This is a genomic window from Azospirillum sp. UFLA03-27 (genome assembly GCF_059803775.1).
In genome coordinates this window covers 1-56,416 of record NZ_JAUQTX010000004.1, presented here as the reverse complement: position 1 = coordinate 56,416, position 56,416 = coordinate 1, and the positions used below count along the sequence as shown (strand labels likewise).

At 68.2% G+C, this 56,416-nt stretch carries 55 protein-coding genes (1 of these 55 cut by a window edge); 39 read left to right on the top strand and 16 right to left on the bottom strand.

The window, feature by feature from the left end; all coding sequences use genetic code 11:
- The 6 genes from Q4I23_RS01410 to Q4I23_RS01385 all read left to right on the top strand — a co-directional run.
- Positions 1-936, top strand: partial view of a CobW family GTP-binding protein gene (locus Q4I23_RS01410; protein WP_498525070.1) — the 3' portion only. The gene continues 24 nt to the left of window position 1, outside the view; only the last 936 of its 960 coding nucleotides appear in the window; the start codon falls outside the window, past its left edge; it ends in the stop codon at positions 934-936.
- A gap of 37 nt (positions 937-973) precedes the next feature.
- Positions 974-1,696, top strand: a complete 723-nt coding sequence (gene nthB / locus Q4I23_RS01405) for a nitrile hydratase subunit beta (protein WP_498525069.1) — start codon at positions 974-976, stop codon at positions 1,694-1,696.
- Between the two features lie 15 nt (positions 1,697-1,711).
- Complete coding sequence (gene nthA / locus Q4I23_RS01400) at positions 1,712-2,332, top strand: nitrile hydratase subunit alpha (RefSeq protein ID WP_454019456.1); 621 nt, start codon at positions 1,712-1,714, stop codon at positions 2,330-2,332.
- A 40-nt stretch (positions 2,333-2,372) separates the two neighbouring features.
- Complete coding sequence (locus tag Q4I23_RS01395; protein WP_498525068.1) at positions 2,373-2,741, top strand: nitrile hydratase accessory protein; 369 nt, start codon at positions 2,373-2,375, stop codon at positions 2,739-2,741.
- Positions 2,742-2,770: 29 nt separating this feature from the next.
- Entirely contained in the window at positions 2,771-3,424 is a 654-nt protein-coding gene (locus Q4I23_RS01390) for an energy-coupling factor ABC transporter permease (RefSeq protein ID WP_498525067.1), read from the top strand.
- 70 nt (positions 3,425-3,494) lie between these two features.
- A complete protein-coding gene (locus Q4I23_RS01385) occupies positions 3,495-4,451 on the top strand; it encodes a GlxA family transcriptional regulator (RefSeq protein ID WP_498525066.1) in 957 nt (318 codons plus the stop codon).
- A gap of 193 nt (positions 4,452-4,644) precedes the next feature.
- Here the strand turns inward: Q4I23_RS01385 and Q4I23_RS01380 are convergent, their stop codons facing one another.
- From Q4I23_RS01380 to Q4I23_RS01340, 9 genes are all read right to left on the bottom strand, one after another.
- Positions 4,645-5,685, bottom strand: coding sequence for a sensor histidine kinase (locus Q4I23_RS01380; RefSeq protein WP_498525065.1), 1,041 nt, complete (start codon positions 5,683-5,685; stop codon positions 4,645-4,647).
- Entirely contained in the window at positions 5,682-6,131 is a 450-nt protein-coding gene (locus tag Q4I23_RS01375) for a response regulator (protein ID WP_498525064.1), read from the bottom strand. Before Q4I23_RS01375 ends, Q4I23_RS01380 begins: the two co-directional genes overlap by 4 nt.
- Entirely contained in the window at positions 6,121-7,620 is a 1,500-nt protein-coding gene (locus Q4I23_RS01370) for a sensor histidine kinase (protein ID WP_498525063.1), read from the bottom strand. The genes Q4I23_RS01375 and Q4I23_RS01370 overlap by 11 nt, the downstream gene beginning before the upstream one ends.
- A 208-nt stretch (positions 7,621-7,828) precedes the next feature.
- Positions 7,829-8,671, bottom strand: coding sequence for a class III extradiol dioxygenase family protein (locus Q4I23_RS01365; protein ID WP_454019450.1), 843 nt, complete (start codon positions 8,669-8,671; stop codon positions 7,829-7,831).
- Between the two features lie 4 nt (positions 8,672-8,675).
- Positions 8,676-9,023 (bottom strand): protocatechuate 4,5-dioxygenase subunit alpha, encoded by a 348-nt coding sequence (locus Q4I23_RS01360; protein ID WP_454019449.1) that lies wholly within the window; start codon positions 9,021-9,023, stop codon positions 8,676-8,678.
- Between the two features lie 27 nt (positions 9,024-9,050).
- The gene (locus Q4I23_RS01355) at positions 9,051-9,926 is read right to left on the bottom strand and encodes an amidohydrolase family protein (protein ID WP_498525062.1); all 876 of its coding nucleotides are present in this window, start codon (positions 9,924-9,926) and stop codon (positions 9,051-9,053) included.
- A 25-nt stretch (positions 9,927-9,951) separates the two neighbouring features.
- Positions 9,952-11,010 carry a 4-oxalomesaconate tautomerase gene (locus Q4I23_RS01350; RefSeq protein WP_454019447.1) on the bottom strand — a complete coding sequence of 353 codons (1,059 nt, stop codon included), beginning with the start codon at positions 11,008-11,010 and terminating at the stop codon, positions 9,952-9,954.
- The gene (locus Q4I23_RS01345) at positions 11,003-11,674 is read right to left on the bottom strand and encodes a 4-carboxy-4-hydroxy-2-oxoadipate aldolase/oxaloacetate decarboxylase (RefSeq protein ID WP_498525061.1); all 672 of its coding nucleotides are present in this window, start codon (positions 11,672-11,674) and stop codon (positions 11,003-11,005) included. Before Q4I23_RS01345 ends, Q4I23_RS01350 begins: the two co-directional genes overlap by 8 nt.
- Positions 11,674-12,408: a PIG-L deacetylase family protein gene (locus tag Q4I23_RS01340; protein ID WP_498525060.1), complete on the bottom strand. Its 735-nt coding sequence runs from the start codon at positions 12,406-12,408 to the stop codon at positions 11,674-11,676. The genes Q4I23_RS01345 and Q4I23_RS01340 overlap by 1 nt, the downstream gene beginning before the upstream one ends.
- 505 nt (positions 12,409-12,913) lie before the next feature.
- Between Q4I23_RS01340 and Q4I23_RS01335 the strand changes: the two genes are divergently transcribed.
- The 6 genes from Q4I23_RS01335 (at position 12,914) to Q4I23_RS01310 (ending at position 20,201) form a co-directional block, all read left to right on the top strand.
- On the top strand, positions 12,914-13,861 hold the full coding sequence (locus Q4I23_RS01335) for a Gfo/Idh/MocA family oxidoreductase (protein WP_498525059.1): 948 nt from the start codon (positions 12,914-12,916) through the stop codon (positions 13,859-13,861).
- A 130-nt stretch (positions 13,862-13,991) separates the two neighbouring features.
- Positions 13,992-15,356 (top strand): MFS transporter, encoded by a 1,365-nt coding sequence (locus Q4I23_RS01330; protein ID WP_498525058.1) that lies wholly within the window; start codon positions 13,992-13,994, stop codon positions 15,354-15,356.
- Positions 15,357-15,622: 266 nt separating this feature from the next.
- A complete protein-coding gene (locus tag Q4I23_RS01325) occupies positions 15,623-16,807 on the top strand; it encodes an ABC transporter substrate-binding protein (protein WP_498525057.1) in 1,185 nt (394 codons plus the stop codon).
- 58 nt (positions 16,808-16,865) lie between these two features.
- Positions 16,866-17,735, top strand: a complete 870-nt coding sequence (locus tag Q4I23_RS01320) for a branched-chain amino acid ABC transporter permease (RefSeq protein WP_498525056.1) — start codon at positions 16,866-16,868, stop codon at positions 17,733-17,735.
- Positions 17,735-19,504, top strand: a complete 1,770-nt coding sequence (locus Q4I23_RS01315) for a branched-chain amino acid ABC transporter ATP-binding protein/permease (RefSeq protein WP_498525055.1) — start codon at positions 17,735-17,737, stop codon at positions 19,502-19,504. The genes Q4I23_RS01320 and Q4I23_RS01315 overlap by 1 nt, the downstream gene beginning before the upstream one ends.
- A complete protein-coding gene (locus Q4I23_RS01310; protein ID WP_498525054.1) occupies positions 19,491-20,201 on the top strand; it encodes an ABC transporter ATP-binding protein in 711 nt (236 codons plus the stop codon). Before Q4I23_RS01315 ends, Q4I23_RS01310 begins: the two co-directional genes overlap by 14 nt.
- 29 nt (positions 20,202-20,230) lie before the next feature.
- Here Q4I23_RS01310 and Q4I23_RS01305 read toward each other — a convergent pair whose 3' ends face one another.
- Together Q4I23_RS01305 and Q4I23_RS01300 are read right to left on the bottom strand one after the other, a co-directional pair.
- A complete protein-coding gene (locus tag Q4I23_RS01305; RefSeq protein ID WP_498525053.1) occupies positions 20,231-21,298 on the bottom strand; it encodes a metal-dependent hydrolase in 1,068 nt (355 codons plus the stop codon).
- Between the two features lie 31 nt (positions 21,299-21,329).
- Positions 21,330-21,716, bottom strand: a complete 387-nt coding sequence (locus tag Q4I23_RS01300; protein WP_454019437.1) for a response regulator — start codon at positions 21,714-21,716, stop codon at positions 21,330-21,332.
- A gap of 256 nt (positions 21,717-21,972) precedes the next feature.
- On the opposite strand from Q4I23_RS01300, the gene Q4I23_RS01295 reads away from it, so the two are divergent.
- The 7 genes from Q4I23_RS01295 (at position 21,973) to Q4I23_RS01265 (ending at position 30,376) form a co-directional block, all read left to right on the top strand.
- Positions 21,973-23,706 (top strand): sensor histidine kinase, encoded by a 1,734-nt coding sequence (locus Q4I23_RS01295; protein WP_498525052.1) that lies wholly within the window; start codon positions 21,973-21,975, stop codon positions 23,704-23,706.
- A 251-nt stretch (positions 23,707-23,957) separates the two neighbouring features.
- Entirely contained in the window at positions 23,958-24,167 is a 210-nt protein-coding gene (locus Q4I23_RS01290; protein WP_498525051.1) for a cold-shock protein, read from the top strand.
- Between the two features lie 286 nt (positions 24,168-24,453).
- Entirely contained in the window at positions 24,454-24,657 is a 204-nt protein-coding gene (gene rpsU, locus Q4I23_RS01285) for a 30S ribosomal protein S21 (protein WP_035673681.1), read from the top strand.
- A gap of 92 nt (positions 24,658-24,749) precedes the next feature.
- Positions 24,750-25,283 (top strand): translation initiation factor IF-3, encoded by a 534-nt coding sequence (gene infC, locus Q4I23_RS01280; RefSeq protein ID WP_035673684.1) that lies wholly within the window; start codon positions 24,750-24,752, stop codon positions 25,281-25,283.
- A gap of 172 nt (positions 25,284-25,455) precedes the next feature.
- Positions 25,456-26,598, top strand: coding sequence for an efflux RND transporter periplasmic adaptor subunit (locus Q4I23_RS01275; RefSeq protein ID WP_498525050.1), 1,143 nt, complete (start codon positions 25,456-25,458; stop codon positions 26,596-26,598).
- A 5-nt stretch (positions 26,599-26,603) separates the two neighbouring features.
- On the top strand, positions 26,604-29,747 hold the full coding sequence (locus tag Q4I23_RS01270) for an efflux RND transporter permease subunit (protein WP_498525049.1): 3,144 nt from the start codon (positions 26,604-26,606) through the stop codon (positions 29,745-29,747).
- A 59-nt stretch (positions 29,748-29,806) separates the two neighbouring features.
- Complete coding sequence (locus tag Q4I23_RS01265; RefSeq protein ID WP_498525048.1) at positions 29,807-30,376, top strand: hemerythrin domain-containing protein; 570 nt, start codon at positions 29,807-29,809, stop codon at positions 30,374-30,376.
- A 13-nt stretch (positions 30,377-30,389) separates the two neighbouring features.
- On the opposite strand, the gene Q4I23_RS01260 is transcribed toward Q4I23_RS01265, so the two are convergent.
- Positions 30,390-31,817, bottom strand: a complete 1,428-nt coding sequence (locus tag Q4I23_RS01260; RefSeq protein ID WP_498525047.1) for a sigma-54 interaction domain-containing protein — start codon at positions 31,815-31,817, stop codon at positions 30,390-30,392.
- A 276-nt stretch (positions 31,818-32,093) separates the two neighbouring features.
- Between Q4I23_RS01260 and Q4I23_RS01255 the strand changes: the two genes are divergently transcribed.
- The 4 genes from Q4I23_RS01255 to Q4I23_RS01240 are packed head-to-tail and all read left to right on the top strand — an operon-like array spanning position 32,094 to position 36,095.
- Positions 32,094-33,005, top strand: coding sequence for a 3-hydroxyacyl-CoA dehydrogenase family protein (locus tag Q4I23_RS01255; RefSeq protein WP_498525046.1), 912 nt, complete (start codon positions 32,094-32,096; stop codon positions 33,003-33,005).
- Positions 33,006-33,062: 57 nt separating this feature from the next.
- Entirely contained in the window at positions 33,063-34,013 is a 951-nt protein-coding gene (gene kce / locus Q4I23_RS01250; RefSeq protein WP_040137487.1) for a 3,5-dioxohexanoate:acetyl-CoA acetone transferase, read from the top strand.
- A 46-nt stretch (positions 34,014-34,059) separates the two neighbouring features.
- On the top strand, positions 34,060-34,839 hold the full coding sequence (locus tag Q4I23_RS01245) for a 3-hydroxybutyrate dehydrogenase (protein WP_040137488.1): 780 nt from the start codon (positions 34,060-34,062) through the stop codon (positions 34,837-34,839).
- A 41-nt stretch (positions 34,840-34,880) separates the two neighbouring features.
- Complete coding sequence (locus Q4I23_RS01240; protein WP_498525045.1) at positions 34,881-36,095, top strand: ABC transporter substrate-binding protein; 1,215 nt, start codon at positions 34,881-34,883, stop codon at positions 36,093-36,095.
- An 88-nt stretch (positions 36,096-36,183) separates the two neighbouring features.
- Here the strand turns inward: Q4I23_RS01240 and Q4I23_RS01235 are convergent, their stop codons facing one another.
- Both Q4I23_RS01235 and Q4I23_RS01230 read right to left on the bottom strand, forming a co-directional pair.
- A complete protein-coding gene (locus tag Q4I23_RS01235) occupies positions 36,184-36,804 on the bottom strand; it encodes a helix-turn-helix domain-containing protein (RefSeq protein WP_498525044.1) in 621 nt (206 codons plus the stop codon).
- Positions 36,805-36,869: 65 nt separating this feature from the next.
- Positions 36,870-38,306 carry an FAD-binding oxidoreductase gene (locus Q4I23_RS01230; protein ID WP_498525043.1) on the bottom strand — a complete coding sequence of 479 codons (1,437 nt, stop codon included), beginning with the start codon at positions 38,304-38,306 and terminating at the stop codon, positions 36,870-36,872.
- 225 nt (positions 38,307-38,531) lie between these two features.
- Here Q4I23_RS01230 and Q4I23_RS01225 point away from each other — a divergent pair, with 225 nt between their 5' ends.
- The 5 genes from Q4I23_RS01225 (at position 38,532) to Q4I23_RS01205 (ending at position 43,558) form a co-directional block, all read left to right on the top strand.
- Entirely contained in the window at positions 38,532-39,686 is a 1,155-nt protein-coding gene (locus Q4I23_RS01225) for an alpha-hydroxy acid oxidase (protein ID WP_454019426.1), read from the top strand.
- Between the two features lie 374 nt (positions 39,687-40,060).
- Complete coding sequence (gene dapA, locus Q4I23_RS01220; protein ID WP_498525042.1) at positions 40,061-40,960, top strand: 4-hydroxy-tetrahydrodipicolinate synthase; 900 nt, start codon at positions 40,061-40,063, stop codon at positions 40,958-40,960.
- A 168-nt stretch (positions 40,961-41,128) separates the two neighbouring features.
- On the top strand, positions 41,129-41,983 hold the full coding sequence (locus tag Q4I23_RS01215) for a transporter substrate-binding domain-containing protein (protein ID WP_498525041.1): 855 nt from the start codon (positions 41,129-41,131) through the stop codon (positions 41,981-41,983).
- 94 nt (positions 41,984-42,077) lie between these two features.
- On the top strand, positions 42,078-42,740 hold the full coding sequence (locus tag Q4I23_RS01210; protein WP_200486375.1) for an amino acid ABC transporter permease: 663 nt from the start codon (positions 42,078-42,080) through the stop codon (positions 42,738-42,740).
- Between the two features lie 53 nt (positions 42,741-42,793).
- Positions 42,794-43,558, top strand: a complete 765-nt coding sequence (locus Q4I23_RS01205) for an amino acid ABC transporter ATP-binding protein (protein ID WP_137143617.1) — start codon at positions 42,794-42,796, stop codon at positions 43,556-43,558.
- Positions 43,559-43,591: 33 nt separating this feature from the next.
- On the opposite strand, the gene Q4I23_RS01200 is transcribed toward Q4I23_RS01205, so the two are convergent.
- Positions 43,592-44,497 (bottom strand): LysR substrate-binding domain-containing protein, encoded by a 906-nt coding sequence (locus Q4I23_RS01200; protein ID WP_454019423.1) that lies wholly within the window; start codon positions 44,495-44,497, stop codon positions 43,592-43,594.
- A 161-nt stretch (positions 44,498-44,658) separates the two neighbouring features.
- Here Q4I23_RS01200 and Q4I23_RS01195 point away from each other — a divergent pair, with 161 nt between their 5' ends.
- The 11 genes from Q4I23_RS01195 to Q4I23_RS01145 all read left to right on the top strand — a co-directional run bounded on the left by Q4I23_RS01195 (position 44,659) and on the right by Q4I23_RS01145 (position 54,134).
- A complete protein-coding gene (locus tag Q4I23_RS01195; RefSeq protein ID WP_454019422.1) occupies positions 44,659-45,693 on the top strand; it encodes an ABC transporter substrate-binding protein in 1,035 nt (344 codons plus the stop codon).
- A gap of 68 nt (positions 45,694-45,761) precedes the next feature.
- Positions 45,762-46,805, top strand: coding sequence for an ABC transporter ATP-binding protein (locus tag Q4I23_RS01190; protein ID WP_498525040.1), 1,044 nt, complete (start codon positions 45,762-45,764; stop codon positions 46,803-46,805).
- Entirely contained in the window at positions 46,802-47,737 is a 936-nt protein-coding gene (locus Q4I23_RS01185) for an ABC transporter permease (protein ID WP_498525039.1), read from the top strand. The genes Q4I23_RS01190 and Q4I23_RS01185 overlap by 4 nt, the downstream gene beginning before the upstream one ends.
- Entirely contained in the window at positions 47,734-48,534 is an 801-nt protein-coding gene (locus Q4I23_RS01180; RefSeq protein ID WP_040137502.1) for an ABC transporter permease, read from the top strand. Before Q4I23_RS01185 ends, Q4I23_RS01180 begins: the two co-directional genes overlap by 4 nt.
- An 8-nt stretch (positions 48,535-48,542) precedes the next feature.
- Entirely contained in the window at positions 48,543-49,676 is a 1,134-nt protein-coding gene (locus tag Q4I23_RS01175; RefSeq protein WP_137106960.1) for an NAD(P)/FAD-dependent oxidoreductase, read from the top strand.
- Positions 49,657-49,953 (top strand): (2Fe-2S)-binding protein, encoded by a 297-nt coding sequence (locus Q4I23_RS01170; protein ID WP_035681439.1) that lies wholly within the window; start codon positions 49,657-49,659, stop codon positions 49,951-49,953. The genes Q4I23_RS01175 and Q4I23_RS01170 overlap by 20 nt, the downstream gene beginning before the upstream one ends.
- A complete protein-coding gene (locus Q4I23_RS01165) occupies positions 49,950-51,368 on the top strand; it encodes an FAD/NAD(P)-dependent oxidoreductase (protein WP_498525038.1) in 1,419 nt (472 codons plus the stop codon). The genes Q4I23_RS01170 and Q4I23_RS01165 overlap by 4 nt, the downstream gene beginning before the upstream one ends.
- 17 nt (positions 51,369-51,385) lie before the next feature.
- Complete coding sequence (locus Q4I23_RS01160) at positions 51,386-52,513, top strand: NAD(P)/FAD-dependent oxidoreductase (protein WP_498525037.1); 1,128 nt, start codon at positions 51,386-51,388, stop codon at positions 52,511-52,513.
- Between the two features lie 38 nt (positions 52,514-52,551).
- Positions 52,552-52,914: a RidA family protein gene (locus tag Q4I23_RS01155; protein ID WP_498525036.1), complete on the top strand. Its 363-nt coding sequence runs from the start codon at positions 52,552-52,554 to the stop codon at positions 52,912-52,914.
- A 35-nt stretch (positions 52,915-52,949) separates the two neighbouring features.
- On the top strand, positions 52,950-53,729 hold the full coding sequence (locus Q4I23_RS01150; protein ID WP_137118563.1) for a transporter substrate-binding domain-containing protein: 780 nt from the start codon (positions 52,950-52,952) through the stop codon (positions 53,727-53,729).
- 57 nt (positions 53,730-53,786) lie between these two features.
- The gene (locus Q4I23_RS01145; protein WP_014199022.1) at positions 53,787-54,134 is read left to right on the top strand and encodes a RidA family protein; all 348 of its coding nucleotides are present in this window, start codon (positions 53,787-53,789) and stop codon (positions 54,132-54,134) included.
- 343 nt (positions 54,135-54,477) lie between these two features.
- On the opposite strand, the gene Q4I23_RS01140 is transcribed toward Q4I23_RS01145, so the two are convergent.
- The gene (locus tag Q4I23_RS01140) at positions 54,478-56,391 is read right to left on the bottom strand and encodes a MacB family efflux pump subunit (RefSeq protein WP_498525035.1); all 1,914 of its coding nucleotides are present in this window, start codon (positions 56,389-56,391) and stop codon (positions 54,478-54,480) included.
- Between the last annotated feature and the right edge of the window lie 25 nt (positions 56,392-56,416).

The following is a 56,416-nucleotide window of genomic DNA, read 5'->3' as shown; positions in this document are numbered from 1 at the left end:
GGGGCCGGCAAGACGACCCTGCTCAACCGCATCCTGGCGGAGTGCGGTGGCGGGCGGACCGCCGTCATCGTCAACGAATATGGGGAACTTGGCATCGACGGGCTGCTCGTGACGGCAACGGACGAGACGATCATCGAGCTGAACAATGGTTGTGTCTGTTGCATCGTCCGCGGTGATCTGATCGAGGCGTTGGTAAAGCTGGCCGAGGGCGAACGCGGATTTGACCGGGTGGTGATCGAAACGAGCGGCCTTGCCGACCCGGCTCCCGTCATTCAATCCTTCGTGCTGGACGAAGGGCTGCGTGGCCGCTTCGCGCTGGACGCCATCATCACCGTGGCTGATGCCCGCCACCTGCCCCTGCAACTCGGTCATGACGAAGCGCGCGAACAGGTTGCCTTCGCGGACGTTATCCTGCTGAACAAGATCGACCTGGAACCCGCCGCGGCGCTCGACGCCGTGGAACGCGAGATTCGCCGGCTCAACCCGCTGGCGCGCATCCACCGCACCGAGGAGTGCGCCCTGCCGCTCTCGGAGATCCTCGGCATCGGCGCCTTCGACCTGCAGAACATCCTGCGCCTCGACCCCGATATCCTGGATGAGCATGAGCACGAACACGACGCCGGCATCGGCTGCGTGGCCTTTCGCGAGCCCGGACGGCTCGACCCAGCGGCCGTCGACCGCTGGCTCAACCAGCTTGTTCAGGACAAGGGGCGCGACCTGTTGCGCGCCAAGGGCGTGCTGGATCTCGACGGCCAGGGCCGCCGCTTCGTCTTTCACGGCGTCCACATGACGCTGGACGGGCGGCCGGGCCGGCCTTGGAAACCCGGCGAGGAACGTCTGAACCAGCTCGTCTTCATCGGCCGCGACCTCGATGCCGAAACGCTGCTGGAGGGACTTCGCGGCTGCGCCGTCCCGGCGGACGCCGCCGTCCTCTGACGCTTCTGATTCCGTTCCCGATTTCAGGAAGCATCCAATGAAGCTGCAACATTACCTCGGGGGCCTGGAAGGTCTCGGCCCCATCACCATCGAAACGCGCGTCTTCGTGGAGGAGTGGGAGAAACGCATCTTCGGCATTCACACGGCGATGATGGCGCTCAGCCCGCAACTGCCGCTTCCACCTACGCCGAGCGCCTTTCACACCGTCTGGACCTGGGCCCATCTGCGTACCGGGGCCGAAGGGCTCAACCCCTTCGATTACTTCAAATACCGCTACTACGAGAAGTGGCTGGGCGGCATCAGCGGCTACTTCATCGAGAACGGCTACATCACGGAGGAGGAGTTGGACGCGCGCACGGCCGAGTATCTCGCCGATCCGGCGAAGCCTCTGCCGCAAGGCGGCGCGCCGGAGATCGACCAGCGCGTCGAACGCTATCTGGCGGAAGGGGATTCGCCGAAGCGTGACGTCGCGATCCAACCCGACTTCCGGGAAGGCGACACGGTGACGGTCAGGAACGTGCCGACGCTTGAGCACACCCGCCTTCCCGGCTTCCTGCGCAACCACAGCGGCGTGGTCGAGACGGTCTATCCGGGCGCCTACGGCTATCTGACCGACACCGGGGCGGACGGCGTTGGCGCGCCGATGCCCGTCTATTGCGTGCGCTTCGAGGCCAAGGACCTGTGGCCCGGCAACACGGAGCCGAATGTGACGCTCTACGCCGATCTCTACGCCGCCTACGTCACCAAGCCCGCCGCCTGACCGGAGCCATCGAGAATGACCGAACGTTTCCACCATCCCGACGACCGCGAGGCCCGGAGCGCCGCGCGCGTCCGTGCCCTTGAGGCGCTGCTCATCGAAAAGGGCGTCATCACCAGCAAGACCGTGGACACGGTGCTGAACGTGTTCGAAACGAAGATGGGCCCGTTCAACGGCGCCAGGATCGTCGCCCGCGCCTGGGTCGATCCGGCTTTCAAGCAACGGCTGATCGAGGATGCGCCGGCCGCCATCGCCGAAATGACCGATCTGCCGGAAGGCATGGCCGGCGCCGAGGGCGAGCACATGCGCGCCGTGGCGAATGGCGAGGGTGTCCACAACCTGGTCATCTGCACGCTCTGCTCCTGCTATCCCTGGCCGGTGCTGGGATTGCCGCCCTACTGGTACAAGGACCCGACCTTCCGCAGCCGCGCCGCCCGCGAGCCGCGCGCGGTGCTGAAGGAGTTCGGGCTCACCGTGCCCGAAAGCACCGAGGTCAAGGTCTGGGACAGCAGCGCGCAGATCCGCTGGTTCGTCATTCCCGAGCGCCCCGCCGGGACCGAGGGCATGAGCGAAGGCGAGCTTGCGGCCCTGGTCACGCCGGAAGCCATGATGGGCGTGGCGGTGGCGGCGTCCGCCTGAACCCCGAACCCGCCCCACAACATCGTCAGGAGGACCGGGCATGCTCACCCGCTTCGAACATTTCGCCCTGACCAGTATGGCCGGGGCCGAGGATTCCCCGCCCCGGGCCAACGGCACCCTCTGCTTCGCGGAGGAATGGGAGCGGTCGGCCTTCGGGGTGGCGCTCGCCCTGGCCCGGGAGGGCCATTTCGAGTGGGAGGATTTCCGCCGGAACCTGATCGCCGCCATCGGCGACTGGGAGCGGACCCAGGCCCCCGATGGCCCCTCCTGGAACTACTACGAACAGTGGTTGAGCGCCCTGGAGGCGACGATCCTGCAATCCGGCCTCGCGACGCCCGACGAATTGTCGGCCCGCCTTGCTACGGTCACGGCCACCGCGACTGCGACTGCCGACACGCGGCCGGCCTGATACCACCATCCGAACATCGGGAGACGTCCATGCACATTGAACCCGGCATGCTGTCCGCCGCGAAGATCGTCGGCGCCAACGCGGCCGCGCTCAGCCTTCTCGCCTCGCACACTCCGGCCTTCCTGCGCCGGCCTCTCGAATGGGGCAAGGCGCTCCTGGCGGCCATCTTCTTCTCGGTCTTCATGGAGTTCTGGCACCAGCCGGTCGGCCCGTCGGAACTGCACTTCATCGGCGCCTCGGCCATCTATTTCATTTTCGGATTTCCCGCGACCCTGTTCGGGTTCGGCATTGGCCTGACGCTGCAGGGCCTGCTGTTCGAGCCGCAGGATCTCGCGCATCTCGCCGTGAATTCGCTGTCGCTGATGGTGCCGCTGGTTGCCGCACACGCCATGGGTGGAAAGCGCCTGCTGGAATCCGGTGGACTGGCCTCGATCCGTTGGTCGTCGGTGCTGCGCTTCGACGCCGTCTATTACAGCGGCGTTGTTGCCATGGTCGGCTTCTGGCTGATGCTGGGCGAGCGGGCGACACCGTTCGCGGATTGGGCGGTCTTCGCCGCTGCCTATCTGCCGGTCGTGCTGTGCGAACCGGCGATCAGTTGCGGGCTTCTGCGGGCGCTGGGCCGGCTGGACGCCGGCAATCCGCTGCTTCGCGTCACCACGCTCCGCAGCCCGGCTCTTGCCTGATAGTTGGTATGCCAAATACAATCGGGCGGCTGTGCCCTTTGGCCGCCCGATTGCAGGAAGAGCGTCTTTCATGCGGATTGTGCTTCTCGCCCCTCCCGGGGTTCAGGCGTTGGATGTAGTGGGGCCGGCGGAGGTGTTCTGGGAAGCGGCGCGCCGTCTCGGCGATCCGAAGGCCTACGAGGTGCAGGTGATGGGCACCGCGGAGGGGCCGGTTTGCGGAACCGGCAGCCTGCGGTTCCTCGCCGATCGAACGATCCACGACCCCGACCAGCCGATCGACACGTTGCTGATCGCCGGTGACCCGTCGTTCAGCGCCATCGATCCGGCGGTGATCGACTGGCTCAGGCGCCGCGCGCCCGAAGTCCGCCGCTACGGGTCGATCTGCACGGGGGTGTTCCTGCTGGCGGCCACCGGCCTGCTTGATGGCCGCCGTGTCACCACCCATTGGGAATGCGCCGACAAACTTCGCGCTGAGTTTCCAACCCTGACGGTCGATTCGGACCAGATCTTCATTCGCGACGGCAACATCTCCACCGCCGCCGGCGTCACCTCCGGCATCGACTTGGCGCTATCCCTGCTGGAGGAGGACCACGGGCGGGAACTGGCGCTGCTGGTCGCGCGCTACATGGTGATGTTCCTGAAGCGGCCCGGAGGGCAGTCGCAATTCAGTGCCCATCTCGCCGCCCAGGTGTCGAGCCGTACCGGAATCCAAAAGATACAGGCGTATGTGCTGGACAATCTTTCCGCCGATCTGTCCGTGGAGGCCTTGGCGTCCCAGGCCGGCATGAGTTCGCGGAATTTTGCCAGGGTGTTCAAGCGCGACGTCGGCCGCCCTCCGGCCGATTTCGTGGAAGCGGCGCGGCTCGACGCGGCGCGCCGGATGCTGGTCGATTCATCCACGCCGCTCCAGCGGGTGGCTCATATTTGTGGGTTTGGTGACGCCAGTTCGATGAGGCGGGCGTTTGTTCGCAATCTCGGCATCAATCCGGTTGACTACCGGAAGCGCTTTCGCACGACGACGGCCTGATCCTGAACTGTATGAATTGGCGTGAAGCAAGAGCTCTGTCGCGGGAACGGGACAGGCCTGCAGAACGCCCCAAGATCGCACGTTGCCGACGATGGCCGGGCCAAACTTCTGAACCCGGACTTCCGGCGAGGACACCGTCACGAACGATGGGCCGCCGCCATTGCCCTGACAATGCGTGCTCTCGGAAGATCCGTCACAGCGGCTGCAAAGGCATCGTCAACGTCACCCACGTGCCGGCGTGCCGCCTGTCATAATTCAACTGCGCACCCAGGCTGGTCGCCATCGTCTGGACGATCCGGGTTCCAAGACCGGTTCCCTGCGGAGCGTCGTCACGGGAGAAGCCGACGCCGTCATCCTCCACGCTCACCGACAGATTCCCATCGGCGGCCTTCGCACGGACCCGGATGCTGCCGGTTCGGCCGTCCGGGTAGGCGTACTTGCAGGCGTTCGTGACCAGTTCGGTCACGATCACTGCCAGGGACACGGCCTTGTCGGTTGGCACCGATACGGCGTCGGCGACGACGATGAAGCTGTCCGGGCGCCGGGACGCCATTGCGGTGTGCATTCCGGCGAGAAGCGTTTCCAGATACAGGTCGATGCGGACGGAGCGCACGTCGTCGGACGTGTACAGGCTGCGGTGGATGCCGGAGATCGCGATGATGCGCGCTTGGGTCTCCCCCAGCGCGGCCCGGGCATCGGGGTCGGAGAGGCTGGATTTCTGCATCTGGATGAAGGCACCGACCAGGGCCAGGCTGTTGGCGACGCGGTGGTTGACCTCCCGCAGAAGCAACTCCGCACGGTCCCGCGCGGCGCGCACGTCCTGATCCGCCCGTTCCCGCTCCCGGCGAAGATGAGCCTTCTCCAGGGCCTGCTCGATGGCCGCCACCAGCAGATCGAAAAATTCCTCACCGGCCTCCTTGGGAACGTAATCGTCCGCGCCGGCCTTCAGCGCTGCGACGGCCACCCGCGTGTCGCCGGCACCCGTGACATAGACGACCGGGGGCGCGTTGTCGCGCGATAACAGGGCGGGCAGGATGTCCAGCCCGGTCGCCCCCGGCATCTCGTGATCCAGCCCGACCACCGTGATGCCGCCCAGGTCCAGCCGTCTCAACCCCTCCTGGCCATCCGGCGCACACTCGACGGCGTAACCGCGCCGTTCGAGCTTGCGTTGCACCAGCCGCGCCATGGCGACGTCATCGTCGATGTAGAGGATGCGGACGGCTGGGTCGGTCATGCCACCGCCTCGGGAATCTGCATGATGGAAAACAGCAGCTCCAATTTCCGGATCGCGGTGGCGAAGCTCTCGTAATTCACCGGCTTGGTGACGTAGACATTGGCTCCGATATCGTAGCAGCGCTGGATTTCCTGGCGGTCGTCGGTCGTGGTCAGCACCACGACCGGGAGGCGTTTTGTGTAGGGGTTGGTCTTGAGCCTCGCCAGGATATCGATCCCCGTCATGTCCGGAAGGTTCAAGTCCAGAAGAATGAGAAGCGCCCGCCCCATGCTCGCTTGCCCGCTTCCGTCCGGGCCGAACAGGTAGGCGAGCGCGCTCGTGCCGTCGCTGAAGGAGACGATGTCGTTGGTCGCGCCGGACCGCCGGATGTTCTTCTCGATCAGCCGTGCGTGGCCCTCGTCGTCCTCGATCATGACGATGCACGCCGACTGTGTGTCACGCGTCATGGACGGTCTTCTCCAAAGACAGGGCGAGGACTTTGGGAAGGGTTATGCGAAAGACGCTGCCCTGTCCAGGAACCGATTCGACGGTCACTTCGCCTTGCAGGCGCCGGATGAGCGTCCGGACATAGGCGAGCCCGATCCCCTCTCCGGGGCGATCCTGCACGCCGGAGCGGCGGAACAGCTCGAAGATCCGTTCGTGGTCCTGCGGCGCTATTCCGCGCCCATTGTCCGCGACTTCGAAGATCAGGCGGTTCTCCTCGACCCGCCCGTGGATGGCGATCCGTCCCGTCCGCGCCGGATCGAGATACTTGATCGCGTTGTCGAGCAGGTTTCCGAACACCTGCTCCAGCGCGAGCCGGTCCGACAGCAGGGACGGCAAGGGCTCCTTGATGTCGATGGTGCAACGCTGCTCGCTGGCCTGATGGCGGAGGCTGGCAACCACGTTTTCCAGCAGCGCCTGCATGGAGACGGGTTCCGGGTTCAGCGTCCGGCCGCCCTGGCGCGACAGGGCGAGGATGGCGTTGATCAGCCGGTCCATCTTCGTCGTCGATGCGCGGATGAAGCCGATGGCTTCCGGCATGTCCTCCGCCACGGCGCGGCGCGCCTCCGACGCGGCGGCGTCATCACCGTCCGACGGCAGGCGGTCGAGATGGGCGCGCACGCTGGCCAGCCCCACCTCGAATTCGCCGGTGAAGCCCATCACGTTCACCAGCGGGGCGCGCAGGTCATGGCTGACGATGTAGGCGAAGCGCTGGATTTCGTCGTTGGCCCGTTGCAGCTCCATCGTGCGTTCCGACACGCGCTGTTCCAGGGAGTCGTTGAGGGCCTGGATCGCGCGCTGCGCCCGCATGAGGCCCCGCGTGTAACGGAGCGCGATCCAAACGGCGCCGCCGACGACCAGAACGATGAACAGGCCGCCCAGGTTGGCCACCCAACCCGATGCCCTGGCCTGCCCGATCAACGCGCTGAGCTGGGTGTCGAGCTGGGCGTCGGCGGGGGTGATCAGGTCGGCGAGCGAGCGGCGGGCATCGTCCATCAGCATCATGCCGCGACCGGTGCGCACGACGGCCAGGGCCTCGTCCCGGCGCCCGGCCTCCATCAGCGTGATGGTCTGCGCCAACTCTTCCCGCTTGGCGTCGGCGAGGACGGCGAGGCGGTCGATGATGCGCAACTCGTCGGCATCCCCGCCGGCGAGGTCCCGCAACCGGACGATCGTGCTGTCGACCGCGGCGTTGGCGGCCTCATAGGGCTTGAGATACTGACGGTCCTCGGTGAGGAGATACCCCCGCTGACCGATCTCGGCGTCCTGCAGCTGGCTGAGGAGCGTCCCGGCGGCGACCCGCAGTGCGGTTATCCGGCCGACGGACCTGGAAAACGTCTGTGTGCTGTCGGCCAGCCATCCCGACATCGCGACGATTCCCAGCAGCGTCAGCGCGGCGGCGAGCAGCATCAGAAGGGCTCGCCGGGTGACGGCGGCGCTGAACATGTGCATTGCAGACGACCGACCCGTGCGGGAATGAGGTGGGTCTCTATAGCAATTCACCGCTCAATTGGCAATTTGGGCTGCACCATCAAGTTGTCGACGGGGTGGTCCCAGGCTGTGATGATTGCAGGACGCGCTGCGTTGTTCTGGGCACATGGCGCCCCTTCCGCCGGGGAACGCGGCGGCGGAAAGGACGCCAACGGCAGCGGAGGCCCGATCAGGCCGCGCTTTCGAGGACCAGCAGGCCGGCCCCGGTGTTGGAGATCGGGATGTGGTAGTTGCTGTGGACCTTCGAGACCTTCCGGCCCAGTGCGCCGCGCATGATGAGCCAGAGGATCAGCTCCGCCCCCTGGGCGCCGGCCAGCCGGACCAGATCGTGGATGGAGTATTTCGCCAGCGCCTCCGGCTCGTCGACGATCTTCTCAAGGCACATCAGGTCGAAGTCCTTGTTGATGAACCCTGCCCGCTCGCCGTCGAGCTGGTGCGACAGGCCACCGGTGCCCAGCACGACCACCTTCAGGTCCTTGGGGTAGGAGGCCACCGCGCGGCCGATGGCCTCGCCGAGCTTCAGGCAGCGCGCTGGGGTCGGCAGCGGGTGCTGGACCGTGTTCACCGCCACCGGGATGGTGCGGACGGGACGCTGGGTCTGGTCGGGCCACAGCAGGGCCATCGGCACGGTGAAGCCGTGGTCCACCGCCATCTCCTGGCAGGAGCAGATGTCGAACTCGTCGTTCACCAGCGATTCGATGATGTGCCAGGACAGCTCCGGATCGCCGGGGTAGGGCGGCAGCGGCTTCAGGCCCCAGCCCTCGTCCCTGTTCTGGTACTCGGGGGCCGCCCCAACCGAGAAGGTCGGCATCTTGTCGAGGAAGAAGTTCAGCCCGTGGTCGTTGTAGACCACGATCGCCACGTCCGGCTTGACCTCGGCCAGCCAGTCGCGCGCCTTGGGATAGCCGTCGAAGAACGGCTTCCAGTAGGGGTCCTCGAACAGCTCGTTGGCGATGGCGTTGCCGATCGCGGGAATGTGGGAGGTGGTGACGCCACCGACGATCTTGGCCATGGTCTCAGTTCCCCGCCGCCTTGAGCTTCGCCTTGAATTCCTCGACCGTCATGCCGGTCTGCTGCGCGCCGATGTCCTGGACATTCAGGCCGAGCATGCCGATGAACTTGGCGAGGTAGTAGATGTTGCCGCCCGCCGCGAGCAGGGCCAGCGCGTTGCGTTCCCGGATGGCCGTCTTCTGCTCGTCGGTCAGGCCGAACTTGGCGCAATAGGCCTCCTCGTCGGCCAGGAACTCCTGCCGGGCCGCCGCCTCGTTGAACGAGTAGCACATCTTGTTGAGCGGGTAGCCCTTCATGGCCATCCGGCCGTCGAAGATGGTGGTGCCGGGTATCGGCTCGTGGGGTGTGGTCATGGATGTTTCCTCCGGATCGTTTCTGTCTTATTCGGACCAGTAAAGCCGCATCGGGTTGTCGACGAGAAGCGCCGTCCGCTTGGCCTCGTCGGTGGCGATGCGGGGGATGACGTCGACCAGATGCCCGTCGTCGGGCATGTGCGAGGTCATGTTCGGGTGCGGCCAGTCGGTGCCCCACAGCACGCGGTCGGTGAAGCGGTCGACCAGCAGGCGGGCGAAGGGCACCACGTCGTCGTAGGCTGGCGGACCCTGGACGCTCAGCCGCTCGGGGCAGCTGACCTTGCTCCAGACCTTCGGGTTCTCGGCCATCAGGGCGACGAATTTCTGGAACTGCGGGTGGTCCACGCCCTTGGCGATGTCCGGGCGGCCCATATGGTCCACGACGATGGTGGTGGGCAGCTCGCGCAGGAAGGGCGTGAGGTCGTCCAGGTCCGGCGCCTCGAAATAGACCACGATGTGCCAGCCGAACGTGGCGATCTTGTCGGCGATGCCGAGGAAGACCTCCTTGGGCGTGGCGTCCACCAGACGCTTGACGAAGTTGAAGCGCACGCCGCGCACGCCGGCCTCGTGCAACTCGGCCAGCTCGCCCTCGGTGATCGTGGGCCCGACCGAGGCGACGCCGCGCGCCAGCCCGTTGGAGGCTCTCAGCGCGTCGACCAGCGCGCGGTTGTCCTTGCCGTGGCAGGTCGCCTGGACGATGACGTTGCGCGCGAAGCCCAGCGCGTCGCGCAGGGCGAACAGCTTTTCCTTCGGCGCGTCGCAGGGGGTGTATTTGCGCTCCGGCGCATAGGGGAAGCGGTCGGCCGGGCCGAAGACGTGGCAGTGGGCGTCCACCGCGCCGGGCGGCGGCGTGTAGGCCGGCTTGCTCGGGTTCGGGTGGAAGGGACGGTAATCGGCGTCCATGAAAGGCTCCCTTCGGGGAAAATGGTCAGTCGGCGTAGACGGTGCCGTCGAACAGCTTACGGGCGGTGCGCAGCAGGGCGGCGCGGGTCACCGTTCCGGCCTCGTCCAGGTCGAGGACCACGGTCATCTCGCCGGTCGGGTGCTCGACGCTCAACGTCCGGGTGGCGCCGTCGGGAACCACGGCGAGCGACGCGGCGGGGGAGCCCTCCAGCGCGCAGGCGGTGGCGACGCTGACCGCGCCAAGCACGCCGATGGAGGCGTGGCAGCGGTGCGGGATGAAGGTCCGGGTGGACACCGCCCCGCCGTTGGCCGGCGCGCTGACCAGGGTCATCTTCGGCACCGACTTGTCCGTCACGTCGCCCAGATTCATCCGCGGCCCGGCCTGCCGCCGGATGGATTCCAGCCGCGCCTTCAGCGCCGCGTCGGCGTCGAGATCCTCCCGCGTCTCGTCGCCGCGCACGCCGAGGTCGGCGGCGCGCAGCACCACCACCGGCATGCCGTTGTCGATGCAGGTGACCGGAACCCCGTCGATGACGTCCACCACATTGCCCGTCGGCAGCAGCGCCCCGCAGGAGGAACCGGCGGTGTCGCGGAATTCGATGGGGATCGCCGCCGCCGTGCCGGGCACGCCGTCGATGCGCGCCTCGCCCCGGTAGGTGACCGTCCCACCCGGCGTCGACACGGCGGCCACCGCCACCTGCCCGGTGTTCTCCATGTGGATGGTCACCGGCGTCACGCCATCGCGGGCGGGGACGAGGCCGCGCTCGATGGCGAAGGGGCCGACACCGGCCAGGATGTTGCCGCAGTTCTGGGCGTCGGTGACGATGGCCTTGTCGACGAACACCTGAAGGAACAGGTAGTCGACGTCCACGCCCGGCCGTTCCGACCGGCGCACCACCGCCACCTTGGAGGTCAACGGGTCGGCGCCGCCCATCCCGTCGATCTGGCGCGGGTCGGGCGAGCCCATCACCCGCAGCAGGAAGGCGTCGCGCGCCGCCGTGCCGGGCGGCAGGTCGTCGGCCAGGAAGTACCCGCCCTTGGAGGTCCCGCCGCGCATCCACAGGCAGCGCACGCCGTCAGACATAGCGCAGCCCCTTCGCAGCGAGCGGGCCGCGCATGCCGTAGATGTCGAGGCCAAGTTCGCCGGCGGCGAGCCGCGTCCGCTTCTCCTCCTCCTTGGCCAGCCGGTCCTGCGCCTTCGCCAGCACCTCGGCCGCCTCCTCGCGGCGGACCACGCAGACGCCGTCATCGTCCGCGACGATCACGTCGCCAGGATTGACCAACGCGCCCGCGCAGACCACCGGCACGTTGACCGAGCCCAGCGTCTCCTTCACCGTGCCCTGCGCGCAGACCGCACGGGACCAGACCGGGAAGCCTATGTCGGTCAGCGTCCGGACGTCGCGCACCCCGGCGTCGATGACCAGACCGGCGCAGCCGCGCGCCTGGGCCGAGGTCGCCAGCAGGTCGCCGAAATAGCCGGCGTCCGATGGCGAGGTGGTGGCGAGCACCAGGATGTCGCCGGGCTTCACCTGCTCGATGGCGACGTGGAGCATCCAGTTGTCGGCTGGCGGGGCCAGAACGGTCACCGCCGAGGCGGCGAGCTGGGCGCCCGGATAGATCGGGCGCAGGGCGGAGGCCAGCAGGCCCTTGCGGCCCTGCGCCTCGTGCACGGTGGCGACGCCGCATTCGGCGAGAGCGGCGATCACCGCCGGGTCGGCCCGCTCGATGCTTTGGACGACGACGTTCATCACAGCTCATCCACGGTGCGGGGATAGACCGACTGGAAGCCCTCGGCGTAGCGGGCGTTGCGCCCGCCGGCCTGCCCGCCGGAGTTGCGGCGGAAGTGGTTGCCGCGGTTCTGCGCCAGGTTGGTGTAATAATCCCAGAGATGCTCCTGCCCGGCCATGCATTCGATGGCGGCGCGCTTGTTGTCCCACACCTCGGTGATGTCGAGGAAGACGTCCGGCTTCCAGCCCATCTGCTCGGTCTGGTGCGGCTCGAACAGGTAGAGCTGCGGGGCGCCGAGCACCTTCTGGCCCGGATTGTGGCCCCAGGCCTGGGCGATCATCCGGCATTCCATCAGGACCTTGGTCGCGTAGGAATGGTCGGCGTTGTAGGGATCGTAGTGCGAGTGGCTCATCAGGAAGGCCGGCTGCACCTTGCGGATCACGTCGACCAGACGGAATTTGGACTCGCGGTCGATCTCCAGCGGGTAGTCGCCGAGGTCGAAGAACTGGATGTCGTGGGCGTTCAGCGCCTTGGCGGCGGCCTCGGCCTCCTTGCGGCGCTCCGTCTTCACATGGTCCAGCGTGCAGCCGTCCTGCTTCCACAGCTTGGCGGATTCGCCGCGCTCGCCGTAGGACAGGCAGACGATGGTGACCTCGTAGCCCTTCTTCTGATGCAGCGCGATGGCGCCGCCGGCGCGCCACACGAAGTCCGCCGAGTGGGCGCTGAGCACCAGCGCTCTTTTGTTCTGTGCCATGAATGTCCGCTCCCCCGCATGGGCAGTCTGGTGGTGGGCAGCCTTGTTGTGGGCAGTCCGATTCCGATGGCCCATCATCCGCCGGTCCGGTGGCAAATCCTATTTCGAACTCCCTTCGTTACCATTTGGTTTTGCTATAGGCATCTTTTTCGGTTGGGTCTCGCCATGGGATGCCGGGCGCGGAACAGCCTCTGGGGTCGATACGAAGATGTCGCGTCAGGCGTAATCTCATGTCGAATCATGGGGATGCAACATACGGGGCTGTGCTCAAAGGCGCGCTGTCGGGTAAGGAAAGGGCTGTCTTGCCGCCGCCTCGACGGGGCTCCTTCCCTACCGCTCGACCCCGTCGCTATTCAAAAAACAAATGGGCTCTTCGACGAACGAATTTCCTCGGCGGCGGGCGGGATGATACCCATTCGATCATGAGGGATTAAGGGGCGAGGAGCCGGACCCGCCGCTGCGGGAGGCTTCCCGGCCCGGACAAGGGATTTCGGGAGAGGACGCAATGAGGATTTGTGTGGCCGGGGCCGCGGGCGCCTTCGGCGTGAAGCATCTGGAGGCGGTCGCCGCCATCGACGGCGTCGAGTTGGTGTCGGTGGTCGGCGGCGAGCCGGACGACATCGAGGGTTTCGCCAAGGCGCGCGGCATTCCGCATTGGACCAAGGATCTGGCCGAGAGCCTGGAGCGGCCCGACGTGGAGGCGGTGATTCTCGCCACTCCGACGCCGGTGCACGCCACCCAGGCGATCCAGTGCCTGGAAGCCGGCAAGCATGTGCTGGTGGAAATCCCCATGGCCGACAGTCTGGCCGACGCGGAGCGGCTGGTCGCGGCGCAGCGGGCCAGCGGTCTGGTCGCCATGGCCGGGCACACGCGGCGCTTCAACCCCAGCCACCAATGGATTCGCAACCGGGTCCAGGCGGGGGAACTGACGATCCAGCAGATGGACGTGCAGACCTACTTCTTCCGCCGCTCCAACATGAACGCTCTGGGCAAGCCGCGCACCTGGACCGACCATCTGCTGTGGCATCACGCCTGCCACACGGTGGACCTGTTCCAGTACCAGACCGGCGAGGTCGCCAGCCAGGTGCACGCCCTGCAGGGGCCGGCTCACCCGCAGCTGGGCATCGCCATGGACATGAGCATCGGCATGAAGGTGCCGTCCGGGGCGATCTGCACCCTGTCGTTGTCCTTCAACAACGACGGGCCGCTGGGCACCTTCTTCCGCTACATCTGCGACAACGGGACCTACATCGCCCGCTACGACGATCTGTACGACGGCAAGGACAACAAGATCGACCTCAGCGGCCTCACCGTGTCCACCAACGGAATCGAGTTGATCGACCGCGAGTTCTTCGCCGCCATCCGCGACGGGCGCGAGCCCAACGCCAGCGTGGCGCAGTGCCTGCCGGCCATGCGGACGCTCGACCGCCTGGAAAAATCGCTGAACGCCTGACCGGGGAACGCGTCACCAACCCCACGGCCCCAGCCCTATGGTTGCTTGGGGCCGCAATTCCCAAAAAAACAAAAGACGGGACGCAAAACAAAAAAACGCCCCGTGACGAGTCCCCCCGAGGAGGAAACCCATGCCAACCGCGCGCAGCGTCGACGTCCAAGCCTTTCTCAACGAGCACCCCTTCTCGCGATACCAGTGGCTGGTGTTCGCGCTGTGCTTCTTCATCGTCCTTCTGGACGGCTTCGACACGGCGGCCATCGGCTACATCGCCCCGTCGCTGACGACGGAATGGGGCATCGCTCGGCCGGCGCTTGCGCCGGTGCTGAGCGCGGCGCTGTTCGGGCTGGCCTTCGGCGCCCTGTCCGCCGGGCCTCTGGCCGACCGCTTCGGCCGCAAGGCGATCCTGATCGGCTCGGTCCTGGTCATCGGCACTGCCTGTCTGGCCTCCGCCTTCTCGGGCAACCTGGACCAGCTCGTCATGCTGCGCTTCGTCACCGGCCTCGGGCTGGGGGCGGCGATGCCCAACGCCGTCACGCTGATGAGCGAGTATTGCCCCGAGGGGCGGCGGGCCATGGTCACCAACGCCATGTTCTGCGGCTTTCCGCTCGGCGCGGCCTTCGGCGGCTTCCTCGCCGCCTGGATGATCCCGCTGTGGGGCTGGCGCAGCGTGCTGGTGCTGGGCGGCATCGCGCCGCTGGTCCTGGCGGCGGTGCTGCTGGTCCTGCTGCCGGAATCGGTTCGCTACATGGTCGCCCACAACCACCCGGTGGAGCGCATCCGCGCCGTGCTGCGCCGCATCTCCGAGACGGCGGCCGGGGCGTCCGGCTTCGTGATGACCGAGAAGGCCCCGGCGACCAAGGCGCGGAACGGCATCGCGGTCGTGCTGTCGCGCGGCTATCTGGTCGGCTCGGTGATGCTGTGGGTCGCCTACTTCATGGGGCTGGTGATCTTCTACGCGCTGATCAACTGGATGCCGATCCTGTTCAAGGACGCCGGGCTGGCGCCGCGCGACGCCGCGCTGATCGCCGCGCTGTTCCCGCTGGGCGGCGTCGGGGCCGTGCTGTCGGGCTGGCTGATGGACCGCTTCAACGCCAACAAAATCATCGCCTTCGGCTTCGTGCTGACCTACGGCGCCGTCTACGCCATCGGGCAGGTCGCCGGGAACGTCGGGCTTCTGGTGGTCACGGTCTTCGCGGCGGGCACCATCATGAACACCGCCCAGACCTCGCTGCCGGCGCTGGCCGCCAGCTTCTACCCGACCCACGGCCGGGCCACCGGCGTGGCCTGGATGCTGGGGCTGGGCCGCTTCGGCGGGATCGGCGGCTCGTTCCTGGTGGCCGAGCTGGCGCGCCAACAGCTCGACTTCACCAGCATCTTCACGATCGTCGCCATTCCGGGTCTGGTCGCCGCTCTGGCCCTGCTGGTCAAGCAGTTCGTCCATCCCGAGGACCGGTCGAGCGGCACGGGCCGGACCGTCGAAGCCCTGGGGCATTGAGTTTTACTATAGCCAGTCCATAGGCTTTGCAGCTTGGCACCGTCGGTCTCCGGTTCGGATGCCCCTGCTGCATTGCAATATTGCCCCGGACGTTATTCAAAAAACGAATGGGGCCTTCGCCCAACGAATGAGCGCAGCGCTGCGATCACTGATATCCCTGCTGTGGTGACGGTATCGGCGGCCTGCGAGCCCGGCCCCGGCGAACGCCAAAACGCCCCCCAATCAACGACGAAAAAGCACGGGGGCTTTCAAAACGAGGAGGAAACATGTCCGGAACATTTCGCAAGGCCCTGCTGGGCACGGCTTTCCTGTGCACCTTAAACGCCGGTTCGGCCTGGGCCGACACGATCAAGGTCGGGGTGATCGCGCCGTTCTCCGGCCCCTTCGCCACGGTCGGCCAGACCTTCAAGCAGGCCATCGAGGTCTATCAGGCCCAGCATGGCAAGACGGTCGCCGGCAACACGGTGGAGTTCGTCTACAAGGACCTCGATCAGGCCAACCCGGCGCAGAGCAAGGCGCTGGCCCAGGAACTGGTGGTCAAGGAGAAGGTCGGCTACCTCGCCGGCTTCTTCTTCACGCCGGACGCGTTGGCGGTCGCCCCGCTGATCGACGAGGCGAACATCCCCTGCGTGATCTTCAACGCCGCGACCTCGGCCATCACCGAGAAGTCGCCGCGCTACGTCCGCACCTCCTTCACCCTTTGGCAGAACACCGTGCCGCTGGCCGAGCATGTCGCCAAGCAGGGCATCCGCAAGGTGGCCACCGCGGTCAGCGATTACGGCCCCGGCATCGACGGCGAGACCGCCTTCAAGCAGACCTTCGAGAAGTCCGGCGGCAAGGTGGTCGACAGCATCCGCATGCCGCTGAAGTCCACCGACTTCGCCCCCTTCATGCAGCGCATCAAGGATTCCGGGGCGGAGGCGATCTACGCCTTCCTGCCCGCCGGCCCGACGACGCTGGGCTTCGCCCGGGCCTTCAGCGACACCGGCCTGAAGGCCGCGGGGATCAAGTTCTTCGGCCCCGGCGACATCACGCAGGAACCGGACCTGCCGGTGCTCGGCGACGCGGCGGTCGGCATCACCACGACCTTCAACTACAGCCAGGCCCACGATTCCGACCTGAACCGCCAGTTCCTCGCCAAGCACAAGGAGCTGTTCGGCTCGTCCGACATCGTCACCTTCACCTCGGTCGGCGCCTATGACGGCGCGCACGTCATCTACCGCATGGTCGAGGCGACGGGCGGCAAGAGCGACGGCGCGAAGGCGGTGGAGGCGGTCAAGGGCATGGCCTGGGAAAGCCCGCGCGGGCCGGTGCGGATCGACCCCGAGTCCCGCCACGTCACCCAGACCATCTATCTGCGCGTGACCGAGCGCAAGGACGGCCGGCTGCAGAACACCGAGGTCGCCGGGTTCCCCGACCAGCCCGATTACGGCTTCAAGGCCGGCAAGTAGGACCATCGACGGCCCCCGTCCCCGACGGGAGGGGGGCCTGTCCGCGCTGGAGTTCCTGATGGAAACGCTTTTCGGCATCGTGGTGGACGGGGTCGCCTACGGGATGATCCTGTTCATCATCTCGGTCGGCCTATCGGTCACGCTCGGCCTGATGCGCGTGGTCAACCTCGCGCACGGCGCCTTCGCCATGGTCGCCGGCTACGTCGCCTCCTACGCCGCGCAGGGGCTGGGTCTGCCCTACGCCGTGGGGCTGGTGGCGGCGATCCTGTTCACCGTGCTCGCCACGCTGCCGCTGGAGAAGCTGCTGTACCGGCGCATCTACGGCTCCGCCAACGAGCTGGCCCAGGTGCTGCTGACCATCGGCCTGACCTTCGTCATCGTCGCCGGGATCAATTACCTGTTCGGCCCCACGCTGAAGCGCATCCCACTGCCGGACGCGCTGCTCGGCACCGTGGCGATCGGGCCGAAGTCGATCCCGGTGCACCGCGCCTTCGTCATCGCCATGGGGACGGCGACCGTGCTGGGCCTGTGGTGGCTGCTGGAGCGCACCGATTTCGGCATCAAGCTGCGCGCCGCCGTGGACGACCCGAACATGGCCGCGGCGCTGGGCATCCGGACGGAGCGCCTCTACACCGCGACCTTCGCGCTGGGCACCGGGCTGGCGGCGCTGGGCGGCGTTCTGGGGGCGGAGCTGCTGCCGTTGGAGCCCTATTACGCCATCCGCTACATCGTCCTGTTCCTGGCGGTGGTCGCCGTCGGCGGGGCGGGCAACATCCTCGGCTCGGCCGCCGCCGCCCTGGCGTTGGGCATCGTGGACACCGCGGGCAAGTACCTGATTCCCAGCTTCGGCGAGTTCTTCTTCTACGCCGCGCTGATCCTGATCCTGTTCCGCTGGCCGCACGGCTTCTTCCAGGGGAGGGCCGCCTGATGAGCGGAAGTCACACGGGCGCGGTTGCCGCTGACCAGCCCCGGCAGGTCGCGGCGCGCGGACCCCGGCTCCGCCGGGCGCTCGGCGGGGCCGCGTTTCCGCTGCTGGCCGCCGCCGGACTGGCCGCCTTCTGGCTGTTCCCCAACGACCTCGGCCTGATGACGCGGATTGCCGCAACGGCGCTCTACGTCCTGTCACTCGACCTCGTGCTCGGCTTCGGCGGCATCGCGACGCTGGGGCAGGCGGCGATGTTCGGCACCGGGGCCTACGCCACCGGCATCGCCGCGGTGCATCTGGTGAGCGACCCGCTCCTCCTGCTCGCTGTCGGCGGCGTGGCCGGCGGTGTGGTCGCCCTGGTCACCGGCGCGCTGATCCTGCACGCGCGCGGCCTGACTCTGCTGATGCTGACCATCGCCGTAGTGCAGATCGTGCAGGAGGTGGTCAACAAGGCGCGCGACCTCACCGGGGGCAGCGACGGCCTGTCGGGCATCGATCCCAGCCCGCTGTTCGGCCTGTTCCGCTTCGACATGTTCGGGCGCTCCTCCTATCTGTTCGCGCTGGCGGTGCTTCTGGTCGGCTTCCTGATCGCGCGGCGCATCGTCCGCTCGCCCTTCGGGCTGGCCTGCCGGGGGGTGAAGGAGGACCCACTGCGCGTCGCCGCGCTGGGCGGTTCGCCGCGCCGCTATCTGGTCACGCTCTACGCCGTCGCCGGGGGTGTTTGCCGGTGTGGCCGGGGCGCTGACCGCGGTGACCAGCGGCATCGTCGGGCTGGACAGCGTCAGCTTCTCCTGGTCGGCGGAGGCGCTGGTCATGCTGGTGCTCGGCGGTGCCGGTCGGCTCGTCGGTGCCATCATCGGCACGGTGGCCTTCATGACCATCCATCACGTCATGGCCGCGATCGACCCCTTCCATTGGATGCTGTTCATCGGCCTGTTCCTGATGGGCACCGTGCTGTTCCTGCCGGGGGGCATCGCCTCGCTCGCCGACCGTTTCATCAAGGGGAACCGGGCATGACCGCGCTTCTCGACGTCCAGGGGCTGAGCAAGAACTTCGACGGCCTGCAGGTGTCGGCGGACATCACGCTGGCGCTTCATCCCGGCGAGCGCTGCGCGCTGATCGGGCCGAACGGGGCGGGCAAGACGACCTTCGTCAATCTGGTGACCGGCGTGCTGGCGCCCAGCGCCGGCACCATCCGGCTGGCCGGGCAGGACGTCACCCGCCTGTCGGCCCAGGCGCGGGTGCGCCTCGGAATGATCCGCTCCTTCCAGGTGGCCCGGCTGTTCCGCGCGATGACGGTGCGCGAGCATCTGGAACTGGCCGTTCTGGAGCGCGAGCGGAAGACCTTTCGCGTCTTCGCCTCGGTCCGGCGCACGCCGGGGCTGGCCGACGAGGTGGCCGGCCTGCTCGACGGCATGGGGCTGGTCCCGGTGGCGGACACCGCCGTCGGGGCGCTGGCCTACGGGCAGCAGCGTCTTCTGGAGATCGCGCTGGCGCTCGCCCTGAAGCCAAAGCTACTGATCCTCGACGAGACGGCGGCCGGCGTGCCGCATTCGGAAAGCCACCGCATCCTCGACGCGCTGGACCGCCTGCCGGCCGATCTGGCCGTGTTGATGATCGAGCACGACATGGATCTGGTGTTCCGCTTCGCCAAGCGCATCGTCGTGCTGGCCCAGGGCCGCCTGCTGTGCAGCGGCACGGCACAGGAGATCACCACCGATCCGCGCGTCCGCGAGGTCTATCTGGGGAGCCGGGCCAATGCGCCGCACTGAAGGGACGCTGGAAGTCACCGGCCTGACCGCCGGCTATGGCGAGACCCGCATCGTCGAAGGGCTGACCTTCACCGTGCCGGCCGGCGGGCGGCTGGCCCTGCTGGGCCGCAACGGCATGGGCAAGACCACGACGCTGGGCACCCTGGTCGGGCAGACGACGCGTCACGCCGGCAGCATCCGGCTGGACGGCGTCGAGCTGAGCGGCCTCAACTCCTCGGCACGGGCGGCGGCCGGGCTGGGCTACGTGCCGCAGACGCGCGACATCTTCCGCTCGCTGACGGTGGAGGAGAATCTGGTCACCGGGCTGAAGGGCCGGCCGCGCTCCGCCCTGGAGGAGGCCTACGCGCTGTTCCCCCGCCTGAAGGAGCGGCGGGGCAACGGCGGGGGCGCGCTCTCCGGCGGCGAGCAGCAGATGTTGTCGGTCGCCCGCGCGCTGCTCGGCCAGCCGACGGTGCTGCTGCTGGACGAGCCGCTGGAAGGCCTGGCTCCGGTGATCTGCGACCAGCTCATGCAGGCGCTGGCGCAGCTGACTGTCACCCTGATCCTGGTGGAGCAGCAGGTGGACCGCGCCCTGGACTTCGCGCAGAGCGCGGTGATCCTGGAACGCGGCCAAGTTGTGCATGAGGGGGCGGCCGCCGATCTGCGGGACGACCACGCCCTCATGGAGCGGCACCTCGGCGTCGCTCTGGCGGTGTAACGGACCCGCGGGATCAGTCGGCGCGGCCATCAGTCTGCGTCGACGGTCCGGTCCGCCGGACCCGTGCCGACGATGCGGACCCACAGGTCCTGCCACGCCGCCCCCGACGCGTCACGGGGGGTCTGGAAGGTCTCCACTGGACCGACCAGCCTCCCCGCCGGGTCGACGATGGCCCGGATGCCCCAGAAGCTGAGCGACGAGACGCCGGGCATGCCGTAGCGATGGTCGAGCGCCTGGACCAGGGTGTTCCTGGACTCCAACGGCTGTTCACGCCAGATCAGATTCTCCATCGAGAACCAGCGGAAGACCTCGGCCTCCTGGGTCGCCGCGACCGCCTCGATGGCCGGCGAGCGGTGCCGCTCGAACCGCTCCCACTGGATGTCCCCGTCGCCCAGAACGGAGTGGAAGCCGACCAGCACGGCGTCCGGCGTTTCGGCCACCACTCGGCGCAGCACCGGCTGGAACAGGGTCGGGTAGGCCGTCACCTGGGCCATGCCGCCGGTCTGCGCCCGGGCGATTGCCTCGACGCGATCGTTGATGGCCCAGCCGCCGAGCGTGTAGGCCGACACCAGGATCAGCGCCGCGCCCGCGATGTCCTGCGCCAGGGCCGCCCGCTTGCGGAGCGCGACGCCGGCCGCCAGCGAGAACACTAGGATCAGGCTGTAGACCGGGTCGATGATCGGCATCGCGTTGATCGCGAAGCGCGTGGTGGTGAGCGGGTAGAGCCACTGCGTCCCATAGGACGTGAAGACGTCGATCACCGGGTGGGTCATCAGCGCCAGGATGGCCAGCCAGATCCAGGCGCGCCGCGCCTCGCCGTCGCCCGACGGGCTGTCCGGACCATGGCGACGGCACTGCCAGCGCCAGACCAGCCAGCCGAGCAGCAGGCCGGCGACCGGGCCGAACAGGATCGAATGGGTCAGGCCGCGGTGATGGACCCAGTTGGCGAAGGGGCCACCGATCCAGCCGGCGGCGACGTCCAGGTCGGGAATCAGCGCGATGCCCGCGCCGACGGCGAGGGCACGGCGGCCCAGCCGGCGGCGGAAGCCGGCCTGCGCGACCGTGGCCCCGAGAAGCATTTGGGTGACGGTGTCCATGGTCCTCGGTTATGCGCGTGATGCGCCGGGGTCAGGCGCCGGGGGCGATCGCCAGCATCCGTTTCAGCGCGTCCGAAATCTCCTCGACGCGCACGGGTTTGGGCATGATCGCTATGGGGTGCGAAAAGCTCACCTTCAGCTTTTCGGAAATCTCGCCGGTGGCGTAGCCGCTGACCACCACCACGGGCAGGCCGGGCTCCTCGCTCCGCAGGTTGCGGATCAGCTCGTCGCCGGCCATCACCGGCATCTTGAGGTCGGTGACCAGGGCGTCGAAGGAATCGTCCTGCCAGATCTTCAGGGCCTCCTGGCCATTGAAGGCGGTGGTGACCCGGAACCCCTCGTCCATCAGGCCATGCTCCAGCGCCATGATCGCGATGGCTTCATCGTCGACCAGCAGGATGTGGCGGGGTTCGGTCATGGCGGCTCACCATACAGAGTAAACACAGTCCTGGGTGCAGGACGATGTGGTCCAGCTCCAGGTACGATTGTAACCGGCGGCGCGATGAAAAACAAAGCTGAACGGGCTGTGGTTGTTTCCCCAGCCATTTCGGGGGGCTTCTAGCCCTTGTTCGTTCCGCGGGGATGTGTGCATTCTTCCTGCTGGGAACCGGCACGGCGACGCCGGGGGAAGCCTTCACCAAAGGAAGACCCGCGACAAAGGAAGACCCGCGACCTTGAAAATCGGCCTGAGGACAATGCTGATCGCCTGCCTGGGGGGTATCGGGCTGGCCTTCACGGCCGGCACCGCCGCGATTCTGCAGGTCGAAGCCGGGGAACGGCTCCAGCGTGTGATCGGCGGGCAGTTGCACCTCTACGCGGGCCAAGTCGCCGACAAGCTCGACCGCGGCATGTTCGAGCGCTACCGCGATCTTCTCGTCGTGACGAGCCTCGAGACGATCCGCGCGACCCAAACCTCCCGCGATTCGCGGCGCGCCGTCCTCCAGAAGCTTCAGGACAGCTATCCGGACTATGCCTGGATCGGTTTCATCCGGCCGACCGGCCTTCTCGAGGCGGCGACCGGCCGCGTCTACGAAGGCATGGATGTGAGCGCGCGGGACTGGTGGAAGCAGGGGTTCGACCGCCCCTATGTCGGCGACGTGCACGACGCGGTGGTTCTGGCCAAGCTTCTGTACGCCAATCGGATGGAGGTTCCGCGTTTTGTCGATCTGGCGGCGCCGGTGCACGACGAGCAGGGGACGCTGACCGGCGTCGTCGCCGCCCATCTGAGCTGGGATTGGGCGTCGGAGGTCGAACGCTCCGTGCTCGGCCAGATATCCGAGGACGCCGCGGTCGAGGCGATGATCCTCTCCGCCGACGGCACGGTGATTCTCGGACCCAAAGCCCTGGTGGGCAAGCCACTGGCCTTCGCGTCGGCGCAAGGGCGGCGCGCGTGGATCGAATCCTGGCCGGACGGGCGCCGCTTCCTGACGAGCGTGGCGCGGACGAAGGGCTACCGGGATTATCCCGGGCTGGGGTGGAACGTCGTGCTCCGCCAGCCGGTCGATCAGGCGATGGCGCCGGTCGCCGAGCTGCGGAACCGGGTGATCGCCTGGGGAATCGCCGCCAGCCTGCTGGCGGTCCTCGTCGGTCACGTCCTGGCGACGTGGCTGTCGGCGCCCCTGCGCGCCATGTCCAGGGCCGTCGAGGCGGCGGGCCCGGACGGCGCGATGCCCGTCCTGCCGCTGACCGGCCGCTACACCGAGGCGGCGACGCTGTCCGGGGCGCTGCACACCTACGTGAGCGACCTGCAGGAGGCGGACCGGCGGCTCCGCGGCACCGTCGCCGAGAAGACGGTTCTGCTTCGCGAGGTCCATCACCGCGTGAAGAACAACCTTCAGGTGATCTACGGCCTGATGATGGTGGAGATGCGCCGCCTGCCCAAGGGGGACCTGTCGCGGGGACGCATCGAGGCGCTGGCCGGGCGCGTAACCTCGATGGGGCGCCTGCACGAGCAGCTCTACACCTCCGGCGACCTGATGAACGTCGATTTCGGAACGCACCTGCGCCAGCTCTGCGACGCGCTTCAGGAGCTTCATCCGAACGAGGCGATCACCATCCACCCCGACACGGACGACGTGTCCTGCTCCATCGAACTCGCCACACCGCTCGGCCTGATCGCCAACGAACTTGTCGTCAACGCGCTGAAGCACGCCTTTCCGGAGGGGAGAGGCGGGACGGTCACGGTCCGGCTGCGGAAAACGGGTGACCGTCTGACGATGAGCGTGGCCGACGACGGGATCGGCTGCCCGGACATGCCGCCCAAGGGGGGAATCGGCACGACGCTGGTCGACGCGCTGGTTCGGCAGGTCGGCGGCACCATCACCTTCGACGCCCGGTCAGGCTGCGCAGCCACGGTCAGCGTTCCGTTCACCGCCGACGCGAACCGTCCCGTCGCGGTTCACGCGTGATGTGATCGCGACCTCGCCGTTGCAGACGCCCGCCAGCGTCCTGCATCAGCCCCATTCTTTTGCGGAAAACGGGCGACACCGCTCAGCACTCGCTTGTAAAAGCCGAGAGGTCTTCCCACCTGGAGTCGATCAAGATTGTTTCGGGGCCTGCTGTCCTCAGCCATGGCCATCCGGTTTGGGTCTCTTTTCCCGAAGTGAATTTGATGCCTGCCCGATGTCGGGCGGGGCAACACCAGCAGGGGAACAGACCCATGGCTAACGGCACCGTGAAATGGTTCAACTCCACCAAGGGTTACGGCTTCATCCAGCCGGATGATGGTTCGGCGGACGTCTTCGTCCATATTTCCGCCGTCGACCGCTCCGGCATCGGCCATCTCGACGAAGGGCAGAAACTGTCGTTCGAGGCCGTCCGTGACCCGCAGCGGGGCAAGGTTTCGGCCGAGGACCTGCGCGCGCTCTGAGCGCCGCATCCTTGGATTTCAACATAAGCCAACAGCGGCCGGCGGGCTTCGCCCGTATCGGCAATAGGATCCGCATGACCATCAAGCTTCCTTTGACCGGGGCGGCACAGGCCGCCCAGCCTCAGCATCAACGGCCCATTCCTGTGGCCGAGCCGGCATGGGCGCCTGGGTGGCCCCGCCTGACCCCGCACGAGATTCGCCAGATCGTTCTCGACACTTTGGGCTAACCGCTTCATCCGTATCGAAAAAACCTTTCCACAGGAACAACCGCGAGGACAGCCGCCCTATGCTCGTTCAAGTCCGCGACAACGATGTGGGGGGCGCCCTGCGCGTCCTGAAAAGAAAAATGCAGCGCGAAGGGCTTTTTCGTGAGATGAAGTTGCATCGGCGTTACGAGAAGCCCTCGGAGCGCCGGGCACGGCAGGCGGCGGAATCGGTCCGGCGGCGGCGCAAGCTGCTGCGCAAGCGCCTACTGCGCGAGGGCTATTGACCGTGGCCGCCGATGCTTTAAATTGAGGGACGGCGTCAGGGCCGTCAGCACCCATTCCGGTTCCTCGCCGGACAGACCGTTGGAGACAGGACATAGCTAAACTCTACGATGCGGACCCGGTCCGCGAAGGCCCGCGCATCAATCGGGAAATCACGGCACGCACGGTGCGCCTCGTTGGTGCCAACGGTGAGATGATCGGCGTGGTCTCGCTGCGCGACGCCTTCGACGCTGCGGTCGAGGCTGAACTCGACCTCGTCGAGGTGGCCCCCCAGGCGGAGCCGCCGGTCTGCAAGATCCTCGACTACGGCCGGTTCCGGTTCGAGGAGCAGAAAAAGGCCAACGAGGCCCGCAAGAAGCAGAAGATCATCGAGATCAAGGAGCTGAAGCTCCGGCCGAACATCGATGACCACGATTACGACGTGAAGATGCGGGCGGCGCGGCGCTTCCTCGAAGAGGGCGACAAGGTCAAGATGACCATGCGGTTCCGCGGGCGCGAGATGGCGCACCAGGATCTGGGCATGAACGTGCTGATCCGTGTGCGCGACCAGTTCGAGGACATCGCCAAGGTCGAGCAGATGCCCCGGATGGAAGGGCGCATGATGGTCATGGTCATCGCTCCGCGTTGACCGGCCACTGACCTGCCGGAATGTTTGATAGCAAGGGGACCGCCCTCCGTGGGGCGGTCCCCTTGCATTTTCAGCGGCCGGCCTCCCTCATCGAACCTACTTTTCATCGGCATCGCTGAACCCAATCACCGCGGCCCTGTTTAGAAGGCACGGTTGAACGGGAGCCCCCTCGATGCTGCGCCTTCGCCACGGCCTCGCCGTCTCGTGCCTGCTCGCTCTGCTCCCTTCGGGCGGGGGCTTGGCCCAGCAACCGGCGAACGCTCCGCCCCCCACCGTTACGACCGAGGTGGTGCGCGAACGGGACGTCACCCCAACCAGCGAGTTCATCGGTCGCGTCCAGGCGATCCAGGACTTCGAAGCCCGCGCCCGCGTCGAGGGCTTCATCGAGCAGGTGGCCTTCCAGGAAGGCCAGAACGTCACCAAGGACACCCTGCTCTACGTCATCGAGCAGGCCCCCTATCAAGCCGCCGTGGACAGCGCCAAGGCCGACCTCGCCCGCGCCCAGGCGACCCTGCGCGAGGCCCAAAGGGCCTTCCAGCGCGCGCAGGAGTTGCGGACCCGCGGCAACATCTCCCAGGCCGACCTCGATCAGGCCCAGGCGGCGCAGGAGACGGCGGACGCCGACATCATGCAGACGCAGGCCAAGCTGCGGCAGGCGGAGCTGAACCTCGGCTACACGCGCGTTTCTTCGCCCATCGACGGGCGCATCGGGGCCACCGCGATGACGGTGGGCGACCTCGTCAACCCGTCCAGCGGCCCGCTCGCCACCGTCGTCCAGCTCGACCCCATCCGGGTCGTCTTCTCGGTCAGCGACCGTGATATCCTGCAGGTCCAGCGCGCCGCCCCCGATCTCGCCTCGGCCGACGCGGTGAACCGCTTCGTGCCGGCCCTGCGGTTGGCCGACGGTTCCGAGTACGAGCAGAAGGGCAAGGTCTCCTTTGCCAGCAACCGAATCGACCCGCAGACCGGGACCATCCCCGTCTACGCCGACTTCGCGAACCCCAAGGGATTTCTGCTGCCCGGCCAGTATGTGACCGTCCTGATCCGCCCGGCGCAGACCGAGCGGCAGCCGGTGGTGCCGGTGTCGGCCATCCAGCAGGACCAGCAGGGCAGCTACGTCCTGGTGCTCGACCAGCAGAACCGGGCGCAACGCCGCCCGATCGAGCCCGGGCCGCAGCTCGATCAGGTGATCGCGGTGCCCAAGGGCGTGCAGGCCGGCGAGACCATCATCGTCGGCGGCGCCCAGAAGGTCCGCCCCGGCATGATCGTGCAACCCGAACGAGCCCCCCAGACCGCCCAGCAGCCGCGAGGATAAGGCCCATGTTTTCCGGCCTGTTCATCCGGCGCCCGAACCTCGCCATCGTCATCGCGCTGGTCGTGACCATCGCGGGGGCGCTGGCCATCCTGGCCATCCCGGTGGCGCAGTTCCCGCCGATCACGCCGCCCTCGGTGCAGGTCTCCGCCACCTATCCCGGCGCCAACGCCCAAGTCGTCGCCGACAGCGTCGCCGCCCCGATCGAGGCGCAGGTGAACGGGGTGGAGGGCATGCTCTACATGTCCTCGACCAGCACCGACACCGGCGCCTACACGCTGTCGGTCACCTTCGCGCAGGGCACCGACCCGGATCTGGCCCAGATCAACGTGCAGAACCGCCTGTCGCTCGCTACGCCGACCCTGCCAACGGAGGTGTCGCGGCAGGGCGTCACGGTGCGCAAGCAGTCGTCCAACATGCTGATGGCCGTCAACGTCTTCTCGCCCGGCGGCCAGTTCGACCCGATCTTCATCTCCAACTACGCCAGCATCAACCTGCGCGACGCCATCGCGCGGGTGCCCGGCGTCGGCGACGCGCAGGTGATGGGCGCGCTGACCTATGCCATGCGCGTCTGGATGGACCCGAACCGCATGACGGCGCTGGGCATCACCGCGGCGGACGTGGTCGCAGCGATCCAGAACCAGAATCTCCAGGCCTCGGCGGGGCAGATCGGCGCCCCTCCCGTCCCCGACGGCCAGCAGCAGCAGCTGACCATCCTCGCCCGCGGCCGGCTGGACGACCCCAAGCAGTTCGCCGGCATCATCGTGCGCACCAACCCGAACGGCGGCGTGGTGCGGCTGGGCGACATCGGGCGGGTGGAGCTGGGGGCGCAGAGCTATGGTTCGACGGCCAAGCTGGACGGCGACCCGGCGGCGACGCTGGTCGTCTACCAGTCGCCGGACGCCAACGCGCTGGACGTCGCCAAGGCGGTGCGGGCGGAGCTGGACCGGCTGTCCGGCCGCTTCCCGGAAGGGCTGGACTACGCCGTCGTGTTCGATACCACCAGCTTCGTCAGCGCGACGATCGAGGAGATCGTGCTGACGCTGGGCATCACCTTCCTGCTGGTCGTGGTGGTCATCTACGTCTTCCTCCAGGACTGGCGGGCGACGCTGATCCCCACCCTGGCGATTCCGGTGTCGATCATCGGCGTCTTCGCCGTTCTGCTGGTGCTGGGCTACAGCGCCAACACCATCACGTTGTTCGCACTGGTGCTGGCGATCGGGCTGGTCGTGGACGACGCCATCGTGGTGGTCGAGAACGTCCGCCGCGTCATGGAGGAGCATCCCGACCAGCCCGCCCCCTCGGCCAGCCGCATCGCCATGGAGCAGGTGACCGGCGCCATCGTCGCCTCCACCCTGGTGCTGGCCGCGGTGTTCGTGCCGGTGGCCTTCCTGCCCGGCATCACCGGCCAGCTCTACCGGCAGTTCGCGGTCACCATCACCACCGCCTTCCTGATTTCCGGCATGGTGTCGCTGACGCTGACCCCGGCGCTGTGCGGCCTGCTGCTGCGTCCGCCGACCCCGCCCTGGCGCCCGCTGGCCGCCTTCAACCGCGGGCTGGACGGGGTGCGCGACCGCTACGGCGGCCTCGTCGGCTGGCTGTCGCGCAAGCTGGTGATCGGGATCGCCGTCTTTGCCCTGCTGACCGCCGGTGCCTTCCTTCTGCTGCGCGGCCTGCCCACCGCCTTCCTGCCGTCGGAGGACCAAGGATACTTCTTCGTCAATGTCCAATTGCCGAACGCCGCGTCGCTCAGCCGGACGGAGGCGGTGATGAGCGATGTCACTGAGCGGCTGCGCGCGACGCCGGGGGTCGCCCATGTGATCTCCATCGCCGGCTACAGCATCCTCAGCGGGGCCGCCTCCAACGTCGGCCTGCAGATCGTCGTGCTGAAGCCCTGGGGGGAGCGGGGGGCCGCCGAGACGGTGGACGCGCTGCTGGGCCGGCTGAGGCCGCAGCTCGCCGCGGTGCCGCAGGCAACCATCGCCGCCTTCAACCCGCCCTCCATCCCCGGCCTCGGCAGCACCGGCGGGTTCCAGCTCCAGGTGCAGGCGCTGGGCGGGCAATCCGCGCAGCAGCTCGGCGCGGTGCTGCGCGGCCTGCTGGTCGCCGCCAACCAGGACACTCGGCTGTCGGCCGTCTTCAGCACCTTCAGCCCCGACGTGCCGCACCTGTTCGTCGACCTCGACCGCACCAAGGCGGCGCTGCTCGGCGTCTCGCCGGGCGACGTCTTCACCACGCTGCAGTCCCATCTCGGGTCGCGCTACGTCAACGACTTCAACCTCTACGGCCGGGTCTTCCAGGTCCAGGTGCAGGACGCCGCGGAGTACCGGGACGAGGTGGCGGCCATCGACCAGCTCTATGTGCGGAGTTCGTCGGGGGACATGGTGCCGCTGCGCAGCATCGTGAGCATCCGCAACATGCTGGCCCCCGACAGCCTCGTCCGCTACGACCAGTTCCTGTCCGCCTCGGTCAACGGCAACCCGGCCCCCGGCGGCAGCTCCGGCCAAGCGCTGGCGGCGATGCAGGAGGTGGCGGACCGCACCCTGCCGGCGGGCTACGCCACGGAATGGACCGGCCTGTCCTATCAGGAAAGCCGCATCGGCAACCAGACGATCATCATCTTCGGGCTGGCGGTGCTGTTCGGCTATCTGTTCCTGGTGGCGCAGTACGAGAACTGGCTGATCCCGCTGGCCGTGCTGCTGTCCGTGGCCATCGCGGTGCTGGGGGCAGGCATCGGGCTGAGCGTCGCCGGCATCGCCAACGACGTCTATGCGCAGATCGGGCTCGTCCTGCTGGTCGGCCTCGCCGCCAAGAACGCCATCCTGATCGTCGAGTTCGCGCGGGAGCAGCGCGCCGCCGGCCACCCCATCATCGATTCCGCGGTGATGGGCGCCCGCCAGCGCTTCCGCGCTGTGCTGATGACGGCGCTGGCCTTCATCCTGGGGGCGGTGCCGCTGCTGGTCGCCACCGGCGCCGGAGCGGCCAGCCGGCGGTCCATCGGCACGACGGTCTTCAGCGGCATGACCGCGGCGACGCTGGTCGGCATCATCTTCGTGCCGGTCCTGTTCGTCGCCTTCCAGCGCCTGACCGAACGGCTGGTTCCACACCGCCCTCCGGCCGACTTGCCTGCGAAGACATTTCCGGCGGAATGACCCGGCCCGGTCCCTGTTGGTCGTCGGACACACCCATGGACCCGGGAGGCACGGACATCATGAGCAGGAGAGGACAGGACCTCTGGTCCACAAGCGGCCTGATCGCCTTCGCCAGTGGTGCCGCCGTGGCGATCCTCGGCAGCCGCCTGCTGCCGCCGGTGGTCGCCCAGGCCGCCGGGACGACGATGGCACGCGACCCGTTCGACGCCCTGATGGACGACCACCGCCACATCCTGGCGCTGCTCGACGCGATGGAGCGGACGCACACCGGCGAGACCTTCCAGCGGACGCAGCTTCTGCTCCGCCTGAAGCGCCGTCTCGCCGCGCACGCCATGGCCGAGGAGGACGTCGTCTACCCCCTGCTGCACGACCACGCGCATCAGGAGGCGGACGCCCGGCACCTCTACGGCGAGCACGCCGACATGAAGATGCAGCTGTACGCCCTCGAGCAGATGCCGAAGGACGACCCCGCGTGGCGGCGGCGCGTCATCGCGCTGAGGCAGCTGGTCGCGGAGCATGTCCAGCAGGAGGAGGAGGTCGATTTCCCCAAGCTGCGGAACGCGCTGGACCAGCGGGAGACGGCCCGGCTGTCGGGCCATGTGCAGCGGGAGAAAGCCCTGCTGCTGTAGCGCCGCGATCCGGCTACGCCTCGGAGTCGGCGGTGATGCCGTGCTTGCGCAGCTTCGCGTAGAGGTTGGTGCGCGACAGGCCGAGGCTCCGCGCGGCTTCGAGCTTGTTGCCCTGCGCGTCTTCGAGCGCGGCGAGGATGAGCGAGCGTTCCAGCTCGTCCATGCTGTCGGCGAGGGGGCGCCTGCGCGCCGGCGATGCGGTGGGCCGGGGGGCGGCTCCAGGAAGGATGTCGGCGAAGTCGTCGGCCAGGATGCGCTCGCCTTCGGTGCGCACATAGACCTGCTCGATGACGTTGGCCAGTTCACGGACGTTGCCTGGCCAGTCGTGCCCGCGCAGCGCGTCGAGCGCCGCGGGGGTAAGGTCGCGCATCGGCTGGTCGAGGCTCACCGCCATCCGTTCCGAAAACAGCGAGGCGAGGATTTCCAGGTCCTCCTTGTGGTCGCGCAGCGCCGGCAGTTGGATCGGGAAGACGTTCAGCCGGTAATAGAGGTCTGAGCGGAAGGTGCCGTTCCGCATCATTTCCGGCAGCGGCCGGCTGGTCGCGGCGATGATGCGGACATCAACCTTGATGACCTGATTGGAGCCGAGCGGCTCGACCTCGCGCTCCTGAAGCACGCGCAGCAGCTTGGCCTGAAGCGGCAGCGGCATGTCGCCGATTTCGTCGAGGAACAGCGTGCCGCCGTGCGCGAGTTGGAATTTTCCGGGTCGCGGCTGGCGGCCGGCCCCGGTGTAGGCGCCCGGCGCCACGCCGAAGAACTCCGCCTCCAGCAGGTTTTCGGGAATCGCCGCGACGTTGATGCCGACGAAGGGGCGGTCGACCCGATCCGAGGCCGCGTGTATCGCCTGCGCCACTAGCTCCTTTCCGGTCCCCGTCTCGCCCAGCACCAGCACCGCCGAGTTGATCTGGCCGGCCTTGCGCACCAGCCGCTTGACCTGGAGCATCGCCGGGCTGAAGCCGACGAGGTTCTCGACCGAGTATTTCGGCGCCCGGCTGGCGGCGAGTTCCTGTTCCATCCGCGCGAGCCGCGATTGCAGCTTGTTGAAGCGCTCCGCGATGGGGCGGAGGTAGGTCAGGCTGTTCTTCAGGGCGAAGGCGAGGGCGCCGATGATCTCCCCCTGCTCGTCGCGCAGGGGCAGGCGGCTCACCAGCAGCGTGTGCTCGCCATAGCGCATGATGTCGAGCGGGAAGGAGCGGCCGGTCTCCACCACGTCGCGCATCTGGCTGTGCGGGATGACCCGTTCGATGGGCTGCCCCACCACCTCGGTGAGGGAGCGGATGCCCAACAGCGCCTTGCGCTTGTCATCGAACCAGACGTGCTTATCATTGGACCAGACGATCCGCGCGTCCTTGTCGACAAGGATGGCGCCGTCGATCATCTCGTCGATCATCACCATCAGCGCGCGCGCCGCCGCGAAGTGCTCGTCCCGTCCCGCCGCCATGACCCGCCTCCCGTCGCGTCGTTTCTGTCAATATTCTGAACACTGTTTGTCAAAATTCAGCACACAACGAAAGCCCTATTCGCAGGCCGCTGGCGGCGAAGGGCTCGAATCCACAGGCAATTCGCCCGCTGGCTCGGCCGAAGGCCCTCCATACCAACAATCCCCATCGCTGGCACGCCCCTTGCTTTGATTGCGGCAAGAAAATATGTGCACCGCGAACAATTGGCCGGGCGGCCATCGCGGCGGCGCTCAAGGCAGGGGGGACGCGACAGAAGCATGACGCAGCAGCGTATTGGAATCATCGGCGCCGGTCTGATGGGGCATGGGATCGCCCAGGCCTTCACCGTCGCCGGGCATCCGGTCGACATCCACGAGCCCGATCCGGGCCGCCGGGCCGGGATCGTCGAACGGGTCCGCGGCAACCTTGAGACTCTGGGAATGGACACCGCCGCCGCGGACCGGGTTCGGCCCTGCGCCTCCCTGGAGAACGCGGTCGGCCAAGCGGACGTCGTCATCGAAGCGGTTCCGGAGGATCTGGCCCTCAAGCAGCGGATCTTCCTGGCGGTCGAGGCCGCCGCCCCACGCCATGCGCTGTTGGCGAGCAACACGTCGGTGATCCCGATCACCCGGATCATGGAACCGCTCCGCGACAAGACCCGCGCCCTGGGCACCCACTGGTGGAACCCGCCGTACCAGATTCCGCTCGTCGAGGTCATCCAGACCGCCGACACCGCCGATGCGGCGGTCGCCGCGATGATCGGGCTGCTGGCCGCCATCGGCAAGACGCCGGTGCATGTCCGCAAGGACGTTCCCGGCTTCATCGGCAACCGCCTGCAGCACGCGCTCTGGCGCGAGGCCATCGCGCTCGTCCAGAATGGCGTGTGCGACGCCGAGACGGTGGACGCCGTGGTCAAGGCCAGCTTCGGTCGCCGCCTCGCCGTCCTGGGGCCGCTGGAGAACGCCGACCTCGTCGGCACCGACCTGACCCTGGCGGTGCACGAGCATGTCCTGCCCGACCTCGACCGGACACCGGAACCGTTGCCCCTGCTGCGCGACATTGTTGCGTCCGGGCGGCTGGGCATGAAGTCCGGCGCCGGCTTCCGGACCTGGACGGAGGAGCAGCGGACCGAGACCCACGCCCGTCTGGCGGCCCACCTCCAGCGGCTGGACGGCGTCGAGCGCGGGTGACCGCGCGCCGGTCAGGCCGTCCTTCCCTTCGAACCGAACCCATACAGAGACTGTCCCATGGCCGCACCACAGAAGGCACCACAGAAGAAGGTCATCATCAGCTGCGCGCTGACGGGGTCGATCCACACCCCGACCATGTCGGACGCGCTGCCGGTGACGCCCGATGAGATCGTCGAGCAGGGCGTCGGCGCCGCCGAGGCCGGTGCCGCGATCCTCCACCTGCACGCCCGCGATCCCCGGACCGGGCAGCCGACGCCGGACCCGGCGGTGTTCATGCAGTTCCTGCCGCGCCTCAAGCAGTCCACCGACGCGGTGCTCAACATCACCACCGGCGGTTCGCTCAACATGACGGTGCAGGAGCGCCTTGCCGCCCCGCTCCAGGCCCAGCCGGAGATGTGCTCGCTCAACATGGGCTCGATGAACTTCGGCATCTTTCCGCTGGCCGACCGTTACCAGGGCTGGAAGCACGACTGGGAGGAGCCCTATCTGCGCAGCACCGACGACTTCATCTTCCGCAACACCTTCCGCGACATTGCTTACATCCTGGAGCATCTGGGCGAGGGCTGCGGGACGCGTTTCGAATTCGAGTGCTACGACGTCGGGCATCTCTACAACCTCGCGCATTTCGTCGATCGGGGGCTGGTGAAGCCGCCCTTCTTCGTCCAGACGATCTTCGGCATCCTCGGTGGCATCGGCGCGGAGCAGCGCAACCTCGTCTTCATGCGCGAGACCGCCGACCGGCTGTTCGGGACGGATTACGAATGGTCGGTGCTCGCCGCCGGGCGTCACCAGATCCCCTTCACGACCATGGCCGCGGTCATGGGCGGCAACGTCCGGGTCGGGCTGGAGGACAGCCTGTATCTCAGCAAGGGCCGGCTGGCCCGGAACAGCGCGGAGCAGGTGGCGAAGATCCGCCGGATTCTCGAGGAGCTGTCGCTCGAGGTCGCCACCCCCGCCGAGGCGCGCGCGATGCTCGCCCTGAAGGGCGCCGATCAGGTGGCCTTCTGACCTGCAGGACGCCTCATACTCCATGATGCCCGAAAGAAGGACAGAGATGCGAAACAGAAACGCTGTCGTCACCGGCTCCACCACCGGCATCGGACTGGCGACCGCCCGCGAACTGGCCCGCCAGGGCTGCCATGTGATGCTCAACGGCTTCGGCGACCGCGCGGAAATCGACCGGCTGTGCGCGGACATCGCGGCGCAGAGCGGCACGACGATCGTCTATTCTGGGGCCGATCTCAGCCGGCCGGACGAGGCCCGCGCCATGATGGCGGAGGCCGCGGCGGCGCTCGGCCCCATCGACATCCTGGTGAACAACGCCGGGGTTCAGCATGTGGCGGCGGTGCACGAGTTCCCCGACGACAAATGGGACCTGCTGCTCGCGGTCAACCTCAGCGCCGCCTTCCACACCATCAAAGCGGCCCTTCCCGCGATGCGGGAACGCCGCTGGGGGCGCATCGTCAACACGGCGTCGGTGCTCGGCATGGTTGGCGCCCCGCATAAGCCCGCCTATGTCGCGACCAAGCACGGCATCATCGGCCTGACGAAGTCGGTCGCGATCGAGGTGGCGGAGCACGGCATCACCTGCAACGCGGTGTGCCCCGGCACGGTGCTGACCCCGATCATCGAGAAGCAGATCGCCCAGCAGGCGCAGGTCACCGGCCTGCCGGAGGAGCGGGTTCTGCAGGCCGTGTTCCTCGACCGCATGCCGACCGGCCGGCTGATCCCGCCGGAGGAGGTCGCCGCCGCCATCGCCTTCCTGTGCTCCGACGCCGCCGCGTCGATCACCGGCACGGCGATCCCCGTGGACGGCGGCTACACGACCCATTGAGTCTCCAACCACCAAGAAAACAACACCTTAGGGAGTGAACCATGCGCAGCACCTGTCTTGCCGGCCTTCTCGCCGGAGTCGCCTTCGCCGCCCTGGCGTCCGGCACGGCCCAGGCCCAGATGTCGGACAACGTCATCAAGATCGGCATGCTGTCCGACCGGTCCGGCATCTACGCCGACATCAACGGCGAGGGCTCGGCGGTGGCCGCACGGCTGGCCGCCGAGGAGTTCGGCAACGCCATCAACGGCACCAAGATCGAGATCATCGTCGGTGACCACCAGAACAAGGCGGACATCGCCGCCAACCTCGCCCGCCAATGGATCGACGTGGAGAAGGTCGACGTCGTCGCCGACGTGCCGAACTCGGCCGCGGCGCTGGCCGTGCAGGGCATCACCAAGGACAAGAAGCGCATCTTCCTGATGTCCGGCCCCGGCTCCACCGATCTGACGGGCAAGGACTGCAGCCCCTACGGCTTCCTGTGGACGTGGGACAACCACGCGGTGGCTTCCTCGACCGCCCGTGCGCTGGTCGAGCAGGGCAAAAAAAGCTGGTTCTTCATCACCGCCGACTACGCCTTCGGCCATTCGCTGGAAACGGAGGCGGTCAACACCGTCAAGCAACTCGGCGGCACCATCAAGGGCAGCGTCCGCCATCCCCTGGCGAGTTCGGACTTCTCGTCCTTCCTGCTGCAGGCCCAGGCCTCGGGCGCGGAGGTGGTCGCCTTCGCCAACGCCGGCGGCGACACCATCAACGCGGTCAAGCAGGCCGCCGAGTTCGGCATTCCCCAGGGCGGCCAGACGCTGGCCGGCCTGCTGCTGAACGTCAACGACATCCACGCGCTGGGCCTCGACACCGCGCAGGGGCTGATGCTGGCGAACTCCTTCTACTGGGACATGAACGACGAGACCCGCGCCTGGTCGAAGAAGTTCGAGGAGCGGACCGGGCGCAAGCCGTCGATGAACCAGGCAGGCGTCTATTCGGCGGTCAAGCATTACCTGAAAGCCGTGCAGGAGGCCGGCACCGACGACGCGGACAAGGTCGCCGCCAAGATGCGCAGCATGCCCATCACCGACATGATGATGAAGGACGCGAAGATCGCCGACAACGGCCGGATCTTCAATGACATGTATCTGGCGCAGATCAAGACGCCGGGCGAGTCGAAGGCGGCCTGGGACTACTTCAAGATCCTCAAGACCATTCCCGGCGAACAGGCCTACATCAACCCGAAGGACAGCGGCTGTCCCCTGGTGAAGTGACGGTGGAAGGGGAGCGAGCTCGCTCCCCTTTCGACGTTCGGTCGTTCCGCGCGGGATCGGTCGTGCAGGCCTCTCCTCGGGCCGGAGCTCACTGGTACTTGGCGTAGACCCAGAGAACGCGGGCGTCCTCGTCCCCCTCCGACACCCAGAGATGGGGGGTGCTGGCATCGTAATACATGGAATCGCCGGCTTCCAGCCGCAGCGGCTCGTAGATATGGCTGTGAACCACCAGCGTGCCGGAGAGGACGTGGAGGAACAGCTCCGCGTCGTACTTGGCCCATTCGGGATAGGCGTCGAGCGAGCGGGCGACGACGGTGGTCATGATCGGGCTCATGACCTTGTTCGTCAGGTCCGGGCAGAGCCAGGCGTTGTTGCAGGTGCCGGTCGGGAAGGGGCGGCCCTCCCCCGACCGCGTCACCGAGCGGCGGCCGGCCACGCGCAGCGCCGGGGTCTGCCCACCGATGATCGCCGCCGCGTCCATGTCGAACCCGCCGGCGATCTTCTGGAGGGTGGTGACGGTCGGGGAAAGCTCGTTCCGCTCGATCTTGGACAGGGTGGACACCCCGACCCCGGTGCGGTCGGCCGCCTGCTGGAGCGTCAGCCCCAGCCGCTTGCGCAGATTCTTCAGCCGGACGCCGAGGTCCAGCTCTCCGTCCGCCCCGCTCTGGGAAGGGGAGGAGGCCGCGTCGGGCCGGTCAATCACATCCATTGCGTCGTCCGCCGCCGGTCGTGTCGCGATTCGTCGTACATGCTTGGTCGTCAGGGCGGGCCGCTTCATTGAGGGTCCTCGAACACCAGAACCTTTCCAGGATTCATCATATGGTCAGGGTCCAGCAACGCTTTGATCTGCGTCATCAGCCGATAGCGCGTCGGGTCGATGGAGCGGGCGAGCCGTTTGCGGTTGCTGAGGCCGATCCCGTGCTCCGCGCTGATTGAACCATCGCAGGCAAGCGTCGCCGTGTCGACGATCTCGTTGATTTGCCCCGCCGCCGTCTCGAACTCGGCGCGGGAGGGGAAGGCGTCGTGGTCGAAATGGATCACCGCGTGGAGGTTGCCGTCGCCGACATGACCGACGAACAGCAGGCGCGCCTGCAGGAAGGCGGCGCGCACGCCGCGCTCCGTCTCCGCCGCGAAGTCGCCGAGCCGGTCGAGCGGCACCACGGTGTCGTAGGAGACGCTGATTCCGGCGACCTTGTTTGCCTCCGACACCGAATGGCGCAGGCGCCACAGCGCCTCGCGCTGCGCTTCGCTCTTGGGGATCACGGCGTCGGCGACGAGGCCGCGCTCCAGCGCGTCGGCAAGGCAATCCTCAAGAATTGAGGACAGATCCATGGCGGCGAAGCTGTCCTCCGCCTCGATCAGCACGTACCAGGGGTGCGGCTCCGCGAAGGGCAGGGTGCAGCCGGGAATGTGGTCGAGCACGAGCTGCATCTGGGAGTGCGACATGACCTCATAGGCGCTGACCCGGTCGCCGAGGCGGGTGCGGACGGCGGCCAGCAACTCCAGCGCCTTGTCGAGATGTCCGGCGCCGGCCATAGCGGTGGCGTTCGCCTGCGGCTGCGGGAACAGCTTCAACACCGCCGCCGTGATGATCCCCAGCGTGCCTTCCGCCCCGATGAACAGGTGGCGCACGGCGTAGCCACTGTTGTCCTTGCGCAGCCGTTTGAGGTCGTTCATCACCGAGCCGTCGGGAAGCACCACCTCCAGCCCCAGCACCATGTCGCGCATCGGGCCGTAGCGCAGCACCGCCGTGCCGTCGGCGTTGGTCGCGATGTTGCCGCCGATCTGGCAGCTCCCTTCCGCCCCCAGGCTGAGCGGAAGGAGGCGACCGGCCTCCTGCGCGCGGGCCTGCAGGTCGGCCAGGATGCAGCCGGCTTCCACCGTCATGGTGTTGTCCAGAGCGCTGACCTGCCGGACCCGGTTCAACCGGTCGAGCCGCAGCACCACCGTCTCCTCCGAGAAGGGCGTGGCACCGCCGCACATTCCGGTGTTGCCGCCCTGCGGCACGATCTTCCCGCCATGCTCGCGCACCAGCAGCACGGTCGCCGCCACCTGCTCCGTGTCCGCCGGATAGACGGCGCACAGCGCCGTGCCCTGGTAGCGGCCCCGCCAGTCGCGGGTCAGCGGTTCGAGGTCCGTCGCCTGCGTGACCACATGGCGCTCCCCCAGGAGCGTACGCAGCGACGTCAGCAGTGCCTGTGGGTCACGCATCGGGCAGGTCCTTGTGGCTTCGGGCCGAGAAGCGGGTTCGGGTGCCGGGGCGGAAATCGGTGAGGCGGACAATCGGCCGGGATGATCGGACGTTGACGATACTGTTTCACCATGTCTAGCATACGAAAAATTGTTCCCGAAAAGATAATTTTTGTCGGAGCAGCACCCAATGGGCATATCCTGCGAATCGTGCGATGCACGCCTCTTCCCCTGGAAACCGGGGAAATGGCGGTGACCGCGTCGCTCAACATCGCCGAGGCCCGGCAGCGGGCACGGTCCCGCCTCCCGCGCGGTCTGTTCGAGTACATTGACCGCGGCACCGAGGACGAAACCGGCATCGCGACGAGCAAAACGGCCCTTGATGGTCTCGTCTTCAAGCCGCGCATGCTGGTGGACGTGTCGAAACGCGACGCCACCACCCGCCTGTTCGGGGTGAGCCAGCCCATGCCGCTGGTGGTGGCGCCCACCGCCGTGGCCGGGCTGGTCTGGTACGACGGCGAGGTGGAACTGGCCAAGGCCGCCGCCGCGGTCGGCATTCCCTTCTGCGTTTCCACCCAGTCCATCACCTCCGTCGAGCGGATCGCCGGGGAATCCGGGGCTCGGTTGTGGTTCCAGCTCTATGTCTGGCGCAGCCGCGAGCGCACCCGCGAGTTGGTGCGGCGCGCCGAAAGGGCGGGGGCGGAGGCGTTGGTCCTGACCGTGGACACCGCGGTGACGCCCAACCGCGAATACAACATCCGCAACGGCTTCGGCATTCCGATCAAGCCCTCCCTGCGCGCCGGGCTGGATTGCCTCGCCCACCCGCGCTGGTTCGCCGGGGTCTTCGCCAAGTATCTGCGCAACGGCGGCGTGCCGACCTACGCCCACTATCCCGACGAGTTCCGCACAGCGCTGGGTCGGGTCGCCGTCGGCGACGAGATCAGCCTCGCCCAGGACGTGGGGTGGGACGACGTACGGAGCTTGCGGGACGCCTGGAAGGGCAAGCTGATTTTGAAGGGCGTGCTGCGCGCCGACGACGCGGAGAAGGCCGCCGAACTGGGTGTGGACGGGATCGTCGTGTCCAACCACGGCGCCCGCAACCTGGATCACGCCATCCACCCGGTGCGCTGTCTGGCGGACATCGCCGAGCGGGTCGGCGACCGGGTGACGGTTTTGGCCGACAGCGGGGTGCGGCGCGGCAGCCATGTCGCCGGCTATCTGGGGCTCGGCGCGCAGGGCGTGCTTCTCGGCCGTTCCGTTCTCTACGGGCTGGCCACCGGCGGGGCGGCGGGTGCGCAGGCGGTGCTGGAGCTGGTCCGGCGCGAGCTTCTGACCACCATGGGTTTTCTTGGGGCACCGACCGTGGCCGACATCACGGGGACGGTGGAACGGCCACGTTGACGTGTGTTGGCGTGCCTGATTTTATCGGATCATCACTTTTCATCCATGAAACGATTTGTTGTTGCAGCAAAAGGAAAAATAAGGTCACATCTCCTTGGTCGGAAGCGGACGGGGCCGGATCGAGGTCTCACAAGGGACACTCCATCGCCCCCGTTCCCTCCGGTCCCCACCCAAGCATTGTTCAGGGTGTGGGTTCAGACACGGATTTCCGGCGGCGCGCCGGTCTTTGTCGATTTCATCGAACTCGTTTCATCGCGGTTTTTTTCGATCGTCCCGAACCGGCTTCCCGCATCGCGGGGGCAAGGCCGCCTTGCGGCCCCGGCACACGGCCAAGCCTCGCTTCAAACGCCACGCTTAGGAAATCCGAGGCCCCCATGGCACTCACCCAATCGGAGATCAGCGGCCTGTTCAGCGCCATCGTCACGCCGCTGACGGTCGACGGCTCCGTCGACATCGTCGGCCTGAAGCGGCTGGTGCGCCACCAGCTCGACGCCGGGGCGTCCGGCGTCGTGCCGATTGGCGGCACCGGCGAATACCCCGCCCTGTCGCGGGACGAGCGCAAGCGTGTCGTCGCCGCCTGCGTGGAGGAGGCCGGCGGCAACCCGGTGATTCCCGGCGTGCTGTCCACCGGTTTCCAGGACGCGGTCGAGGCCGGGCGGGACTTCGCCGCCGCCGGGGCCGCCGCGGTGATGACCGTCACCCCCTATTACGCCGCCGGCACCCAGGAAGGCATGCGCGCCTATTTCCGCGCCTACCGCGACGCGGTGGACCTGCCGGTCATGCTCTACCAGATCCCGCGCCGCACCACCGTGGCGGTCACCGCCGAGGGCGTGCAGGCGATGGCGGAGGACGGCTCCATCATCGGCATGAAGTTCTCCTCCTACGACATGCCGGAATTCATCAAGACGATGAAGTGCGCCGGCGAGAAGATCTCCGTGCTGAGCGGCGAGGAGCCGCTGTTTGCCACCCACGTCGCGCTGGGCGCGCGGGGCGGCGTGCTGGCCTCGGCGACCATCTACCCGAAGATCTGGCTGCGCATCTTCGCGCTGGCGCGCGCCGGCAAGCTGAACGAGGCGCTGGCCGAGCAGACCCAGATCGACCCGGTGGTGAATTCCATCTTCCTGGAAACCAACCCCGGCCCGCTGAAGGCCTTCATGGCGATGGCCGGCATGCCGGTCGGCGGGGTGCGACTGCCGCTGACCGCGCCGACCGCCGAGACCACCGAGAAGCTCCAGGCCGTCGCCCGGCACGCGCGCGACATCGCGCTCGCCTGACGGCCGAAAGGAACACTTCGGGCGCTCCTTCTCCTGGGAAGCGCTCCAACAACGCGAAGCCGCGGCGGCGGCCGGTCAACGAACACGGAATGGCCTGAACGCACGTCAAGACACACACGTCACGACACATCCGGTCGGACAGCCCGACGGACCACAAGGGAGACGGACATGGTGAATCGCAGGGAACTGGCTGGGTTTCTCGGCGCCGGCGCGGCGGTCGGGGCGTTCGGGGCCACCATGGCGGCGAGCATCGCCCCGGCCGCGGCGCAGGAGGGCGGCAGCTCCTTCGACCGGGTCTTGAAGGCCAAGAAGCTGCGCATCGGCGGTGTGGCGACCGGCGCCCCCTGGATCATGAAGGACCAGACGACCGGCCAGTGGTCGGGCCAGTTCTGGGACATCGGATCGGCGCTCGCCGCCGACATGGACGTCGGCATCGAGGTGGTCGAGACCACCTGGGGCAACGCCATCCTCGACCTCCAGGCCAACAAGATCGACGTCATGTTCGGCATGAACCCGACGCCCAAGCGCGCCCTGGCCGTCGACTTCACGGTTCCGGTCTACAACAGCGCCCTGGTCGTCATCGCCAAGCCGGGCTTCGAGCCGAAAAGCTGGGCCGACATGAACAAGCCGGAGGTGAAGATCGCGGTGGACGTCGGCTCCGCCCACGACCAGGTGGCCAGCCGCCTCTGCCCGAACGCCCAGCTCATCCGCTTCAAGTCGCTGGACGAGGCGACGCTGGCCGTGCGCAGCGGCCGGGCCGACGCCCAGTCGATCTTCTGGATGGGCGGCGTGCGCGCGGTGAAGCGCGACCCGTCGCTGGGCAAGGTGATCGTGCCGCGCCCGGTCTTCGGCTCCACCTCCAACGCGGCGGTGCGGCGCGAGCCGGACAAGACCCTGCGCGACTTCGTGAACACCTGGATCGTCTACGCCCAGGGCCTGGGCCTGATCCGCGAGGCGGTGGTGAACAGCCTCGCCAAGGTGGACATCGCCATGAGCGACATCCCGGAAGGCATCACTTTTTAAAGGACCCGCCGACGGACCCGGGTTCCGATGACGCACGGCGGCCGGCCCCTCCGGGGTTCGGCCGTCGTTCCGAAGTTTTGCAAGCAGGCCCGCCATGTACACCTTCAACTTCGAGATGCTCTGGGGATACCGCTGGCTGTTCCTCAACGGCACGCTGGTCACCATCGGCCTGACGGCCGCCGTCGTCGTGCTGGGCCTGCTGCTCGGGCTGGTCGGCGGGCTGGCCCAGCTCTCGCGCTTCGCCGTGCTGCGCTGGATCTCCTGGGCCTACATCGAGCTGTTCCGCTGCACGCCCCTGCTGGTGCAACTGCTGTGGTTCTACTACGCGCTGCCGATGCTGACCGGCATCCAGATCGACGCGGTGACGGCCTCCGTCCTCACCCTGTCGCTCTACGGCGGGTCCTTCTACGCGGAGGTGATCCGGGGCGGCGTGGTCTCCATCGAGGCCGGACAGTCGGAGGCCGGGCTGGCGCTCGGCATGACGCCGGCCAAGGTGATGCGGCGCATCGTGCTGCCCCAGGCAGTCAAGCGCATGATCCCGCCACTGATGAACCAGTCGATCATCCAATTCAAGAACACCTCGCTGGTCTCGGTGGTGGCGGTGCCCGACCTTCTCTACCAGGGGCAGGTCGCCGCGACGGACACCTTCCGCCCGCTGGAGGTCTACACTATCGTCGCGCTGATCTACTTCGTCGTGTTGGTCCCCCTGACGGCCATCGTGAAGCGGGGCGAGAAGCAGCTCCAGACGGGTCATTGAAGGTTCTGGTCACTGATGCTTCCCCGGCGATCCAACGCGAGAGGCCCCTTTCCATGAACACCCCCAAGATCGAAGTCGCCGGGCTGAGGAAGCAGTTCGGCGAACTGGTCGTCCTGCGTGACATCAACCTGAAGATCGACCCCGGCGCCGTTGTCGCGCTGATCGGCCCCTCGGGGTCAGGCAAGTCCACGCTGCTGCGCTGCCTCAACCTGCTGGTGGTGCCGAACGGCGGCCGCATCCGCATCGGCGACGACGCCTTCGACTTCGAAAAGGGCAGGGCGCTGCCCCGGCCCAAGGCACAGGCGAAGTTCCGCTCCAACACCGGCATGGTGTTCCAGCACTTCAACCTGTTCCCGCACATGACCGTGCTCGGCAACGTGATGGAGGGGCCGGTCTCCGCCAAGAACATGCCGAAGGCGCAGGCCGAGGCGATCGGGCGCCGGCTGCTCGCCAAGGTCGGGCTGGCCGACAAGGCCGACGCCTACCCGGACCGGCTGTCCGGCGGGCAGAAGCAGCGCGTCGCCATCGCCCGCGCGCTCGCCATGGAGCCGGAGGTGATGCTGTTCGACGAGGCGACCTCCGCCCTTGACCCCGAGCTGGTGTCGGAGGTGCTGGGGGTGATGCGCGACCTCGCTGCCGAGGGCATGACCATGATCATCGTGACCCACGAGATCGCCTTCGCCCGCGAGGTCGCCGACCGCGTGATCTTCATGCGCGACGGCGTGATCGTGGAGGAGGGGCCGGCCCGCGACGTCATCGACCGGCCACAGCAGGAGGCCACCCGCGCCTTCCTCAGCCACTTCCACACACGCGGCTGAATCCGGGGGCTGAATCCGGGGGCTGAATCCGGTTCAGGTCTGTTCGGGCAGGCGGAAGGTGGCTACGGCGTCGCGGAACCCCCCCAGGAAATCCTGCGCGAGGGTGGACAGCGACCGCTGTGCCGAATGCAGCACCACCATTTCGAAGGTGATGGCCGGCTCGAAGGGGCGGATGGCAACGCCGCGCCCCGCATACTCCTGCGCCGTGAAGGGATCGACGATGGAGATTCCCGCCCCGGCGGCGACCATGGCGCAGGCGATCATGGTGAGCTGTGTCTCCACCCGCATGGTCCGGGCGACGCCGTGCTCGGCGAACATTGCGTCGACGGAATAGCGCATCAGCGTGGCGGCGCCGAGCGCGATGAAGGCTTCGCCCGCGAAATCCTCCGGGACCAGCCGCTTGCGCGCGGCCAGCGGGTGGTTGCTCGGCACCACGGCGACCGCCCGCACCCGCGGCATCCGTTCGCACAGCACCGTCGCGTGCTCCACCGCTGACTGGCCGAAGCCCAACTCGCACTGGCCGGCGGCCACCCAATCGAGCACCTGGGGGGAACTGCTGCCCCACAGCGACACATCCACCCGCGGCCGCTCCTCAAGAAAGCGGGCGACGAAGCGCGGCAGGAAGCCGATGGCCATCGCCGGCATGGCGGCCACGCGGAGCGTGCCGGCCCGCCGCTCCTGGAGGTCGCGCGCCGCCTGCTCGATCCGCTCCAGCCCGACGAAGGACCGCTCCACCTCCTGGTACAGCGACATCGCCTCGCTGGTCGGCGCGATGCGCGAGCCGCGCCGCTCGAACAGCGTCAGCTTCAGCGCGTATTGCAGGTCGGCGATCAGGCGGCTGACCGCCGGCTGCGAGATGTTCAACAACTCCGCCGCTGCGGTGATTCCGCCGGTCAGCATGACGGCGCGGAACGCCTCGATCTGGCGCGGATTCAGCATTCAAGAGTGGCCCAAAGGTGTCGAATGCGTTGCAGCATAACATTCGGTTATAGACACCACAAACAATTCGATTTGACGATTATGCCAGAGGGGCGCGACGCTCCGGGGGTGCGACAAAACGCGCAACCGCGGCGAAACGAACCGGAACAGGAGAGGGACAGATGCGAGCGTTGGTGTACGGCCTGATGGCAACCGCCGCCCTGGGGTGTGGCGCCGCGCAGGCGCAGCAGAAGACCCTGTATGTCGCCGCCTATGGCGGGTCCTTCGAGCAGACCATGCGCAAGGACATCATCCCGGCCTTCGAGAGCAAGACGGGCATGAAGGTCGAGTATGTCGCCGGCAATTCCACCGACAACCTCGCCAAGCTCCAGGCCCAGAAGGGCAACCAGCAGATCGACGTGGTGATCCTGGACGACGGGCCGATGTATCAGGCGGTGGCGCTGGGCTTCTGCGCCGACATCGCCAAGGCGCCGGTCTACGACGATCTCTACGATCTGGCGAAGATCCCGTCGGGCAAGGCGGTCAGCGTCGGCGCTGTCGGCACCGGCATCGTCTACAACAAGAAGGTCTTCGACGAGAACGGCTGGGCCGCCCCCGCCTCCTGGAAGGACATCGAGGACGCCAAGTTCCGCAAGAAGCTGGTCGTCCCGCCGATCAACAACAGCTACGGCCTGCACGCGCTGGTGATGATGGCGCGGCTCGACGGCGGCGGCGAGAAGAACATTGATCCCGGCTTCAAGGCTTTCAAGGACAAGGTGAACCCGAACGTGCTCGCCTACGAGCCGTCACCGGGCAAGATGACCGAGCTGTTCCAGAGCGGGCAGGCCACCGTCGCCGTCTGGGGCTCGGGCCGCGCCAAGGCGCTGGCCGACACCGGCTTCCCCGCCGCCTTCGTCTACCCCAAGGAGGGCGGCGTCGTGCTGGCCTCGGCGGCCTGCGCGATCACCGGCAGCAAGCAGGCGGCGGAAGCCCAGCAGTTCATCCAGCACATGTTGTCGCCGGAGGTGCAGACCGTGATGGCGACCGGCGCCGGCTTCGGCCCGGTGAACAAGACCGTCACCCTGACCGCCGACCAGCAGGTGGGCATCCCCTACGGCCCCGAGCAGATGGGCAAGCTGCTGGTGGTCGATTGGGACACCATCAACGCCAACCGCGAGGCCTGGAACAAGCGCTGGACCCGCGAGATCGAGCGCTGACCGCAACTCCCCGGCCCGCCGTCGAAGCGGGCCGGGATTTTCCAGGCTCCTTGGTGGGAGACGACGCCATGCCTTACCTTGTCCTCGATCGGCTGACCAAGCGGTTCGGCCCATGGGTCGCCGTCGACAACCTGTCCCTGACGGTGGAGAAGGGGGAACTGGTCTCGCTGCTCGGCCCGTCGGGCTGCGGCAAGACCACGACGCTCCAAATGATCGCCGGCTTCCTCGACCCCAGCGCCGGGCGCGTCACGCTGGACGGCGCCGACCTGCTGGCCAAGAAGCCCAACGAGCGCGGGCTCGGCATCGTCTTCCAGAGCTACGCCCTGTTCCCCCACATGACGGCGGCCGAAAACGTCGCCTTCGGGCTGGAGATGCGCGGCATCCCGCGCGCCGACCGCGACCGGATGGTGCGCGACGCGCTCCTGCTCGTCGGGCTGGGGGCCTTCGGCGACCGCTACCCGCGGCGCATGTCCGGCGGCCAGCAGCAGCGCGTGGCGCTGGCCCGCGCCTTGGTCATCAAGCCGAGCCTGCTGCTGCTCGACGAGCCGCTGTCGAACCTCGACGCCAAGATGCGCGAGGAGATGCAGATCGAGCTGCGCCGCATCCAGCGCAGCGTCGGCACCACCATGATCCTCGTCACCCACGACCAGGCGGAGGCGATGGCCCTGTCCGACCGGGTGGTCATCATGAACAAGGGCCGGGTGGAGCAGGTCGATGCCCCGCAGGACGCCTACGACAACCCGGCCAGCGCCTTCGTCGCCAACTTCCTCGGCCGCACCAACCTGCTCCAGGGTGTGGTGCGCCGCGACGGCGCCGGGCGGCGCATCGACGTGGCCGGGACGGCGTGGCCGGTCGCGGCGGAGCTGCCGGACGGCCCCGGCCTGCTGACCGTGCGGCCGGAGAAGGTCCGCTTCGTGGACGGCGCCGGCGTGCCGGGCCTCGTTCGGGCGCGGGTCTTCCAGGGCACCCAATGGCTGTTCGAGATCCGCACGGAGGCCGGCGACCTGACGGTGATCCGCCAGCACGACGGCCAGACCCTGCCGGCGGAGAACGAGCCGGTCATGGTCGGCTGGCGGGCGGAGGACATGCGCGTGATGGCGGGTGAGGCATGACCGCCGTGGACGCTCACAAATCACTAATCGATACCCCGGTTGCGGACACGGCGACCGATGCCCCGCCGCCGCGGCCGGAGCAGCGTCCGCTGGCACCCTACCTGCTCAGCCTGCCGGCGCTGGCGCTGTTCGCCGTGCTGCTGCTGGTGCCGCTGGTCATGACCGGGCTGCTGTCGCTGAACAGCTTCGGATTCTACACGGGCATCCAGGATGTCTGGCAGCTCGGCAACTACATCGACATCGTCACAGACGACTATTTTCACGAAATCTTCCTGCGCACCTTCCGCATCGCCGTGGTGGTGACCCTGCTCTGCGCCGTGCTCGGCGCGCCGGAGGCTTACATCCTGCGCCGCATGCGGTCGCCCTGGCGCGGCCTGTGCCTGCTGATTGTCCTGGGGCCGCTGCTGATCTCGGTGGTGTCGCGCACGCTCGGCTGGGCGCTGCTGTTCGGCTCCACCGGCATCATCAACACGGCGCTGATGGCGGTCGGGCTGATCGCGACGCCGATCGAGTTCATGTACACCGAAACCGGCGTCATCATCGCCCTGACCCATGTGCTGGTGCCCTTCATGGTGCTGTCGGTCTGGGCGTCGCTGCAGCGGCTGGACCCGCAGGTCGAGAACGCCGCGCTGTCGCTGGGGGCCAAGCCCTTCACCGTGCTGCGCCGGGTGGTGCTGCCGCAGGTGGTGCCGGGCATCCTGTCGGGCTCGATCATCGTCTTCGCGCTGGCCGCCAGCGCCTTCGCCACCCCGGCGATCATCGGCGGGCGGCGGCTGAAGGTGGCGGCGACGCTGGCCTACGACGAGTTCCTGAACACGCTGAACTGGCCGCTGGGCGCCGCCATCGCGATCCTTCTGCTGCTCGCCAACATCGTGATCATCGTCGGCTGCAACCGGCTGGTCGAACGTCGCTACAAGCAGGTGTTCGAATGAACCGCAACGGCCCCGTCGCCCTGGTCTTCCACACGCTGTTCCTGGCCTTCCTGCTGGCGCCGATCCTGGTCGTCTGCGTGGTCGCCTTCACCTCGCAGGGCTATCTGTCTCTGCCGACCGAGGGGCTGTCGCTGCGCTGGTTCAAGGCCATCGGCGATAACCCGGAATTCGCGCGGGCCTTCCGCGACAGCCTGCTGCTGGGGGCGGTCAGCTCCACCATCGCGGTGGCCTTCTCGGTCCCGGCGGCGCTGGCCATCGCCCGCCACCAGTTCCGCGGGCGCGAGGCGATCACCGCGCTGTTCCTGTCGCCGCTGATGGTGCCGCACATCGTGCTGGGCATCGCCTTCCTGCGCTTCTTCACGCAGATTGGGCTGGGCGGGACCTTCGCCGGGCTGGTGCTGAGCCATGTGGTCATCATCCTGCCCTTCGCGCTTCGGCTGATCCTGGCCGCCTCCACCGGCATGGACCGCTCCATCGAGAACGCCGCGGCCTCGCTGGGCGCCACCTCCTGGACGACCTTCCGGCGGGTGACGCTGCCGCTGATCCTGCCGGGCGTGGCGAGCGGCTGGGTGCTGGCCTTCATCAACAGCTTCGATGAGGTGACGATGACCGTCTTCATCGCCTCGCCCGAGACGACGACGCTGCCGGTGCGTCTCTTCCTTTACATCCAGGACAACATCGACCCTCTGGTCGCCGCGGTGTCCGCCTCGCTGATCTTCATGACGGTGGCGGCGATGCTGGTTCTCGACCGGCTCTACGGGCTTGAGCGGCTGCTGGTCGGCCGCGGACAGGAGTGAGCGTCACCATGACCGAGTTAACGAGGTCCGACTGCGACGTCGCCGTGATCGGCGGCGGGCTGGTCGGGTCGGCCATCGCCTGGGGCCTCGCCCAGCAGGGGCAGACGGTCGCCGTCCTCGACGAGGGGGACGTCGCCGTCCGCCCGTCGCGCGGCAACTTCGCCCTGGTCTGGGTGCAGGGCAAGGGGCTGGGCCTGCCGGAATACGCCGGTTGGACCAAGATGTCCTCCGACACGTGGACCGGCTTCGCCGAGCGGCTTCAGGAGCAGACCGGGATCGACGTGTGCTACCGCCGGCCGGGCGGCTTCCTGCCCCTGCTGTCGGAGGAGGAGATGGAGCGGCGCGCCGGCCAGCTCCGCCGCCTGCACAACCAGCCGAACGTCGTCCGCTACGACTACGAGATGATGGACCGCGCCGCCGTGGCGAAGGAGATGCCCTTCATCGGCAAGGACGTGGTCGGGGCGAGCTACTGCCCGCTCGACGGCCATTGCAACTCGCTGAAGCTGCTGCGCGCGCTGCACAGCGGGATGAGCCTCTCCGGGGTCTCCTATCGTCCGCACCACCGGGTGGAGCGGATCGAGCCGCGCGACGGCGGATTCCGCATGGTCACCGCCTCAGGCGACGAGGTTCGGTCGGGCAAGGTGGTCATCGCCGCGGGCCACGACGCCCGCCGGCTGGCCCCCATGGTCGGGCTGGACGCCCCGGTGCGGCCGGAGCGCGGCCACATCATCGTGACGGAGAAGACCGCCCCCTTCCTGAAGTTTCCGGTCGGCTTCATCCGCCAGACCGACGAGGGCGGGGTGATGATCGGCGACAGCTTCGAGGATGCCGGGCTGGACACCACGGTGCGCAACGGCGTCACCTCGACCATCGCCGACCGCGCGCTGCGCATCTTCCCGCTGCTCGGCAAACTGAACGTGGTGCGGACCTGGGCGGCGCTGCGCGTGCTGACCCCGGACGGCTTCCCGATCTACGAGCAGTCCACCACCATGCCCGGCGCCTTCGTCGCCACCTGCCACAGCGGCGTGACGCTCGCCGCCAACCACGCGCTGGCGCTGGCGCCGCACATCGCCGCCGGCACCCTGCCCGACGAATTCTCGGCCTTCAGCGCCCGGAGGTTCCATGTTCCAGCGGTTGCCTGACGCGGGCGGAGAGCGCGTCTCCTTCACCATCGACGGCCGCCCGGCCGAGGCGCTGTCCGGCGACAGCGTCGCCGCCGCCCTGATCGCCAACGGGGTCGGTGCCTGCCGGACCACCCCGGTGTCCGGCGCCCCGCGCGGCCCCTACTGCATGATGGGCGTGTGCTTCGACTGTCTGGTGACCATCGACGGCACCGGCAACCAGCAGGGCTGCCAGATCCGCGTCCGCCCCGGCATGCGGGTGGAGACCCAGAACGGCAAGCGGGAGATCGACCGGTGACCGACCTGAAGCCTCGTTACGATCTGGCGGTGATCGGCGCCGGCCCGGCCGGCCTCGCCGCCGCCACGCTGGCCGCCCGGCGCGGCCTGTCCACCGTCCTGCTCGATGAGCAGGCGGCCCCCGGCGGCCAGATCTACCGCGCCATCACCCGCTCGCCGGTGAAGAATCCCAGCGTGCTCGGGACCGACTACTGGCACGGCGCCGATCTGGTCGGGCCGTTCCGCGACAGCGGCGCCGACTATCTGCCCGGTGCGGCGGTGTGGAGCGTCTCGCGCACGCTCGACATCGGCCTGTCGCGCGATGGTGCGGCGCGCATCCTGCCGGCGCGGCACGTCATCCTGGCGACCGGCGCGCTGGAGCGGCCCTTCCCGGTTCCCGGATGGACGTTGCCCGGCGTGATGGGGGCGGGGGCGGCGCAGATCCTGCTGAAGACCTCCGGCCTCGTCGCCTCGGGCGGCGTGGTCATGGCCGGCAGCGGGCCGCTGCTCTGGCTGCTCGCCTGGCAGTATCTGCGGGCCGGCGCGCGCATCGACGCGATCCTCGACACCACGCCGCGGGAGAACTGGCGACAGGCCATGCCGCACCTGTCGGCCTTCGCCCGCTCCGGCTATGTCGGCAAGGGGCTGAAGCTGCTGCTGGAGGTCCGGCGGAAGGTCAAGGTGATCGGCAACGTCTCCGCCCTGCGCGCCGAGGGCGACGGGCGGGTGCAGACGGTCGTTTATCGCCAGGGGAACGGCGCCGAGCAGCGCCTTCCGGCGGACACGCTCCTCCTGCACCACGGGGTGATCCCCAACATCAACCTCGCCAACGCCATCGGCTGCGCCCAGTCCTGGGACGAAGCGCAGCGCTGTTGGGTGCCGGACGTCGACGGCTGGGGCGCCACGTCGGTGGAAGGTGTCTCCATCGCCGGCGACGGGGCCGGCATCGGCGGCGCGCTGGCGGCGGAGCACCGCGGCCGGCTGACGGCGCTGGACGCCCTGCACCGGCTGGGCGCCATCGACCGCGCCACCCGCGACCGCGACGCCGCCCCCCACCGTGAGGCGCTGGACCGGGCGCTGCGCGGCCGCGACTTCCTCGACGTGCTCTACCGGCCGGGCCAGGAGTTCCGTGTCCCCGCCGACGACACCATTGTCTGCCGCTGCGAGGAGGTGACGGCGGGGCAGGTGCGCGACGCCGTGAAGCTGGGTGTCAGCGGGCCGAACCAGACCAAGTCCTTCCTGCGCTGCGGCATGGGGCCGTGCCAGGGGCGGCTGTGCGGCCCGACCGTGGTCGAGGTCATCGCCGACGCCCGCGGCGTCTCCCCGGCGGAGGTCGGCTACTACCGGCTGCGCCCGCCGGTGAAGCCGATCACGCTGGCCGAACTCGCCTCGCTGCCCAAGGCCGAGGACGAGGTGGCCGCCGTGATGCACCACTGACGGGGCAGGGGGACACCATGTCGGAGCCGGACGTCATCGTCGTCGGGGGCGGCCTGCACGGCTGCTCCACCGCGCTGCACCTCGCCATGCGCGGGGTCCGGGCGCTGGTGCTGGAGAAGGACCACATCGGCCGCCACGCCTCCGGCGTGAACGCCGGCGGGGTGCGCCAGCTCGGCCGCCACGCCGCGGAGGTGCCGCTGTCCGTCGCCTCCATGGCGCTGTGGCACGGCATCCGCGACCTCGTGGACGACGACTGCGGCTTCGAAAGCCACGGCCAGCTCAAGGTCGCGGAAACCGAGGCGGAGCTGGACTCCTGCCGGGAGCGGGCGGCCCAGCTCGCCGCACTCGGCTTCACGCACGAGGAGGTGGTGGATCAGGCGGAGCTGCGCCGCCTCGTCCCGTCCATCGCGGAGCATTGCGTCGGCGCGCTGGTGTCGCGCCGCGACGGGGCGGCCATCCCCTACCGCACCACCTTCGCCTTCAAGCGCAAGGCCGAGAGCCTGGGCGCCCGCTTCCACGAGGGGGCGGCGGTGGCGCGGGTCGCCCGCTCGGGCCGCAACTGGCGGGTGGAGACGGCGGACGGCGTGGCGCACGAGGCGCCGGTCTTGGTCAACTGCGCCGGGGCCTGGGCCGACCGGCTGGCCGCCCAGCTCGGCGAGCCGGTGCCGCTGGAGGTCATCGCGCCCATGCTGATGATCACCGCCCGCGTGCCGCCCTTCCTGAAACCGGTGGTCGGGGCGACGGGCCGCACCCTGTCCTTCAAGCAGTTTCCCAACGGGACCGTGCTGATCGGCGGCGGGCTGCTGGGCCGCGCCTACCGCGACGAGAACCGGACGGACCTGGACTTCGCCAACGTCACCACCAATGCCCGCACGGTGTGGGACCTGTTCCCGATCATGCGCAGCGCCACCATCGTCCGAGCCTGGGCGGGGATCGAGGCGCGGATGCCCGACGACATCCCGGTGATTGGCCCCAGCGGCACGGAGGAAGGGGTGTTCCACGCCTTCGGCTTCTCCGCCCATGGCTTCCAGCTCGGCCCCATCGTCGGGCGGATCACCGCCGACCTCATCACCCGCGGGGCGAGCGACCTGCCCATCGACGCCTTCCGCATCCAGCGATTCCGCCACACGGCGGCCGCCGCCTGACCGCTTTGGCGGAGCGGCCTTTTCAGGAGACCCACGTTTTGACGATTCAGCGTTTCGATTGCGGCCCGCGGATGAGCGAGATGGTCGTGCACAGCGGCACCGTCTATCTGTGCGGCCAGATCGCCGATTTCGAGGCCATGGGCGGCGTGACCCACGACGTGACGGCGCAGACCCGCGACGTGCTGCGCCAGATCGACGTCCTGCTGGAGCGCGCCGGCACGGACAAGAGCCGGCTGCTCACCGCCACCGTCTATCTCGCCGACATGGCCGGCTTCGCGGCGATGAACGCGGCTTGGGATGCCTGGGTGGACCGCGCCAACGCCCCGGCCCGCGCGACCGTCGAGGCCAGGCTCGCCGACCCCGACCTGCTGGTCGAGATCCAGGTGATCGCCGCCCTCTGACCGGCCCTTACCGAACCACCAAACCGGAGTTTTCCATGAAACGTCTGGCCCTCGGGCTGGCGATGAGCCTGTGCGCCCTCGTGGCGGCCGTCCCCTCGGACTCGCGCGCCGACGGCCCGCCCCTGCGCATCGCGACGGAGGGCGCCTACCCGCCCTTCAACATGACCGCCCCCGACGGCACGCTCGGCGGGCTGGAGGTGGAGCTGGCCAACGCGCTGTGCGAACGCATGAAGCGGCGCTGCACCCTGGTCGCCCAGGATTGGGACGGCATCATCCCCGGTCTGCTGTCGCGCCGCTACGACGCGATCATGGCGACCATGAACATCACGCCGGAGCGCGCGAAGGCCATCGCCTTCTCCGTCCCCTACATGGTCGTCCCGGCCTATTTCGTGGCGGCCACCGGCGGCGGCATCGACGGAACCGAGGCCACCCTGGCCGGCAAGTCGGTCGGCGCCCAGACCTCGACCACCCATTACCGCTATGTCGAGAAGCACTTCGGCAAGACCGTCTCGCTGAAGAACTACGACACCGCGTCGAACCTGCTGGCCGACCTGAAGAGCGGGCGCATCGACGCCGCCATCACCACCGGCGCCACCGCGTCCGACTGGGTGAAGGCCGACGCCTCGAAGTCGCTCCAACTCGTCGGCAAGCCGCTGGTCGACGCCGAGGTGTTCGGCCCCGGCGTGGGCGTCGGCCTGCGCAAGGAGGACGCGGACCTCAAGGCCGCCTTCGACGCCGCCATCGCGTCGGTCGTGCAGGACGGCACGCTGGCCCGCATCGCCGCCAAATACGTCGATTTCACCGTCACTCCCTGACAAAGCACCCCCTGACCAACACCCCCACCGATACCAACCAAAACCGGGAGAGTTCTCGTGATCAAGCGCGTTGAGAAGACCAAGATCATGCACCGCGTCGTTGTCAGCAACGGCATCGCCTTCCTCGGCGGCATCATCGCCGACGACGTCAGCGTCGGCATGCAGGAGCAGACCGCCCAGATTTGCCGGAAGCTCGACGCCGTGCTCGCCATGGCCGGCACCGACAAGACGAAGCTGCTGTCCGCCCAGCTCTTCATCACCGACATGAAGGCCAAGGACGGCATGAACGCCGCGTGGCTGGAGTGGCTGAACGGCGACGACCTGCCGGCCCGCGCCACCATCGGCGTTGCCGACCTGGGCGACCCGTCGATCCTGATCGAGGTTGTGGTGACGGCGGCCGTCTGACGGCGGCCTGGGGCAGGGGGGCGGGAACGCGTGCGAAGTTCAGAAAGTTGAAAGCCAAGTGGTTGTATTTGATCAGCTTGCGCGGCTCGTCCCGAACCCCTTCGCTCAGAGACGGTTTGACAACCTGTTCAGTGGCAGGCTCGCCATAGCGAGCTGTTTCATGCCGCCGGAGACGTCGATGCGGGCTTCATAATCGCGAAGGAGACGTTTCCGGCGTTTCATCTATCCGACTGTCTGATACTTGCCGCCAAAATGCGGGTCGGTGGGGCAAATCCACGGAATGACCGACCAGAATGGGTTGACGGCGCAGACGGTGTCTGCACTCCGCGCTCGGCGGCAGAACCTAGTCGCTCGCCAGCGCCACCACCGGGTCGAGCCGCGCCGCCCGGCGGGCGGGGATCAGGCCGAAGACCATGCCGGTCAGCACGGCGGAGGCCGCCGCCCCAGCGATCGCGGTCGCGGTGAAGACCACCGGCATCGCCAGCAGCCCGATGACCGCGCCGCCAGCCAGGCCCAGCGCGACCCCGACCAACCCGCCCAATCCCGCCACCAGAGCCGCCTCCATCAGGAACTGCCGCTCGATGTCGGCGGCGCGGGCGCCGACGGCCATGCGGATGCCGATCTCGCGGGTCCGCTCGGTCACGCTGACCAGCATGATGTTCATGACCCCGATGCCGCCGACCAGCAGCGTGATGACCGCGGCGCAGCCGAGCAGCAGCGTCATGGTGTCCTGGGTCTCCGCCGCCGCCTGGATGCGCGCGGTCCCGTCGTGGATCTGGAAATCCTCCTGGCCGTGACGCTCGGAGAGCAGGGCGTGGATGGCATCGCGGGTCTGCCCGATGCGCTCCACGTCGTGCACGGAGACCAGGATCAGTTGCAGGTCCGGCTTGCCGATCAGGCGTTGCACGCCCGTGGACAGGGGCACGAACACCCAGTCGTCGGTGCTCTGGCTGCCGGTCAGGTCGCCCTTCTTCGCCATCACGCCGGTCACCAGGAAGGGAATGTTGTTCACCAGCACATGCTTGCCCAGCGGCGACTCTCCGCGCGGGAACAGCCGTTCGGCGACGCCGTGGCCGAGAACCGCCACCGCCGCCCCGGCCCGCTCGTCGGCGCGGGTGAAGAAGGCCCCCTCAGCGACGGGCCAACGATGCGTCAACGGCAGCGACGCCGAGGTCGCCAGCCCTTCGGTCCGGTGGTCGATGTTGCCATGGCGGACCATCACCGGCGTGTCGAGGTAGGGCATCACGCTCTCGACGTTGGACAATTGCAGGATGGCTTCGCCGTCCGCCTCGGTCAGCGGCGTGACCGGCAGGCGGGGATCACCGCTGCCCGCCACGACGAAGACCAGATTCACCCCCAGCGCGCCGACCCGCGCCATCACCGCCTGCTTGGCGCCCTCGCCGATGGCGAGCAGGGCGATCACGGACGCCACGCCGATGACGATGCCGAGCAGGGTCAGCGCCGTGCGGAAGCCGTTGGCCCCCAGCGACCGCAGCGCCGCCGACAGGGCTTCCGCCGCGTCGGTCCACAGGGAGGCGCCGGCGGCCTCGCGCTCCGCCGGGGCAGGGGAGGGGTCCGCCGGTGACGGGGCCGGGCGGCCGCTGTCGGCGACGATGCGGCCGTCGCGCATTTCGATCACCCGGCCGGCGGCCTCCGCCACCTTGCGGTCGTGGGTGATGAGGATCACCGTGCGCCCGGCGGCGGACAGCTCGCGCAGCAGCGCCACCACCTCCGCCCCGCTGGCGCTGTCCAAAGCACCGGTCGGCTCGTCGGCCAGGATCACCGGGGCGTTGTTCATCAGCGCCCGCGCGATCGACACGCGCTGTTGCTGGCCGCCCGAAAGCTGGTTGGGGCGGTGATGGCGCCGCTCCCCCAGCCCCAGGCGGCCGAGCAACTCCACGGCGCGGCCTTCGCGCAGCGCGGCGGGCAGGCCCGCGTAGCGGCCCGGCATCTCGACATTCTCCTGCGCCGTCGTGCCGGGGATCAGATGGTAGTGCTGGAAAACGAAGCCGAACCCGTCCCGCCGCAGCGCCGCCCGCTCGTCGCCCTCCAGCGCCGTCACGTCGCGCCCGTCGACGCGGTAGCGCCCGGAGGTCGGACGGTCGAGCCCGCCGAGGATGTTCATCAGCGTCGATTTGCCGGAGCCGGAGCTGCCGACGATGGCGACGAACTCCCCCGCCTCGACGGTCAGGGAGACGCCGCGCAGCACCTCGACCGCCAGGCCGCCACCGCTGATGTAGGTCTGTCTCTTATACACATCTCCGAGCCCACGAGACTATAAC

Coding starts and splice junctions, on each gene's coding strand:
- nthB (WP_498525069.1), top strand. CDS start 974: ATGAAGCTGCAACATTACCTCGGGGGCCTGGAAGGTCTCGGCCCCATC.
- nthA (WP_454019456.1), top strand. CDS start 1,712: ATGACCGAACGTTTCCACCATCCCGACGACCGCGAGGCCCGGAGCGCC.
- Q4I23_RS01395 (WP_498525068.1), top strand. CDS start 2,373: ATGCTCACCCGCTTCGAACATTTCGCCCTGACCAGTATGGCCGGGGCC.
- Q4I23_RS01390 (WP_498525067.1), top strand. CDS start 2,771: ATGCACATTGAACCCGGCATGCTGTCCGCCGCGAAGATCGTCGGCGCC.
- Q4I23_RS01385 (WP_498525066.1), top strand. CDS start 3,495: ATGCGGATTGTGCTTCTCGCCCCTCCCGGGGTTCAGGCGTTGGATGTA.
- Q4I23_RS01380 (WP_498525065.1), bottom strand. CDS start 5,685: ATGACCGACCCAGCCGTCCGCATCCTCTACATCGACGATGACGTCGCC.
- Q4I23_RS01375 (WP_498525064.1), bottom strand. CDS start 6,131: ATGACGCGTGACACACAGTCGGCGTGCATCGTCATGATCGAGGACGAC.
- Q4I23_RS01370 (WP_498525063.1), bottom strand. CDS start 7,620: ATGCACATGTTCAGCGCCGCCGTCACCCGGCGAGCCCTTCTGATGCTG.
- Q4I23_RS01365 (WP_454019450.1), bottom strand. CDS start 8,671: ATGGCCAAGATCGTCGGTGGCGTCACCACCTCCCACATTCCCGCGATC.
- Q4I23_RS01360 (WP_454019449.1), bottom strand. CDS start 9,023: ATGACCACACCCCACGAGCCGATACCCGGCACCACCATCTTCGACGGC.
- Q4I23_RS01355 (WP_498525062.1), bottom strand. CDS start 9,926: ATGGACGCCGATTACCGTCCCTTCCACCCGAACCCGAGCAAGCCGGCC.
- Q4I23_RS01350 (WP_454019447.1), bottom strand. CDS start 11,010: ATGTCTGACGGCGTGCGCTGCCTGTGGATGCGCGGCGGGACCTCCAAG.
- Q4I23_RS01345 (WP_498525061.1), bottom strand. CDS start 11,674: ATGAACGTCGTCGTCCAAAGCATCGAGCGGGCCGACCCGGCGGTGATC.
- Q4I23_RS01340 (WP_498525060.1), bottom strand. CDS start 12,408: ATGGCACAGAACAAAAGAGCGCTGGTGCTCAGCGCCCACTCGGCGGAC.
- Q4I23_RS01335 (WP_498525059.1), top strand. CDS start 12,914: ATGAGGATTTGTGTGGCCGGGGCCGCGGGCGCCTTCGGCGTGAAGCAT.
- Q4I23_RS01330 (WP_498525058.1), top strand. CDS start 13,992: ATGCCAACCGCGCGCAGCGTCGACGTCCAAGCCTTTCTCAACGAGCAC.
- Q4I23_RS01325 (WP_498525057.1), top strand. CDS start 15,623: ATGTCCGGAACATTTCGCAAGGCCCTGCTGGGCACGGCTTTCCTGTGC.
- Q4I23_RS01320 (WP_498525056.1), top strand. CDS start 16,866: ATGGAAACGCTTTTCGGCATCGTGGTGGACGGGGTCGCCTACGGGATG.
- Q4I23_RS01315 (WP_498525055.1), top strand. CDS start 17,735: ATGAGCGGAAGTCACACGGGCGCGGTTGCCGCTGACCAGCCCCGGCAG.
- Q4I23_RS01310 (WP_498525054.1), top strand. CDS start 19,491: ATGCGCCGCACTGAAGGGACGCTGGAAGTCACCGGCCTGACCGCCGGC.
- Q4I23_RS01305 (WP_498525053.1), bottom strand. CDS start 21,298: ATGGACACCGTCACCCAAATGCTTCTCGGGGCCACGGTCGCGCAGGCC.
- Q4I23_RS01300 (WP_454019437.1), bottom strand. CDS start 21,716: ATGACCGAACCCCGCCACATCCTGCTGGTCGACGATGAAGCCATCGCG.
- Q4I23_RS01290 (WP_498525051.1), top strand. CDS start 23,958: ATGGCTAACGGCACCGTGAAATGGTTCAACTCCACCAAGGGTTACGGC.
- rpsU (WP_035673681.1), top strand. CDS start 24,454: ATGCTCGTTCAAGTCCGCGACAACGATGTGGGGGGCGCCCTGCGCGTC.
- Q4I23_RS01275 (WP_498525050.1), top strand. CDS start 25,456: ATGCTGCGCCTTCGCCACGGCCTCGCCGTCTCGTGCCTGCTCGCTCTG.
- Q4I23_RS01270 (WP_498525049.1), top strand. CDS start 26,604: ATGTTTTCCGGCCTGTTCATCCGGCGCCCGAACCTCGCCATCGTCATC.
- Q4I23_RS01265 (WP_498525048.1), top strand. CDS start 29,807: ATGAGCAGGAGAGGACAGGACCTCTGGTCCACAAGCGGCCTGATCGCC.
- Q4I23_RS01260 (WP_498525047.1), bottom strand. CDS start 31,817: ATGGCGGCGGGACGGGACGAGCACTTCGCGGCGGCGCGCGCGCTGATG.
- Q4I23_RS01255 (WP_498525046.1), top strand. CDS start 32,094: ATGACGCAGCAGCGTATTGGAATCATCGGCGCCGGTCTGATGGGGCAT.
- kce (WP_040137487.1), top strand. CDS start 33,063: ATGGCCGCACCACAGAAGGCACCACAGAAGAAGGTCATCATCAGCTGC.
- Q4I23_RS01245 (WP_040137488.1), top strand. CDS start 34,060: ATGCGAAACAGAAACGCTGTCGTCACCGGCTCCACCACCGGCATCGGA.
- Q4I23_RS01240 (WP_498525045.1), top strand. CDS start 34,881: ATGCGCAGCACCTGTCTTGCCGGCCTTCTCGCCGGAGTCGCCTTCGCC.
- Q4I23_RS01235 (WP_498525044.1), bottom strand. CDS start 36,804: ATGGATGTGATTGACCGGCCCGACGCGGCCTCCTCCCCTTCCCAGAGC.
- Q4I23_RS01230 (WP_498525043.1), bottom strand. CDS start 38,306: ATGCGTGACCCACAGGCACTGCTGACGTCGCTGCGTACGCTCCTGGGG.
- Q4I23_RS01225 (WP_454019426.1), top strand. CDS start 38,532: ATGGCGGTGACCGCGTCGCTCAACATCGCCGAGGCCCGGCAGCGGGCA.
- dapA (WP_498525042.1), top strand. CDS start 40,061: ATGGCACTCACCCAATCGGAGATCAGCGGCCTGTTCAGCGCCATCGTC.
- Q4I23_RS01215 (WP_498525041.1), top strand. CDS start 41,129: ATGGTGAATCGCAGGGAACTGGCTGGGTTTCTCGGCGCCGGCGCGGCG.
- Q4I23_RS01210 (WP_200486375.1), top strand. CDS start 42,078: ATGTACACCTTCAACTTCGAGATGCTCTGGGGATACCGCTGGCTGTTC.
- Q4I23_RS01205 (WP_137143617.1), top strand. CDS start 42,794: ATGAACACCCCCAAGATCGAAGTCGCCGGGCTGAGGAAGCAGTTCGGC.
- Q4I23_RS01200 (WP_454019423.1), bottom strand. CDS start 44,497: ATGCTGAATCCGCGCCAGATCGAGGCGTTCCGCGCCGTCATGCTGACC.
- Q4I23_RS01195 (WP_454019422.1), top strand. CDS start 44,659: ATGCGAGCGTTGGTGTACGGCCTGATGGCAACCGCCGCCCTGGGGTGT.
- Q4I23_RS01190 (WP_498525040.1), top strand. CDS start 45,762: ATGCCTTACCTTGTCCTCGATCGGCTGACCAAGCGGTTCGGCCCATGG.
- Q4I23_RS01185 (WP_498525039.1), top strand. CDS start 46,802: ATGACCGCCGTGGACGCTCACAAATCACTAATCGATACCCCGGTTGCG.
- Q4I23_RS01180 (WP_040137502.1), top strand. CDS start 47,734: ATGAACCGCAACGGCCCCGTCGCCCTGGTCTTCCACACGCTGTTCCTG.
- Q4I23_RS01175 (WP_137106960.1), top strand. CDS start 48,543: ATGACCGAGTTAACGAGGTCCGACTGCGACGTCGCCGTGATCGGCGGC.
- Q4I23_RS01170 (WP_035681439.1), top strand. CDS start 49,657: ATGTTCCAGCGGTTGCCTGACGCGGGCGGAGAGCGCGTCTCCTTCACC.
- Q4I23_RS01160 (WP_498525037.1), top strand. CDS start 51,386: ATGTCGGAGCCGGACGTCATCGTCGTCGGGGGCGGCCTGCACGGCTGC.
- Q4I23_RS01150 (WP_137118563.1), top strand. CDS start 52,950: ATGAAACGTCTGGCCCTCGGGCTGGCGATGAGCCTGTGCGCCCTCGTG.